The 55,700-nt window shown below is 68.1% G+C and carries 52 protein-coding genes (1 of these 52 running past the window's edge); 29 read left to right on the forward strand and 23 right to left on the reverse strand.

The genetic code is table 11. From position 1 onward, the window contains the following. From BLQ77_RS14255 to BLQ77_RS14275, 5 genes are all read left to right on the forward strand, one after another. The coding region (locus tag BLQ77_RS14255; protein WP_110476894.1) for an IS30 family transposase at positions 1-327 on the forward strand (327 nt) is incomplete at its 5' end. A gap of 221 nt (positions 328-548) precedes the next feature. Beyond that, complete coding sequence (locus BLQ77_RS14260; RefSeq protein ID WP_089960338.1) at positions 549-1,442, forward strand: PfkB family carbohydrate kinase; 894 nt, start codon at positions 549-551, stop codon at positions 1,440-1,442. Continuing rightward, complete coding sequence (locus BLQ77_RS14265) at positions 1,439-2,356, forward strand: pseudouridine-5'-phosphate glycosidase (protein WP_089960341.1); 918 nt, start codon at positions 1,439-1,441, stop codon at positions 2,354-2,356. The genes BLQ77_RS14260 and BLQ77_RS14265 overlap by 4 nt, the downstream gene beginning before the upstream one ends. Before the next feature lie 82 nt (positions 2,357-2,438). Then, the gene (locus tag BLQ77_RS14270) at positions 2,439-3,134 is read left to right on the forward strand and encodes a DUF502 domain-containing protein (protein ID WP_008885182.1); all 696 of its coding nucleotides are present in this window, start codon (positions 2,439-2,441) and stop codon (positions 3,132-3,134) included. 149 nt (positions 3,135-3,283) lie between these two features. After that, positions 3,284-4,324: an extracellular catalytic domain type 1 short-chain-length polyhydroxyalkanoate depolymerase gene (locus BLQ77_RS14275; RefSeq protein ID WP_089960343.1), complete on the forward strand. Its 1,041-nt coding sequence runs from the start codon at positions 3,284-3,286 to the stop codon at positions 4,322-4,324. Between the two features lie 13 nt (positions 4,325-4,337). Here the strand turns inward: BLQ77_RS14275 and BLQ77_RS14280 are convergent, their stop codons facing one another. Together BLQ77_RS14280 and BLQ77_RS14285 are read right to left on the reverse strand one after the other, a co-directional pair. Then, complete coding sequence (locus BLQ77_RS14280) at positions 4,338-5,372, reverse strand: patatin-like phospholipase family protein (protein ID WP_089960346.1); 1,035 nt, start codon at positions 5,370-5,372, stop codon at positions 4,338-4,340. A 103-nt stretch (positions 5,373-5,475) separates the two neighbouring features. Further along, entirely contained in the window at positions 5,476-6,249 is a 774-nt protein-coding gene (locus BLQ77_RS14285; RefSeq protein ID WP_089960347.1) for a 3-hydroxybutyrate dehydrogenase, read from the reverse strand. A 386-nt stretch (positions 6,250-6,635) separates the two neighbouring features. Between BLQ77_RS14285 and BLQ77_RS14290 the strand changes: the two genes are divergently transcribed. The 5 genes from BLQ77_RS14290 to BLQ77_RS14310 all read left to right on the forward strand — a co-directional run bounded on the left by BLQ77_RS14290 (position 6,636) and on the right by BLQ77_RS14310 (position 12,912). Further along, complete coding sequence (locus BLQ77_RS14290) at positions 6,636-8,453, forward strand: extracellular solute-binding protein (RefSeq protein WP_089960349.1); 1,818 nt, start codon at positions 6,636-6,638, stop codon at positions 8,451-8,453. Between the two features lie 99 nt (positions 8,454-8,552). Continuing rightward, positions 8,553-8,666, forward strand: coding sequence for an entericidin EcnA/B family protein (locus BLQ77_RS14295; RefSeq protein WP_008885260.1), 114 nt, complete (start codon positions 8,553-8,555; stop codon positions 8,664-8,666). A gap of 91 nt (positions 8,667-8,757) precedes the next feature. Beyond that, entirely contained in the window at positions 8,758-9,459 is a 702-nt protein-coding gene (locus tag BLQ77_RS14300; RefSeq protein WP_008885258.1) for a response regulator transcription factor, read from the forward strand. Positions 9,460-9,529: 70 nt separating this feature from the next. After that, entirely contained in the window at positions 9,530-10,705 is a 1,176-nt protein-coding gene (locus BLQ77_RS14305; RefSeq protein WP_242661729.1) for an FIST N-terminal domain-containing protein, read from the forward strand. Further along, the gene (locus BLQ77_RS14310) at positions 10,696-12,912 is read left to right on the forward strand and encodes a hybrid sensor histidine kinase/response regulator (protein ID WP_089960354.1); all 2,217 of its coding nucleotides are present in this window, start codon (positions 10,696-10,698) and stop codon (positions 12,910-12,912) included. The genes BLQ77_RS14305 and BLQ77_RS14310 overlap by 10 nt, the downstream gene beginning before the upstream one ends. 117 nt (positions 12,913-13,029) lie before the next feature. On the opposite strand, the gene BLQ77_RS14315 is transcribed toward BLQ77_RS14310, so the two are convergent. Further along, positions 13,030-14,571, reverse strand: coding sequence for a helicase HerA-like domain-containing protein (locus BLQ77_RS14315; RefSeq protein WP_089960356.1), 1,542 nt, complete (start codon positions 14,569-14,571; stop codon positions 13,030-13,032). 403 nt (positions 14,572-14,974) lie between these two features. Here BLQ77_RS14315 and BLQ77_RS14320 point away from each other — a divergent pair, with 403 nt between their 5' ends. Continuing rightward, positions 14,975-15,628 (forward strand): invasion associated locus B family protein, encoded by a 654-nt coding sequence (locus BLQ77_RS14320; protein ID WP_089960358.1) that lies wholly within the window; start codon positions 14,975-14,977, stop codon positions 15,626-15,628. A 92-nt stretch (positions 15,629-15,720) separates the two neighbouring features. On the opposite strand, the gene lpxB is transcribed toward BLQ77_RS14320, so the two are convergent. The 12 genes from lpxB to frr all read right to left on the reverse strand — a co-directional run bounded on the left by lpxB (position 15,721) and on the right by frr (position 27,137). Next, positions 15,721-16,878 carry a lipid-A-disaccharide synthase gene (gene lpxB / locus BLQ77_RS14325; RefSeq protein WP_089960360.1) on the reverse strand — a complete coding sequence of 386 codons (1,158 nt, stop codon included), beginning with the start codon at positions 16,876-16,878 and terminating at the stop codon, positions 15,721-15,723. Then, positions 16,878-17,663 (reverse strand): LpxI family protein, encoded by a 786-nt coding sequence (locus tag BLQ77_RS14330; protein ID WP_089960363.1) that lies wholly within the window; start codon positions 17,661-17,663, stop codon positions 16,878-16,880. Before BLQ77_RS14330 ends, lpxB begins: the two co-directional genes overlap by 1 nt. A gap of 4 nt (positions 17,664-17,667) precedes the next feature. Then, entirely contained in the window at positions 17,668-18,453 is a 786-nt protein-coding gene (gene lpxA / locus BLQ77_RS14335; protein ID WP_008884444.1) for an acyl-ACP--UDP-N-acetylglucosamine O-acyltransferase, read from the reverse strand. Next, positions 18,450-18,911: a 3-hydroxyacyl-ACP dehydratase FabZ gene (gene fabZ, locus BLQ77_RS14340; RefSeq protein ID WP_008884705.1), complete on the reverse strand. Its 462-nt coding sequence runs from the start codon at positions 18,909-18,911 to the stop codon at positions 18,450-18,452. The genes lpxA and fabZ overlap by 4 nt, the downstream gene beginning before the upstream one ends. 166 nt (positions 18,912-19,077) lie before the next feature. Beyond that, complete coding sequence (locus BLQ77_RS14345) at positions 19,078-19,782, reverse strand: OmpH/Skp family outer membrane protein (RefSeq protein ID WP_089960368.1); 705 nt, start codon at positions 19,780-19,782, stop codon at positions 19,078-19,080. A 1-nt stretch (position 19,783) separates the two neighbouring features. Next, a complete protein-coding gene (gene bamA, locus BLQ77_RS14350; protein WP_089960371.1) occupies positions 19,784-22,147 on the reverse strand; it encodes an outer membrane protein assembly factor BamA in 2,364 nt (787 codons plus the stop codon). Positions 22,148-22,228: 81 nt separating this feature from the next. Next, a complete protein-coding gene (locus BLQ77_RS29665; protein WP_278184700.1) occupies positions 22,229-22,354 on the reverse strand; it encodes a hypothetical protein in 126 nt (41 codons plus the stop codon). A gap of 148 nt (positions 22,355-22,502) precedes the next feature. Beyond that, on the reverse strand, positions 22,503-23,846 hold the full coding sequence (gene rseP, locus BLQ77_RS14355; RefSeq protein WP_008886307.1) for an RIP metalloprotease RseP: 1,344 nt from the start codon (positions 23,844-23,846) through the stop codon (positions 22,503-22,505). Between the two features lie 12 nt (positions 23,847-23,858). Further along, complete coding sequence (gene dxr, locus BLQ77_RS14360; protein WP_089960375.1) at positions 23,859-25,025, reverse strand: 1-deoxy-D-xylulose-5-phosphate reductoisomerase; 1,167 nt, start codon at positions 25,023-25,025, stop codon at positions 23,859-23,861. Then, on the reverse strand, positions 25,025-25,810 hold the full coding sequence (locus tag BLQ77_RS14365) for a phosphatidate cytidylyltransferase (RefSeq protein WP_008885395.1): 786 nt from the start codon (positions 25,808-25,810) through the stop codon (positions 25,025-25,027). Before BLQ77_RS14365 ends, dxr begins: the two co-directional genes overlap by 1 nt. Beyond that, complete coding sequence (uppS, locus tag BLQ77_RS14370; RefSeq protein ID WP_089960834.1) at positions 25,807-26,532, reverse strand: undecaprenyl pyrophosphate synthase; 726 nt, start codon at positions 26,530-26,532, stop codon at positions 25,807-25,809. Before uppS ends, BLQ77_RS14365 begins: the two co-directional genes overlap by 4 nt. A 41-nt stretch (positions 26,533-26,573) precedes the next feature. Further along, positions 26,574-27,137, reverse strand: coding sequence for a ribosome recycling factor (frr, locus tag BLQ77_RS14375; RefSeq protein ID WP_008883822.1), 564 nt, complete (start codon positions 27,135-27,137; stop codon positions 26,574-26,576). A gap of 266 nt (positions 27,138-27,403) precedes the next feature. Between frr and BLQ77_RS14380 the strand changes: the two genes are divergently transcribed. Then, positions 27,404-28,555, forward strand: coding sequence for a calcium-binding protein (locus BLQ77_RS14380; RefSeq protein ID WP_165617114.1), 1,152 nt, complete (start codon positions 27,404-27,406; stop codon positions 28,553-28,555). Between the two features lie 100 nt (positions 28,556-28,655). Here the strand turns inward: BLQ77_RS14380 and pyrH are convergent, their stop codons facing one another. Then, entirely contained in the window at positions 28,656-29,381 is a 726-nt protein-coding gene (pyrH, locus tag BLQ77_RS14385; RefSeq protein WP_008885478.1) for a UMP kinase, read from the reverse strand. Positions 29,382-29,421: 40 nt separating this feature from the next. Between pyrH and miaA the strand changes: the two genes are divergently transcribed. From miaA to BLQ77_RS14400, 3 genes are all read left to right on the forward strand, one after another. Then, on the forward strand, positions 29,422-30,387 hold the full coding sequence (gene miaA, locus BLQ77_RS14390) for a tRNA (adenosine(37)-N6)-dimethylallyltransferase MiaA (RefSeq protein WP_242661730.1): 966 nt from the start codon (positions 29,422-29,424) through the stop codon (positions 30,385-30,387). Further along, a complete protein-coding gene (locus tag BLQ77_RS14395; RefSeq protein WP_242661731.1) occupies positions 30,384-31,220 on the forward strand; it encodes a helix-turn-helix domain-containing protein in 837 nt (278 codons plus the stop codon). The genes miaA and BLQ77_RS14395 overlap by 4 nt, the downstream gene beginning before the upstream one ends. Positions 31,221-31,332: 112 nt before the next feature. Then, positions 31,333-33,012 carry an ABC transporter substrate-binding protein gene (locus BLQ77_RS14400; protein WP_089960380.1) on the forward strand — a complete coding sequence of 560 codons (1,680 nt, stop codon included), beginning with the start codon at positions 31,333-31,335 and terminating at the stop codon, positions 33,010-33,012. A gap of 4 nt (positions 33,013-33,016) precedes the next feature. Here BLQ77_RS14400 and BLQ77_RS14405 read toward each other — a convergent pair whose 3' ends face one another. After that, positions 33,017-34,171 (reverse strand): cytochrome-c peroxidase, encoded by a 1,155-nt coding sequence (locus tag BLQ77_RS14405; protein ID WP_089960382.1) that lies wholly within the window; start codon positions 34,169-34,171, stop codon positions 33,017-33,019. Positions 34,172-34,272: 101 nt separating this feature from the next. After that, positions 34,273-34,890, reverse strand: coding sequence for a lytic transglycosylase domain-containing protein (locus BLQ77_RS14410; RefSeq protein ID WP_089960385.1), 618 nt, complete (start codon positions 34,888-34,890; stop codon positions 34,273-34,275). A 292-nt stretch (positions 34,891-35,182) separates the two neighbouring features. Here BLQ77_RS14410 and ssb point away from each other — a divergent pair, with 292 nt between their 5' ends. From ssb to BLQ77_RS14425, 3 genes are all read left to right on the forward strand, one after another. Then, positions 35,183-35,734: a single-stranded DNA-binding protein gene (gene ssb / locus BLQ77_RS14415; protein WP_089960387.1), complete on the forward strand. Its 552-nt coding sequence runs from the start codon at positions 35,183-35,185 to the stop codon at positions 35,732-35,734. 206 nt (positions 35,735-35,940) lie between these two features. Next, a complete protein-coding gene (locus tag BLQ77_RS14420; RefSeq protein WP_131822019.1) occupies positions 35,941-37,134 on the forward strand; it encodes an efflux RND transporter periplasmic adaptor subunit in 1,194 nt (397 codons plus the stop codon). 8 nt (positions 37,135-37,142) lie between these two features. Beyond that, entirely contained in the window at positions 37,143-39,077 is a 1,935-nt protein-coding gene (locus BLQ77_RS14425; RefSeq protein WP_089960392.1) for a MacB family efflux pump subunit, read from the forward strand. A gap of 22 nt (positions 39,078-39,099) precedes the next feature. Here BLQ77_RS14425 and BLQ77_RS14430 read toward each other — a convergent pair whose 3' ends face one another. After that, on the reverse strand, positions 39,100-40,212 hold the full coding sequence (locus BLQ77_RS14430) for a Ppx/GppA phosphatase family protein (RefSeq protein WP_008883768.1): 1,113 nt from the start codon (positions 40,210-40,212) through the stop codon (positions 39,100-39,102). A 234-nt stretch (positions 40,213-40,446) separates the two neighbouring features. Between BLQ77_RS14430 and BLQ77_RS14435 the strand changes: the two genes are divergently transcribed. Then, positions 40,447-41,109, forward strand: a complete 663-nt coding sequence (locus BLQ77_RS14435) for an HAD family hydrolase (RefSeq protein WP_089960394.1) — start codon at positions 40,447-40,449, stop codon at positions 41,107-41,109. Positions 41,110-41,115: 6 nt separating this feature from the next. On the opposite strand, the gene BLQ77_RS14440 is transcribed toward BLQ77_RS14435, so the two are convergent. Next, positions 41,116-42,201 carry a PA0069 family radical SAM protein gene (locus BLQ77_RS14440; protein WP_089960395.1) on the reverse strand — a complete coding sequence of 362 codons (1,086 nt, stop codon included), beginning with the start codon at positions 42,199-42,201 and terminating at the stop codon, positions 41,116-41,118. Between the two features lie 234 nt (positions 42,202-42,435). On the opposite strand from BLQ77_RS14440, the gene BLQ77_RS28775 reads away from it, so the two are divergent. Then, the gene (locus tag BLQ77_RS28775; protein ID WP_165617115.1) at positions 42,436-42,609 is read left to right on the forward strand and encodes a hypothetical protein; all 174 of its coding nucleotides are present in this window, start codon (positions 42,436-42,438) and stop codon (positions 42,607-42,609) included. Positions 42,610-42,674: 65 nt separating this feature from the next. On the opposite strand, the gene BLQ77_RS14445 is transcribed toward BLQ77_RS28775, so the two are convergent. Then, positions 42,675-44,192, reverse strand: coding sequence for a divergent polysaccharide deacetylase family protein (locus BLQ77_RS14445; RefSeq protein WP_089960399.1), 1,518 nt, complete (start codon positions 44,190-44,192; stop codon positions 42,675-42,677). Positions 44,193-44,321: 129 nt separating this feature from the next. Here BLQ77_RS14445 and BLQ77_RS14450 point away from each other — a divergent pair, with 129 nt between their 5' ends. The 7 genes from BLQ77_RS14450 to lexA all read left to right on the forward strand — a co-directional run bounded on the left by BLQ77_RS14450 (position 44,322) and on the right by lexA (position 49,810). Then, positions 44,322-44,903 carry an anthranilate synthase component II gene (locus BLQ77_RS14450; protein WP_089960400.1) on the forward strand — a complete coding sequence of 194 codons (582 nt, stop codon included), beginning with the start codon at positions 44,322-44,324 and terminating at the stop codon, positions 44,901-44,903. Beyond that, positions 44,900-45,922, forward strand: a complete 1,023-nt coding sequence (trpD, locus tag BLQ77_RS14455) for an anthranilate phosphoribosyltransferase (RefSeq protein WP_008886122.1) — start codon at positions 44,900-44,902, stop codon at positions 45,920-45,922. The genes BLQ77_RS14450 and trpD overlap by 4 nt, the downstream gene beginning before the upstream one ends. Then, positions 45,919-46,572: a uracil-DNA glycosylase gene (locus BLQ77_RS14460; protein ID WP_089960404.1), complete on the forward strand. Its 654-nt coding sequence runs from the start codon at positions 45,919-45,921 to the stop codon at positions 46,570-46,572. Before trpD ends, BLQ77_RS14460 begins: the two co-directional genes overlap by 4 nt. After that, positions 46,569-47,372 (forward strand): indole-3-glycerol phosphate synthase TrpC, encoded by an 804-nt coding sequence (gene trpC / locus BLQ77_RS14465; protein ID WP_089960409.1) that lies wholly within the window; start codon positions 46,569-46,571, stop codon positions 47,370-47,372. The genes BLQ77_RS14460 and trpC overlap by 4 nt, the downstream gene beginning before the upstream one ends. After that, entirely contained in the window at positions 47,369-47,845 is a 477-nt protein-coding gene (moaC, locus tag BLQ77_RS14470; protein ID WP_089960413.1) for a cyclic pyranopterin monophosphate synthase MoaC, read from the forward strand. The genes trpC and moaC overlap by 4 nt, the downstream gene beginning before the upstream one ends. Further along, complete coding sequence (locus BLQ77_RS14475; RefSeq protein ID WP_089960416.1) at positions 47,842-49,008, forward strand: molybdopterin molybdotransferase MoeA; 1,167 nt, start codon at positions 47,842-47,844, stop codon at positions 49,006-49,008. Before moaC ends, BLQ77_RS14475 begins: the two co-directional genes overlap by 4 nt. A gap of 106 nt (positions 49,009-49,114) precedes the next feature. Then, positions 49,115-49,810 (forward strand): transcriptional repressor LexA, encoded by a 696-nt coding sequence (lexA, locus tag BLQ77_RS14480; protein WP_089960418.1) that lies wholly within the window; start codon positions 49,115-49,117, stop codon positions 49,808-49,810. On the opposite strand, the gene BLQ77_RS14485 is transcribed toward lexA, so the two are convergent. Further along, positions 49,804-51,846, reverse strand: a complete 2,043-nt coding sequence (locus BLQ77_RS14485; protein WP_089960421.1) for a ComEC/Rec2 family competence protein — start codon at positions 51,844-51,846, stop codon at positions 49,804-49,806. The two genes, lexA and BLQ77_RS14485, sit on opposite strands and share 7 nt — an antisense overlap. A 72-nt stretch (positions 51,847-51,918) precedes the next feature. Between BLQ77_RS14485 and gltX the strand changes: the two genes are divergently transcribed. Both gltX and gltA read left to right on the forward strand, forming a co-directional pair. Further along, a complete protein-coding gene (gene gltX, locus BLQ77_RS14490) occupies positions 51,919-53,349 on the forward strand; it encodes a glutamate--tRNA ligase (RefSeq protein ID WP_089960427.1) in 1,431 nt (476 codons plus the stop codon). A 107-nt stretch (positions 53,350-53,456) separates the two neighbouring features. Continuing rightward, on the forward strand, positions 53,457-54,755 hold the full coding sequence (gltA, locus tag BLQ77_RS14495) for a citrate synthase (RefSeq protein ID WP_008885220.1): 1,299 nt from the start codon (positions 53,457-53,459) through the stop codon (positions 54,753-54,755). Between the two features lie 177 nt (positions 54,756-54,932). On the opposite strand, the gene BLQ77_RS14500 is transcribed toward gltA, so the two are convergent. Beyond that, a protein-coding gene (locus BLQ77_RS14500) for an enoyl-CoA hydratase-related protein (RefSeq protein ID WP_089960428.1) crosses the window boundary here: on the reverse strand, positions 54,933-55,700 show its 3' portion. It continues 9 nt past the right edge of the window; only the last 768 of its 777 coding nucleotides appear in the window; its start codon lies off the right edge, out of view; the stop codon is at positions 54,933-54,935.

Below are 55,700 nucleotides of genomic sequence, written 5' to 3' on the forward strand. Positions count from 1 at the left end.
ACCTTCGACCGCGGCACGGAATTCGTGTCATGGCCGCACCTGCAGGCCCAGCTCGGAACCCAAACGTGGTTCTGCGACCCCTCCTCGCCTTGGCAGAAAGGCACAGTCGAGAACACCAACCGCCGGCTCCGCCGCTGGCTTCCAAGGCAGCGTGACGTCGCTGCCATGACAGAGCCCGAGCTGAAGCAACTCTGCGACCAGCTCAACAACACGCCCCGCAAATGCCTCGGCTGGAGGACCCCGGCCGAGGTCTTCCGAGAAAAGATGATGGAGGAAATCGGCCGACGCCCCTACCCTCGCAGGTCATGGGAGTCGCGCTTCAAGTAGCGCACACACTTAGGGATCTGCGCACCACACCCCCTTCAGACGCCGAGAATGCCTCCCATATACGGTTCCCAGGCTGACAATTCTTCCCAGAATGGCACTATAATCCAATGGCTTGGGCTTCGTTCCTCAGGTCCCGCTCACACGGTCCATCGCAGAAGATCCGCCGGCAGCATGCGTTCTGCCTCTTGCCCGGAACGCGCGGCTCGGTCACAACTCCCCGCATGGAAGAGACACCGGACATCCTCTGCATCGGCTCCGTACTCTGGGACGTCATCGGCCGATCTGCGAGCCACATGCGTCAGGGGTCGGATGTTCCCGGGCACATCACCCGGCTGCCCGGCGGCGTCGCGCTGAACATCGCGATGACCTTCGCCCGCTTCGGGCTACGCCCCGGGCTGCTCAGTGCCGTCGGCCGCGACCGCGAAGGCAACGAACTCACCGAGGCCTGCGCCCAGCTCGGGTGCGAGACCGGCTATCTCTACCGCTCCGATGACCTGCCGACCGACCGCTACATGGCGGTCGAAGGCGCCAACGGGCTCATTGCCGCGATTGCCGACGCGCATACGCTGGAACGCGCCGGCGCGCGCATCCTGCAGCCGCTGCTCGACGGCACCCTTGGCAGCGTCGAGGCGCCCTACAACGGCCCCATGGCGCTCGACGGCAACCTGACCGAAACGCTGCTCGACGAGATTGCGCGCGACCCGGCCTTCGCCGCCGCGGACCTGCGCATCGCGCCCGCGAGTCCCGGCAAGGCCGAGCGGCTGATGCCGTTCCTGCGCGCCCGTCGCGGCGTGCTCTACGTCAATCTCGAGGAAGCCGGGCTGCTCTGCCGGACCAGCTTCGACAGCGCCCCGCAGGCCGCCGCCCGGCTGGTCGAGCGCGGCGCCGCCCGGGCCGTCGTGACCAACGGCGGCGATGCCGCCTGCGATGCGACGCCCGAGGGCATCGTCGCAGAATGTCCGCCCGAGGTGCTGGTGACCCGTGTCACCGGCGCCGGCGACACCTTCATGGCCGCGCATATCGTGGCCGAACTTGGCGGCGCAGGCCGGGCCGAGGCGCTCGACCGCGCGCTTGCCGCCGCCGCCACATACGTATCCGGAGACATCCCGTCATGAGCCTTCTGTCCCTGTCCGCCCCCGTTGCCGAAGCTCTTGCGCAGGGCGCGCCGGTGGTGGCGCTGGAATCCACCATCATCACCCACGGCATGCCGTGGCCGCGCAATCTCGAGATGGCGCGCAAGGTCGAGGACACGATCCGCGCCGAGGGCGCGGTTCCCGCCACCGTCGCGGTGATCGAAGGCAAGCTCTGCGTCGGGCTCGACGATGCCCAGCTCGAGTCGCTGGCGCAGGCGCGCGGCGTCGCCAAGCTCAGCCGCGCCGATCTCGCGGTCTGCATGGCCCAGGGCGGCACCGGCGCCACCACTGTGGCCGCGACCATGATCGCCGCGGCCCGCGCCGGCATCACCTGTTTCGCCACCGGCGGCATCGGCGGCGTGCATCGCGGCGCCGAACAGAACTTCGACATCTCCGCCGACCTTCAGGAACTGGCGCAGACGCCGGTGACAGTTGTCTGCGCCGGCGCCAAGGCCATCCTCGACCTGCCGAAGACGCTCGAGGTGCTCGAGACGCTGGGCGTGCCGGTCATCGCCTATGGCCAGGACCAGCTTCCGGCCTTCTGGTCGCGCGAGGCCGGGCTGCGCGCGCCGCTGCGCATGGACAACCCGCTCGAGATCGCCCGCGCTGCTGCCATGCGCGCGGCTCTCGGCCTGCCGGGTGGGCAGCTCGTGGCGAACCCGATCCCCGCCGAGGCCGAGATCCCGCGCGAGGTGCTGGCCCCGGTGATCGCCCGCGCCACCGCCGACGCCGAGTCCCACGGCATCCGCGGCAAGAGCCTCACGCCGTACCTCCTGCAGCGCATCTTCGAGCTGACCGAGGGCCGTTCGCTCGAGGCGAACATCGCGCTGGTGCTGCACAACGCAAAGTTGGGTGCGCGCATTGCGATGGAAATGAGCGCCCTGCCCCGGAATTGAGCGAACGGTGCCGGGGCGCCATTGTAGAGCCTCCGGCGAACGCTTACGTTCACGTCAAGCAATTGCGCGCTCCGGGACCCAGATGAACACCCCCTTCGACGAAAAACCCCGCAGGCCCGGCCTGTTCGCCTCGCTCCGTGCGAGCTTCCTGACCGGGCTCGTGGTCATCGCACCGATCGGGCTGACCATCTGGCTGATCTGGACGATGTTCGGCTGGGTCGACGGCTTCGTGCTGCCGCTGATCCCGTCGCGCTTCAACCCCGAGGAATACGTGGGCATCAACCTGCGCGGCCTCGGGGTGATCTTCTTCCTCGTCTTCACCATCCTCGTGGGCTGGATCGCCAAGGGCCTCATCGGCCGCTCGCTGATCCGCTTCGCCGAGACCCTCGTCGACCGGACGCCGGTGGTGCGTTCTATCTACTCGGGCATCAAGCAGATCGCCGAGACTGTCTTCGCCCAGTCCGAGCGCAGCTTCGAGCGCGCCTGCCTCGTGCAGTATCCACGCAAGGGAATCTGGGCGATCGGCTTCATCTCGACCAAGGCCAGGGGCGAGATTGCCACGCGGGCCGAAACCATGGGCGACCTCGTGTCGGTCTTCGTGCCGACGACTCCGAACCCGACCTCGGGCTTCCTGCTGTACTTTCCCGAGGAGGACGTCGTCGAGCTCGACATGTCCATCGAGGACGCGGCCAAGCTGGTGATCTCGGCGGGGCTCGTCTATCCGCCCGAGAAGCCCGGCGGCAAGCCGCAGGTCGAGCCGGTGCGCAAGGCGTCCTGACCGCGCGGGCGCCGAACGCTTCCGAACTGATCATTTCCCCGGAAACCGGGTTGCTGGCAGCGCGTCCCCGGATGATGCGCCTTTGTCTTGTGCGCAACTCATGCGAGCATTTATCCCGCTCAAGTCATCCATTTCAGACGGAGAGACCCATGCTTCAGCGCATCCGTCACGGGGTTTGCATCCTTCCCCTCTTGCTCGCCACAGCACTTCCGGGACCCCTGCCCGCCGGCTCTTCGGCGCCGCTCGGCGATTTCGGCGACAACCCCGGTGCGCTCGACGCGGTGCTCTACACGCCCGATGGCGCCGCGCCGGGCCTGCCGCTCCTCGTTGCGTTGCACGGTTGCAGCATGAGCGCCGAGGCCTTCGACGCCGAGACCGGCCTCACCGCGCTTGCCGATACGCTGCCGGCGCTGCTGCTGCTGCCGCAGCAGCGCGAGGACAACCAGATGCACCTCTGCTTCCGCTGGTACGACGAAGAGGACAACCTGCCCGGTCGCGGCGAAAGCGCCTCGATCATGCAGATGATCGACCATGTCATCGCGACCGACGGCGCCGATCCGGCGCAGGTCTACGTTCTGGGTCTCTCGGCGGGCGGCGGCATGACGGCGGCGATGATCGCCGGCCACCCCGACCGCTTCGCCGGCGGCGGTATCGTCGCGGGGCCGCCCTATGGCTGCAACCGCCCGCGCTCCGACTTGGACGGGTTCTGGCACTGGTGGCGCTGGATGCGGGTGATCCCCGCGCTCGACGGCGGCGACGCGGCGCTCGCCTGCGGCATCAAGGTCACCACGCCCGCCACTGACCGCGCGCCCGAGGACTGGGCCCGCTACGTCCGCGAGGCGGCGGGTGACGGCGACCACGACTGGCCGCTGATCTCGATCTGGCAAGGGGCCGCGGACGGCACGGTCGACCCGGGCAACCTGACCGAGCTCACCGAGCAATGGACCGCGGTGCAGGGCATCGACGCCACGCCCGCCAGCACCGAGACCATCGACGGCGCCATCCGCAAGCTCTACCTCGGCGCCGACGGTACGCCCCGGATCGAGACCTGGGAGCTGCCGGGCTTCGACCACGCCATGCCCATCGACGCGGACGGAGATCCCGCCCCCTGCGGCGAGGCGCGCGATTTCATCACCGATGCCGGGATCTGCGCGGTGCGCGCCATGGCGCGGTTCTGGGGCCTGCTCTGAGCCGCTGGCCCTGTCAGGCGAACATCGCCCGCAGGTCCGCGGTCTGGCGCACACCCACGTCTGCGCCGTGCTCGGTCAGGAACAGGTCCGCCGCGGCGCGCCCCGCGGCCTTGAGCTGCGCCAGCACCGTCGGCAGCGGCACCAGCTTGGTCGCGGCAGAGAGCTCGTTCATCAGGTCGTCGTCGGCGATCATGTGCACCCGCAGCTTCTTCATCGCGCCGGGCCGGATCGAGCCCGCCTCGATGAGCCGCTGGACGAACTCGATGGCGCGTAGCTCGCGCAGGAGTGCTGCGTTGAAGCTGATCTCGTCGATGCGGTTCTGGATCTCCGGCGGGGTCATCGGCACCGCCTCACGGATCAGCGGGTTGATGTTGACGATCAGCAGATCATCGGGAAGCGACGGTCGGAACAGCGGGAAAAGCGCCGGGTTGCCCGAGTAGCCGCCATCCCAGAAGGCCTCGGTCTCGCCGGTCTCCGGGTCGGTCAGTTGCACCGCCTGGAACAGCGTCGGCAGGCAGGCCGAGGCGAGGATCGCCTCCGGACAGAGCCGCTCGCCCTCGAAGACCCGCACCTTGCCATCGCGCACCGAGGTGGCCGAGACAAAGAACTCGGGGCCCTCGCCGCAGCAGATCCGGCCGAAATCCAGCCGCTCGACGATGCGCTCCAGCGGGTTTCGGTAGAGCGGGCCCCAGGCGTAGGGCGAGAACATCCGCCCCACCGCCTCGCCCGCCGCATAGGCCGCCGAGTACTGCACCGCCTGGCTCACCAGTCCCGGCGCCGGCAGGAAGGCGTTCATCCAGTCCGGCACCGCGATGTCGCGCAGCCCAGAGACCTCGTGCCAGAGCCAGTCCAGCGTCTCGCGCGCACCCTCGCGGCCGTTGCTCGCAAGCCCGGCCTTCAGCGCCGCGCCGTTCAGGGCCCCCGCCGAGGTGCCCGAGATCGCGGCGATCTCGATGTCCTCTTCCTCGAGCAGCCGGTCGAGCACGCCCCAGGTGAAGGCGCCATGCGCGCCCCCGCCCTGCAGCGCCAGGTTGATGCGTCGCGTCATCCGTGGGTGCCTCCCTCGGGGCTTCCAATGGCTGAAAATATCCCGGGGTGAATTGCCCGAAGGGCAAGAGGGGCAGCGCCCCTCCGACCCGGCTCCCGGTCGCTCAGAGCGCCGTCCAGCCGCCGTCGACCGAGATCGTGGTGCCGGTGATCTGCTCTGCGGCGTCCGAGCACAGGAACACCGCCGTGCCGCCGATCTGCTCGACGGTGGCGAAGGCCTTCGAGGGCTGGCGCTCCAGAAGCACCTTCTCGATCACCTCCTCCTCGGACATGTTGTACTTCTTCGCGGTGTCGGGGATCTGCGCCTCGACCAGCGGGGTCTTCACGTAGCCCGGGCAGATGGCGTTGCAGGTGATCGGCTCCTTTGCGGTCTCCAGTGCCACCACCTTGGTCATGCCGACGACGCCGTGCTTGGCCGCGACATAGGCGGACTTGTAGGGCGACGCCGTCAGGCCGTGCGCCGAGGCCACGTTGACGATCCGGCCCCAGCCTGCCGTCCGCATCTTCGGCAGCGCCGCCGCAGTGCAGTGGAAGGCCGAGTTCATGTTGATCGCGATGATCGCATCCCACTTGTCGAGCGGGAACTCGTCGATCGGCGACACGAACTGGATGCCGGCGTTGTTCACGAGGATGTCGCAGCTGCCCGCCGTCTCGATCAGCGCCCGGCACTCGTCCCCCTTCGACATGTCGGCCTTGATGTAACGCGCATCCACCCCGAACTCGCGCCCGAGCTCCTCGGCGAGCTTGTGGTCCTCATCGGTGTCCGTGAAGGAATTGAGCACGACCGATGCTCCGGCCCGCGCCAGTTCCCGCGCGATCCCGAGCCCGATACCGGAATTCGAACCGGTGATGACGGCCGTCTTGCCTTTCAGTGACATGATTGGATCTCCTCGTTGATTTGCCGGCAGCATATCATTCTGCACCTGCAAGATAAGGGGCTATCTGGTGTGCGGGATTGCCGCGGCAAGGTTCACGGTTTCGGGATTGGCCAAGCGCTCACGAGCCCGTTAGAAGCCCCGCGAGACCCCGGTTCCTTCCGGCGCTAACACGGTACTCCAACACCGCTCCGAACCAAAAAAAACGCCGGCACGAGGCCGGCGTTCAGTCATTGAGGCAGGTTTCATACAGGCAAGAAACCTATCGAGCAGTGATATTGTTATACGCGCTTTACCGCCGGAGTCCAAGCTAAAAGTTTGAAAAGACGTAAAAGCCCCGGTAGGGTCCGGGGCCAAGAAAACAAGGGCAGAACGGGATTGTTTCGGAAATGATGGGTGATATTTTCTGCCGCCGCGCGGTCGCCGCGGTTCTGGTCGCGGCGAGTCTCGGACTGCCGGGAATCGCGGAGGCAGAACCGCAGCACGGCATAGCGATGTACGGCGAACCCGCCCTGCCCCCGGATTTCGATCACCTGCCCTACGCCAATCCCGACGCCCCCACCGGCGGGCGTCTGGTGATGGGCGAAACCGGCAGTTTCGACAGCCTCAACCCGCATATCCTCAAGGGGACGGTGCCGTGGCAGCTCCGCTTCCTCGCCTACGAAAGCCTCATGGGACGCAGCTGGGACGAACCCTTCACGCTCTACGGCCTGCTGGCCGAAAGCGTCGAGACCGGCCCGAATCGTGAGTGGGTCGAGTTCACCCTCCGCCCCGAGGCGCACTTCTCGGACGGTAGCCCCGTCACCATCGAGGACGTGATGTGGAGTTATGAAACCCTCGGAACCGAGGGCCATCCCCGCTACCGAGGCACCTGGAGCCAGATCGAAAGCATGGAGCAGACCGGCCCGCGCTCGGTCCGCTTCACCTTCAATACCGACGACCGCGAGCTGGCGCTCATCATCGGCATGCGCCCGATCATGAAGAAGGCGCAGTGGGACGGCCGCGACTTCGCCTCGAGCGGGCTTGACGTGGTGCCGGTGTCCTCGGCGCCTTACGTGATCGAGAGCTACGAGGCGGGCCGCTACGTGACCCTCAGGCGCGATCCGGACTACTGGGGCCGCGACCTGCCCTTCATGAAGGGCCAGGCCAACCTCGACGAGATCCGCATGGAGTTCTTCGGCGACGGCACCGTGCAATTCGAGGCGTTCAAGGCCGGAGAGCTTAACGCGATCCGCGAGAACAACGCCGAGAAGTGGCTGACGCAATACGATTTTCCCGCCGTTCAGCGCGGCGACGTGGTGAAGTCCGAGATCGGCCACGGACGGCCCACCGGCATGACCGGCTTCGTGATGAACACCCGCCACAGCGCCTTCGCCGACTGGCGCGTGCGCGACGCGATGATGCACGCCTTCAACTTCGAGTACATCAACGAGACCATGACCGGCTCGCGCCAGCCGCGCATCACCTCGTATTTCTCCAATTCCGAGCTCGGCATGAGCCACGGCCCCGCCGAGGGCCGCGTGCGCGAGATGCTCGAGCCCTTCGCCGACGACCTCCTGCCCGGCGCGCTCGACGGCTACACGGTGCCCGAGGGCGACGGCACCGCGCGCAACCGCAGCAACATCCGCGCCGCCATGGACCGCATGGAAGAGGCCGGCTGGACGGTGCAGGACGGCGTGATGAAGAACGCCGCCGGTCAACCCTTCAGCTTCGAGATCGTACTGGCACAGGGCTCGGGCGAGGAGCAGTCGATCATCGACATCTTCGTGCAGGCGCTCACCCGCATGGGCATCTCGCCGCGGGTGACGGTGATCGACGCCGCGCAATACAACGAGCGCATCAACGCCTTCGACTTCGACATGACCTTCTTCCGGCGCGGCATCTCGCTGTCTCCCGGCAACGAGCAGCGGCTCTACTGGGGCTCCGAGGCCGCCGACAACATCGGCTCGCGCAACCTCATGGGCATGAAGTCCGAGGCCGCGGACGCGATGATCGACACCCTGTTGAACGCCACCAGCCAGGAGGATTTCATCGCCGCGAGCCGCGCGCTCGACCGGATCCTGACCACCGGGCGCTACGTGATCCCGATCTACCAGTGGAACGTCTCGCGGATCGCCCACGTCAAGGAACTGAAGTACCCCGATCACCTGCCCGTCTACGGCGACTGGACCGACTGGATGCCAAACGCATGGTGGTGGCAGGATTGACGATACGCGCTAATATGGCGTGACATGGCCGGGCAACACGGTCAGGGGAACACCCCACAGGCACCAAGACCAACAAAGACAAATGAAGCGAGCAGACAGATGAAACAGGCAATCCTTCTGGCCTTCGTGGCCCTTGTCGCGGCCTGCGGCACCATCGACGGCGTCGGTCAGGACATCTCCTCGGCCTCGAGGACCGTCGAGAGCTGGTTCTGATCCCGGTCTTAGACCTTTTGGCACGTTTTACGCAGGCCCTCGGACGCGCTATCCTGTGGAACGGGAGCGAGGACACGGAAGAGCCGCCAAGATGAGAGAACGAGCCGAAATCCTGTCGGAACGCGGGCAGTCGCGGGCGCTGGTGGTCGACGACCACCCGCTGTTCTGCGACGCGCTCACGCTGACGCTGCAATCCATCGCGGATTTCGAAGAGATCCGCACGGCGGGGACGCTTGAGAAGGCGCTCGACATCGTGGCGCAGGGCGAGCCGCCCGACCTCGTGATCCTCGACCTCAACCTGCCCGACGTGAACGGGCTGGACGGGCTGGTGCGGCTGCGCAATGCCGCCCCCCGAGCCGCCATCATCATCGCCTCGTCCATGGCCGACAACCGGATGATCAGCCAGGCGCTCAAGGCCGGGGCCGACGGTTTCGTGCCCAAGCACTCGCAGCGCTCGGTGTTCCGCCGCGCCTTCGAGGCCATGGCCCGGGGCGAGGCCTTCACCCCCGACGGCTACATCGACCCGCAGGGCCCCGGCGAGGACGGCCCCGGCGATGCGCTCGAACGGCTGGCGACGCTCACCGGCCAGCAGGCCCGGATCCTGTCGCTGATCTGCGAGGGCAAGCTCAACAAACAGATCGCCTATGACCTCTCCATCGCCGAGACCACGGTCAAGGCGCATGTCACTGCAATCATGCGGAAACTCGGCGTTCACAGCCGCACGCAGGCGGTGCTGATCGCGCAGGAAGCGCATTTCAGCCGGGTCTTGCCAAACGAAGGTGCCGCGCCGTAATCTGTCCGCCACATCGCTTGGGAGGGTCGATGTCTTGGACTGCGCCATGCCGCGCTCCTCGGGGGAGGACATGACGGACACCCGTGCCTCGGACGCCAACGGCGCCCTGAGCCTTGCTCAGGTGCCCTGCGACGCGCGCGACGCTGTCGCCGCGATCTCGGCGCAGCTCGGTCCCGGACCGTTCGAGCTGGTGTGTTTCTTCGTCTCGCCTCAGGCGGATTTCGCAGCGCTCAACCGGGCCTTCAGCGGCGCCTTCGGCAAGGCCGACGTCTTTGCCTGCACCACCGCCGGCGAGATCGGCCGCAGCGGCTACGAGGAAGGCCAGATCATCGCCATCGGCTTCCCCTCGGCGCTGTTCACCGTGGACGCGCTGGCGATCGACAATCTCGACACGCTCGACGACCGCCGGGTGATCGACCAGCTCATCCAGCGCCGCATGAGCCTCAATGTGGAAGCTCCTGATAAGGGTTCGGAATTCGCCTTCCTGATGGTCGATGGGCTGTCGATGCAGGAAGAGAATCTCGCCTCTATCCTGGCCTCGGCCATGGGGCCGATGCCGCTTTTCGGAGGCTCGACCGGCGACGGAACCGACTTCGGCGCCACGTGGCTGTCGTGGAATGGCCGGGTCCGGCGCAACGCTGCGCTGCTGGCGCTGGTGCGCAGCCGCTGCCCGGTCAAGGTGTTCAGCATCGACCACCTGCGCCCGACCGAAACCCGCATGGTCGTCACCCGCGCCGATCCCGACAGCCGCATGGTGATGGAGATCAACGGCTCGCCCGCCGCCGCCGAATACGCCCGGCTGCTGGGCAAGGATCCGCACCAGCTCGACACCTTCACCTTCGCCGCCCACCCGGTGGTGGTGCGGCTTGGCGACAGCCACCACGTGCGCTCGATCCAGCGCGTCGACGAGCACGGCAACCTCATGTTCTTCTCTGCCATCAACGAGGGCATGGTGCTCACCCTTGCCGAGCCCGAGGACATGGCTGCGCATCTCGACCGCGCGCTCGGCACGCTTTCGGAGGGGCGCCGGCCGCAGCAGATCCTCGGTTGCGATTGCGTGCTGCGCCGGATCGAGGCCGGGCAATTCCAGCAGACCCGCGCGATCTCGGACATCCTGTCCAAGCACAATGTCATCGGCTTCAACACCTATGGCGAACAGATCGGCGCGCTGCACGTCAACCAGACCCTGACCGGCGTGGCGTTCTACGCCCCGGATGGACCTGAGGATGATCCTGCATGTCATTGATAAACCCTGCAGATCCCATCGAGGTTCAGAACGAAAAGCTGCTGCGCATCGCGGAATCTCTGATGCGCCACGTCGAGCACAACAGCGCCCAGTCCGGCGAGGCATACGCCCAGTTCGAACGCGCCGCCCTGCTCGAGAAGCGGGTGCGCGAGCGAACGCTCGAGCTTGAGCGCACGCTGAACCTGCTGCACGAGTCCAACGCCCAGCTTGCGCGGGCCAATGACGAGACCGAGGCCGCCCGCCGCAACCTCGCCGACGCCATCGAGACGGTCTCCGAGGGCTTTGCTCTGTTCGACGGCAACGATCTTCTGGTGATGTGCAACTCGCGCTTCTGCCGCGATTTCCGTGACACCGTGCGCGACCTGCGCCCCGGGCTGGCCTTCGAGGACTACGTCGACCGGGTGAGCCGCTCGCGCTACCTGTCGCTGCCCGAAGGCACCAGCGCCGAGGCCTGGGCCCGCGACCGGATGCGCAAGCACAACGACCGCCGCGTGCTCTTCAACGTGCGCCACGGGCAGGACCGATGGCTGCAGGTCTCCGAGCATCGCACCGCCAACAGCGGCACGGTGATCCTGCAGACCGACGTCACCGACATCATCCGGCTCGAGCGGCAGGAACGGTTGAAGCTCAAGGACAAGCAGACGCGGATGATCCGCGCCACGCTCGACCATCTCGACCAGGGCGTCTGCATCTTCGACGAGACCGCCCGGCTGGTGGCGTGGAACGAGAAGATCGGCACGCTGCTGAACCTCCCCGTTCGGCGTCTGCATCTGGGCGCCTCCTTCGAGGGGCTGAATGGGCTGCTGGAGCCTGAATTCCATTTCGCCAGCGATGGTGCCCGCGAGGGCTTTCGCCATTGGGCGGAACAATCCGGGCGGCGTGGGCCGATCAGCTTCGAGCTGACCCGCGACGTGGGCACGGTGCTGCAGGTCTTCGGGCGCGGCATGCCCGACGGCGGCTTCCTGTTCTCCTGCACCGACGTCACCGCCGAGCGCGAGGCGGCGCGGCGGCTGACCGAGGTCAACGAGATGCTCGAGCAGCGGGTGATGGAACGCACGCTCGAACTCGAGGACGCGCTGTCGGCGGCGGAACGGGCCAATGCCTCGAAGTCACGCTTCGTTGCCGCGGCGAGCCACGACCTGCTGCAGCCGCTGTCCGCCGCCAAGCTCTTCATCTCCTCGCTCGCGGACCGGATGGGCAACGACGGCGACCGGGCGGTGCTGGGCAAGGCGGAGTCGGCGCTGACCTCGGCCGAGCAACTGATCGACGCGCTGCTCGACATCTCGAAGCTCGAGTCCGATGCGCTGAAGTTCGACATCCGGCCCGTCGCGCTGCGCGAGATCATCGGGCCCCTCCGCGACGAGATGGAGGTGCTCGCGGCGCGCAAGGGCCTGAAGCTCCGGATGATCGACAGCGGGCTCACGGTCGAGAGCGACCCGTCCTACCTGCGCCGGGTGGTGCAGAACCTCGTCGCCAACGCCATCCGCTACACCGACGCAGGCCGCGTCGTCGTGGGGATCCGGCGCCGTGGCGGCGCTGCCCGGATCGAGGTCTGGGACACCGGCCCCGGCATCGCCGAGGAGGACCAGTCCACCATCTTCGAGGAGTTCAAGCGGCTCGACACCCGCGCCTCGAGCAACGACGGGCTGGGGCTCGGGCTTGCCATCGTCGAGCGAGCCTGCGCCCGGCTCGGGCACCCGCTGGGGCTCTGGTCCGAGCCCGGGCGCGGCTCGTGCTTCATGGTGAGCCTGCCGGTGGTCGGCGGTGCCGTGCCGTCGCGGCCCACGGTCGCCGGACCTGCGCGACCGAGCGGGCTGGCGCAGGCGGGGCTGATCGTGCTGCTGGTCGAGAACGACCCGCAGCTGCGCCGCGCCATCACCGTGCTCATGGAGAGCTGGGGCGTCAACGTGATCGAGGCCGAGGACGCGGCCAGCGCGCTCGACCTGCTGCAGGATCTCGAGATCACCCCGGACGCGCTGTTGCTCGACTACCAGCTGGGCGCGGGCATGACCGGCACACAGCTCTTCGGCGAGATCACCACGCGGCTCGGCCGCCTGCCCTGCGCCATCGTTTCGGCCGACCGCTCGGAGGCGCTGCGCGAGGCCTGCGCGGCGTTGCAGATCGAGCTCCTGGCCAAGCCCGTGGACCGGCATCGGCTGGGGCGGTTCTTCGACGCGGTGGTGCGGGGGACGCTGGCGGCGGAGTGAGCGGGCTTGGACGCGGACCCCGGGGGGCGGGCCTGGTGGCCGGTGTTGCCGGGGGCGCTGCCCCCGTCCGCTGACGCGGACTCCCCCGGAGTTTGTCGGGCAAGATGAAGGGGCGGCTCAGCGCGCCTTGAAGAGGCTGCCGAGGATGCCCCGGACAAGGCGCTTTCCGGTGGTGCCGGAGAGCTCCTTCAGCACCGCCTGCCCCAGCGCCTCGCCCACGGATTGCGGCGCACCGTAGCGGGTCCGGCGACTGCGGGGTGTTTCGCGACGCGGGCTCGGTTCGTAGCGGCGGGCGTGGCTGTGTTCGCGGTCCGGCTCCGCAGGCGTCCGCTCGGCGGTTTCCGCGGCTTCGGCAGCGGCGGTGGCGCGCGCCTTCAGCATCTCGTAGGCGGAGTGGCGGTCGATGGCGGTGTCGTATTTGCCGGCGAGCGGCGAGGCGGCGAGGGCGTCCTTGCGCTCGGCCGCGGTGATGGGACCAAGCTGCGACGAGGGTGGCCGGATCAGCGTGCGCTGGACGATGCCCGGCACGCCCTTCTTCTGCAGCATCGAGGTCACCGCCTCGCCGGTGCCGACCTCGCGGATCGCAGTCTCGGTGTCGAAGGCGGGGTTCGGGCGGTAGGTCTCGGCCGCCTGCCGGAGCGCCTTCCTGTCGCGCGCGGTGAAGGCGCGCAGCGCGTGCTGCACCCGGTTGCCGAGCTGGCCGAGGATGTCCCCGGGGATGTCGTCGGGATCCTGCGTGACGAAATAGACCCCTACGCCCTTGGAGCGGATCAGCCGCGCCACCTGCTCGACCTTGTCGACCAGTGCCTTGGGGGCGTCGTCGAAGAGCAGGTGGGCCTCGTCGAAGAAGAACACCAGCTTGGGCTTTTCGGGGTCGCCGACCTCTGGCAGGTCCTCGAAGAGCTCGGAGAGCAGCCAGAGCAGGAAGGTCGCGTAGAGCCGGGGTGCGCCCATGAGCCGATCGGCAGCGAGGATGTTGACCTGCCCGCGCCCGTCGGTGCCGGTGCGCATCAGGTCGGCAAGCTCGAGCGCGGGCTCGCCGAAGAGCTGCGTGCCGCCCTGGTTCTCGAGCACCAGCAGGCGGCGCTGGATCGCACCCACCGAGGCGGTGGAGATATTGCCGTAGCGCAGCGACAGCTCCTCGCGGTTCTCGCCCACCCAGACCAGCAGCGCCTGCAGGTCCTTGAGGTCGAGAAGCGGCAGTCCCTGCTCGTCGGAGAGCCGGAAGGCGATGTTGAGCACACCTTCCTGCGCCTCGGTGAGTTCGAGCAGGCGACCGAGCAGCAGCGGGCCCATCTCGGCCACGGTGGTGCGCACCGGGTGCCCCTGCGCGCCGAAGAGATCCCAGAACACCGCCGGAAAGGCCTGGTAGGTGAAATCGTCGAAGCCGATCCGGGCGTTGCGCTCCATGAAGGGCGCGTGCAGCTTCGCGGTCTCGGAACCCGGCCGCGCCAGCCCCGCGAGATCGCCCTTCACATCCGACAGGAAGACCGGCACGCCCGCGGCCGAGAAGCCCTCGGCCAGGATCTGCAGCGTCACCGTCTTGCCGGTGCCGGTGGCCCCGGCCACCAGCCCGTGGCGGTTCGCGTAATTCAGCGCCAGGTATTGCTTTTCCGCGTAACCCTCGCCGGCTCCGCCCAAAAAAACGCCGTTGTCCATGGATCCTCTCCGGCCACCCACCGCAGCAAGAATACATTCTTAACCATTTGATGCCAGTGTCGTTTTTGCTCGGGGCATCATGTCCTCTCCTGCTTCGGGCAGACTTCCTCCCTGTCAGACTGGCCGCGCCCTCACGGGTGCGGCCTTTTTCGGCATCGTGATCGCGAGGTTGTGAGAAACCCTGTTGACCGTTGCAAAAGAGTTTCGTAGCGTTCGCCCAATGACAAAGTCGGCCGGTCCGGCAGGGAGCAAGGGGGAAGGGGCCGTTTGGTCCCTTTTCTCTTTTGTTCGAGCGGGGTTGCAGCTTTCCGCCGCCCTATCCCCCGCGTCCTTTTACGGCCTGACACCGCTCTGCGGACATGCTAACCGGGCCGGGAAGCGACACCAGAGTTTAGGAGTTTCCATGACCAGATCGCGAAATGTCCTGTGGGCACTGCCGCTGCTGGCAAGCCTTGCCGCCGCCCCCGTGCTGGCGCAGGACACTGCAGAGCAGCCCGCCGCAGAGACCGAGGCCCCCGCAGCAGGCGCCGGCCCCGTCGGCGGTGACCTCACCCTCGGCGAGACCGATGGCGGCGTGCCGGGCGCAAACGGCCAGCAGCCCGAGACCTACATCGCCGCGACCCACGGCGACTGGCAGCTCCAGTGCCTGCGCGTGCCCGAGGGCACCGACGCCGAGGATCCCTGCCAGATGTATCAGTTGCTCAAGGACCAGAACGGCGGCAACGTCGCCGAGGTGAGCATGTTCCGCCTGTCGAACGGCGGTCAGGTCGCGGCCGGCGGCACCTTCATCGTGCCGCTCGAGACCCTGCTGACCCAGAAGGTGACGATCTCGGTCGATGGCGGTCAGGCCAAGCGCTACGATTTCTCGTTCTGCACGCAGGTCGGTTGCTACGCCCGTGTCGGCTTTACCGCCGATGACGTCGCGCGCTTCAAGGGGGGCAAGTCGGCGAAGGTGACCATCGTTCCGGCGCTGGCGCCCGATCAGGAGGTCGAACTCGACATGTCGCTGTCCGGCTTCACCGCCGCCTACGACGCGAGCTCGGCCCTGCGCCAGTAATCGCGGTCACGCGTTCGATACCAAAGACGTGAAACCGCCGCGGGGAGCGATCCTCGCGGCGGTTTTGCGTTTCAGCCTTTTCGGTGCCGTTTTCAGTCCTGTCCCAGCCCTTCGAGCACCGCCTGTGCGGCGCGGTCGCCGGGGTGCGGTCCGTCGCGCCCCAGACGCTCCATGGTCAGCGCCATGGCCTCGGACTGTGCCTCGGGTGCATCGATCACCTGCAGCAGCGCCTCGGCGATCGGTTCGGGGCGACAGTCCTTGCCGATGAACTCGGGGATGGTGCGGGTCTCGGAGACCAGGTTCACGAGATTGACCGTATCGACCAGCAGCAGCCGCCCGATGATCTGCCGCGACAGCCAGCCCATGTCGTAGCCGATGACCATGGGCGTCGCGGCGGCGGCGAGCTCGAGCGCTACGGTGCCCGACGCGGCCAGCGCCACGTCGGCAGCCCCGAAGGCGGCGCGCTTCTCGGCGGCGGCCTCCTCGCCCAGACTGCGCGGATCGAGCACCAGCGGGTTGCCCGGCCAGTCGGCGCAGAGCTCTTCCACCAGCGGCGCAACCGGGGTCGCGGCGGGGATCACCAGCTGAAGCTCGGGGCGCGCGGCATGCACACGCTCCGCCACCTCGCGGAACACCGGGCCCAGCCGGCTGATCTCCGAGCGGCGCGAGCCCGGCAGCACCAGCGCCATGGGCGCGTCGCCGATTCTGTGTCGGGCGCGGAAGGCGGCCTGCTCGCCGGGCGACGCCTGCGGCTCGGTCACCACCGGGTGGCCGACGAAATCGCAGCGCATCCCGGCGGCTTCCATGTAGGGCGGCTCGAAGGGCAGCAGCGCCAGCACCTGGTCGACGTGGGCGGCCATCTTGGCGGCGCGGCCCGGGCGCCAGGCCCAGACCGTGGGCGCCACGTAATGCACCACGCGGATGTCGGAGGCCGCCTTGACCTGCTTGGCCACGCGCAGCGAGAACTCGGGCAGGTCGACCGTCACCAGCGCATCGGGACGGGCAGCGACCACCGCCTCGGAGGTCTCGCGGATGCGCGCCTTCAGCGCCCCGTACTGGCGCAGGATCTCGGTGATGCCCATGACCGAGATCTCGTCCATGGGAAACAGGCTCTCGAGCCCCTCGGCGATCATGCGTTCGCCGCCAATGCCGGTGAAGCGGACGTCGGGCACGCGCCGACGCAGGCCCTGCATCAGCGCCGCCCCCAGCTTGTCGCCCGAAGGCTCGCCCGCGGTGATGAAGATGTGCATCACGGGCGCTCCCGGACCCAGAGGAAGAGCCCGGCCTCGTCGAGCAGCGACAGCACCTCGCCGCGGTCCAGAACCATGACGCCGCCCGCCGAGACGACGATGCCCGCGAGCCCGGCGCGAATGGCGCCGCGGGCGGTGCGGGGCCCGATCACCGGCAGGTCGACGCGGGTGTCCTGCCCGGGCTTCTCGGCCTTGTAGAGGACCCCGCCCTCGGCGCCGGTGAGGGCGTCGATCATGGCGTCGGTGCCGGTGGCGTCGTCCTCGCGGGCGAGAAGCTCGGTGTCGCGGATGACGCAGGCCTGTCCGAAGTCGCGGGCGCCCTGCTCTGCGCTGACGCGATCCCCCAGCAGCGCGGCGGCTCGGGCGGCCTCGTCTGGCTGGGCGCGGGTGGGCACGCCCTCGGGCGGCAGCAGGCTCGGTGCGGCCTCGTGGGCGCCGACGATCTCGAACCCCTGCTCCTCGAGCAGCGAGATCACGATGCGCAGCGCACCGTCATCGCCACGCTTGAGCGCACGGCGCATAGCGGGCAGCATCAACGCGGTGCGCCAGTCGAGCCGCGACAGCCGGAGCTCGGGGCGCTGGACGCGGCCGCACATGCAGATCCGCCGCACACCCTTGCGCCGCAGCCAGTGCAGGAAGCCGCCAAGACGCTCGACACGGAAGCTGCGGTCCACCGTCAGCCCCTCGGGCGCGTGCGGCTCAAGGGCGCAGATCAGCGGTCGCTCGGTCGAGGCCTCTGCCACCGCGCGGGGCAAGGCCCCCTGCCCTGCGATCAGTGCCAGCACGGTCTCAGCCCGGCGTCAGGAAGTGACGGTCGCTGTCACCGAGGATGAAGGCCACGATCTCACGCACGTAGTCGCTCTGGGTTTCGTCTCCCAGCCGGCGTGCTCGGTCGGCAAAGGCACCCTCACCCTGCGCCAGCATCTGGAACGCGGCGCGCAGCGCGGTGATGTCGGAGCGGCTCACGCCCTTGCGCTTCAGCCCCACGAGGTTCAGCCCGTCGAGCTTACCGCGCGGCGCCTGCACGAGGCCGTAGGGGATCACGTCGTTGGTCACCATGGTGACCGCACCGATGATCGCCCCGCGCCCGATGCGCACCCACTGGTGCACGCCCGAAAGGCCGCCGACGATGACGTCATCGTCGAGCACGCAGTGCCCGGCGATGGCCGAGTTGTTCACGAGGATCACCCGGTCGCCGATCTGCGCGTCGTGGGCCACGTGGCAACCCGCCATGAACAGGCCGTCGTCGCCGATGCGGGTGACGCCGCCACCGCCCTCGGTGCCGCAGTTCATGGTGACATGCTCGCGGATGCGGTTGCGCTTGCCTATGACCAGCCGGGTCTTCTCGCCACGGAACTTGAGATCCTGCGGGATCTCGCCGATCACCGCGAAGGAGAAGATCACCGTCTCTTCGCCGATCTCGGTGTCGCCGGTGATCACGACGTGGGATTTCAGCTCGACGCGCGGACCGAGTACCACCTCGGCGCCGACGTGACAGAAGGGGCCGATGCGGCAACCTTCCCCGATCTGCGCGCCCTCCTCGACGACGGCGCTGGGGTGGATCTCGGTGCTCATGCGGGCAGGTCCATCATCGCTGTGAATTCGGCCTCTGCGGCCATCTCGCCGTCGACCTCGGCCACCCCCGCGAATTTCCAGACCTTGCCGCCGGGCTTGCCGCGCACCGTGGTGAGCTTCATCCGCAGCTGGTCGCCGGGCACCACCATGCGGCGGAACTTGCACTTGTCGATGGCCATGAAATAGACCTTCAGGTTCTTGTCCGCGAGGCCGAGCGCTGTGCCCACCATCACCGCCGAGGTCTGTGCCATCGCCTCGACGATGGTGACGCCGGGCATGATCGGCTGACCGGGGAAGTGTCCCTGGAAATGGGGCTCGTTCATGGTGACGTTCTTGATGCCGACGGCGGACTGGTAGCCGTCGATGTCGACGACACGGTCCACGAGCAGGAACGGGTAACGGTGCGGCAGGATCCGCTGGATAAGGTGAATGTCCGCGGAAAGCAGCGTATCGGTCATCTTGGGCCTTTCGTTTCCGACTGTCGTCCCTTGAACGGTCCGGTAAACCCCGGACCCACGTCCCGCCGGGATCTTCCGAAGGGAACGGGCGGAAAGCGATGCAGGGACCGTTCAGGTCTTTCAAGAAACGCTGTAGCAACAGCAGCCCCGGGGGGCAAGCGCGGCCCTACTCCTGCGCGGGGGCGCTCTGCTGGGGCTGACTGTCCGGCCGGGTCTGGGGGTGAGTGTCAGGCATGATGTCCGGCTGCGCCTCGGGCATGATGTCCGGCTGCGCCTCGGGCTGCACGTCAGTCTGGGTACCGAGCTGGCCCTGCGGTGCCTCGGCGCTGCCGTCGCCGATCGCCTCGTCGATGCGCGAGATGGCGGTGTCGGTGATGTCGATCACGTCCGCCGCCAGGAACACCGAGCGCTCGTCGATGATCACCGCAGCACCTGCCTCCTTCATGAGATCCGCAAGGACGGGCTGCGCGGCGGCCATGAACTGGCGCCGCCGCTCATCGGAAACGTTGCCGAGCGCGCGCGCCTTGGAGTCCTGCTCGCGGCGCAGCTCCTGCACCTTCTGGTCGAAGGCATCCGCCAGCTCGCGGAATTCGGTCGGCGGCACGGTGCCGCGCTTCTCGGTGAGGGCGCGTTCCTCATCGGTGAGCGCCGCCTCGATGCGGCGGTTCTCGGCAGAGATCGCAGCACCCTCTTCCTCGAGCGCCGCGGTGACACGGCGCCCGTAGGCGCTTTCTCCGAAGAGCCGGTCGAACTCGACCGTCAGGATCACGCTCTGCACCACGCCCGGGCGCGTCGCCTCCTGCGCGGCAAGTGGCGCCCCGGCAAGGGCCAGGGCGAGCGCCAGAGCGGATTGCCGCAGCGCCCGACTCATCTCAGAAGTCGGTCGAGATGGTGAAGCTGAAGTTCTGCTCCTTGTCGCGCTTCTCTTTCTTCAGCGCCTTCGAGAAATCGAGGCGAAGCGGACCGAGCGCGCTGTCCCACAGGATCGAGAAACCGACGACATGGCGGAGCGAGAAGTCCTGATAGAGCACGTCGTTGGTGGTCGAGTTGACGGTGCTGTCCTCGAGCCCCCAGACCGAGCCCATGTCGTAGAACAGGCCGCCCGAGATGCCGTATTCCTCCGGCAGGCCAAGCGGGAATTCCGCCTCGAACCGGGCCACGGCGTAGTAGTCGCCGCCGAGAGAGTCGTCGACATCGTCGGCCGCGCTGTATTCGCGCGGACCGATGCCACCGTACTCGAAGCCACGCAGCGTGGAGTCGCTGAGCAGGTAGCGGTCGGTCACCCGGCTGGAGCCGCTGGAGTAGTTCAGCGCGCCGCCCTCGAACGAGGCCCGCAGCGTGATTTCCTCATTCCAGACACGGGTCTGCGCGATGGCGCGGACGTTGGTCTTGATGAACGTGGTGTCGCCGCCGACGCCGCCGAGATCCTGGCCGAACTCGAGCAGGACGCCCGCGTTGGGGTTCAGGCCGGTGCGGCGGGTGTCGTAGCTGAAGGTGTAGCCGAGGCTGCTGTCAAAGCGCGCACCGTCTTCCTCTTCCGCGCGGATGACCTGGCCGGCGTCACCGTCTTCGGTGTTGCGGATGTCCGAGTAGCCCAGCGTGTAACGCAGGCTCAGACGGCCGTTTTCCGAGATCGGGAACGAGAAGCTCGGGCGGAACTGGCCGCGGCGGGTGTCGAACTCGGCGTATTCGTTGTCGGTCTCGCGGTAGCTGGCACCAAGGCCGAAGGCGAGATCGCGGCCAAGGAAGTACGGCTCGACGAAGTTGAAGTTGTAGGACGACGACGAGGACGCGGTGTTGACGCCCAGCGACAGCGCCTGGCCACGGCCAAGGAAGTTGGTCTCGCCGAACGAGATCGACGCGCCGATGCCGCTGGTGGTCGAGTACGACCCGCCGAAGCCGATGGAGCCGGTGGGCTGCTCGGTGACGTTCACGTCGACGATGACCTGCTGCGGCGTGCTGCCTTCGCGAGCGTCGACCTGCGCGTCCGAGAAGTAGCCGAGCGCGCGGATGCGTTCGGCGGACTGGCGGATGGCGCGCGGGTTGAACGGGTCACCCTCGGCGGTGTCGAACTGGCGCCGGATCACGCGGTCGAGCGTGGTGGTGTTGCCTTCGATGTCGATGCGCTCGACGAAGATGCGCGGGCCGCGGGTGAGCTGGAAGCTCACGTCGAGCGTCAGGTTGCGCTCGTTGCGGGTGACGCGGGGCTCGATGCGCACGAACTGCAGCCCCTCCTCGACCGCGAGCCGCTCGAGGCGGGCGATCTGGTTCTCGACCACGGAGGGCGAATAGACCTTGCCGGGCTTCACCGTGAGCGCGTCGCGGAACAGCGGCACGTTGACCTCGGCCAGATCGGATTCGACCGAGATGTTGCCGAAGTTGAACTGCTGACCTTCCTCGATGTTGAAGGTCACGAAGTAGGCGTCACGCTCCTGCGCGAGCTCGGAGTTGACCCCGGTGATGCGGAAGTCGACGTAGCCGCGCGAGGCGTAGAAATCCTGCAGGAGCTGGCGGTCGAAGGCGATGCGATCCTCGATGTAGGTATCGCTGCGGATGATCGCGCGCAGCAGGCCGGCCTGCTTGGTCTCGAGCACGCGGCGCAGGCGCCCGTCCGAATAGGCCTGGTTGCCGACGAAACCGATGCGCTCGATCTCGGTCACGCCGCCTTCGAAGATCTCGTAGACGAGATCGACGCGGTTCTCGGAGCGACGGATGAGCTTCGGGGTCACGCGGGCCGAGATCCGGCCCTGCTGGGTGTAGGCGTCGGCGATGGACTGGGCGTCCTGCTCGGCCATAGACGGGCTGTAGACCCGGCGCGGCTGCGAGCGCACGATCGCGGCGAGGTCCTCGTCCTTGATGCGGCGGTTGCCCTCGAAGGCGATGCGGTTGACCGTCGGATACTCGACGACGCGGATCACCAGCGTGTTGCCCTGCGGCAGGATCTCGACCGTCTCGAAGAGGCCCGAGGCGACGATGCGCTGGTAGGCATCGTTGAGCTCTGCGGCCGACACCGGTGCGCCGCGCGCGATTCCGGCGTAGCTCAGGATGGTGCCGGGCTCGATCCGCTGGTTGCCCTCGATCGACACGTTGTTGAAAGAGAAGGTCTGCGCCACGGCCTGCTCGGGAAGCGCCGTGAAAGCCATTGAAAACGCGACGGAAATTGCCGCGAGAGATGCCGTGCCCCTGAAAATGCGCGCAAGGCGCGGGAGGCGCGCTCCCGTTTGCCCGTTGGTCATGCTGCCAATCCACTCCGCCGTATTTTTTTTACGTGAGTAAAGGGATTGGGCAGGCTTGTCAAAAGCCGAAACCGGCTGTGACTACAGCGATCCGAGGAAGGCGCCGAAATACAACGCACCCACGATCATGCCGACCGAAAGCAGGCGATCCCAGTTGATCGTGACAAGAAGGCCGAGGCCGCGACAGCCGGATTGAAGGGTGTGCATTTGTCGGACGCCGGTTCTTTGCGCATTGGGCCGCGACGCGCGCAGCGGGAATGGTTCGGGCGTCGTTCTACCATCCCAATATGGCCCAATTGGGGCGATCCGGCGCGCCAGTGCGTGGTGGCGCGCCGAAGGTTTCCTGCGCGTCCCGTCAGGGGCAAAAGAGATCGTTGGTCAGCGCGAAGGTCATCAGCGACAGGATCAGGATCAGCCCGATCGACATCAGCACGTTGAGCGCGCGGTCCGACGGAGGCTTGCCGCTGACCGCTTCCCAGGCGTGGAACACCAGGTGCCCGCCGTCGAGCACCGGCACCGGGAACAGGTTCAGAAGGCCCACAGCGGTCGAGAGCACGGCGATGAAGGTGATGAAGCTCTGCCCGCCTTGGCTTGCCATCGCGCCCGAGGTCTGCGCGATGCCGATGGGGCCCGACAGGTTGCACGACGAGATGTTGCCGATCACCATGTTCCAGAGCCCGGAGAGCGAGCCGGTGATGATGCTCCATGTGCGCTCGACGCCGCCGGTGAAGGCCTCGACGGGGCCCACCATGCTGGTCGCGGGCTCGAAGGCCAGCCCGCCGACGATGCCGATGCGGTAGACCGTGTGGTAGCCGCCCTCGGGCAGCGGCTCGTCCGTGCGCTTGGGCGTGAGCTCGAGCTCGAGCGTCTCGCCGTTGCGCCAGACCGTCAGGTCGAGCGGCGCGCCCCCGGAGCCCTCGACCTTTTCCTTGAGCTGATCGAAGGCAAAGGCCTGCTCGCCGTTGATCGACATGACGATGTCGCCGGGCTCGATCCCGGCCTCGTTGGCAGCGGACCGCGGCACGATCTGGGTGGCGATGGGCGGATAGACATAGGGGCCGTCTACTTCGATCTCCTGCCCGTCACGGTTCACGATGTAGGGCAGGATAGCCTCGTGCGGCAGCGTGTCCATGAAGGTGCCGAAAGCCTCGGAATCGCCGAAGTCGGGCAGCGGCGCGCCGCCGATCTCGAGGATCTCGTCGCCCTCGCGCAGGTCCTGCGCCACCGGCAGCGCGCGCAGCTCGCCCACGGTGAAGGGCTCGGCCACCCGGCCCTGCACCATGAAGATGCCGGTGAAGACGACGATGGTGAGCACGAAGTTAAACACCGGCCCGGCGGCGACCGTGGCGGCCCGCGCCCAGAGCGGCGCGCCGTTCATGGTGCGGCGTTTCTCCTCGTCCGAGAGCTGCGCCATCGCGGCCTCGTCGGCGCCGCCGCTGGCGTTGGCATCGCCCTTGAACTTGACGTAGCCGCCGAAGGGCAGCGCCGCAATCTGCCACTTGGTGCCGCGCTTGTCGTCGCGCGACCAGATCACCGGCCCGAAGCCCAGCGAGAACACGTCCGCGTCGATTCCCGACCAGCGGCCGACGATGTAGTGACCATATTCATGGATGGCCACGACCACCGAAAGCGCGACGACGAAGGCGATCAGAGTGTAGATCAGGCCTCCGAATTCGGGGATCAATTGCGCAATGTCCAAAACCGGTGCCTCTTACTGCTGTTTCATTATTTCGTCCGCGGTAACACGGGCGAAATGGTCCGCTTGGCGGACGTTATCAAGAGTGATCCCGGCATGAATGAGGCTCCCCTCGCCGGAAACACGGTTTAGTGTCTCCTCGACGACGGCGGCCATGCGGGTGAATCCAATGCGTTTTTCGATAAAGGCGTCGAGCGCGCGCTCCTTGGCGGCGTTGAACACCGCCCCCGAGAGCCCGCCGGTGCGCATCACCTCGCGCGCCAGCCGCAGCGCCGGCCAGCGCGTCTCGCAGGCGGCGCGGAAGGTGAACTGGCCCAGCTTGACGAGGTCGAGCCGCTCGACCGGCAGTTCCTGCCGCTGCGGGTGATGCAGCGCGAAGCCGATGGCGTGGCGCATGTCCGGGGGCCCGACATGGGCCATCAGCGCGCCGTCGCGGAACCCCACCAGCGCATGGATCATCGATTCCGGGTGCACCACGACCTCGATCAGATCGGGGTCGATGTCGAAAAACTCTTTGGTCTCTATGACTTCGAGCGCCTTGTTGAACATCGAGGCCGAGTCGATGGTGATCCGCTGCCCCATGTCCCAGTTGGGATGGGTCGCGGCCTGCTCGGGCGTCGCCTCGGCCAGCTTCTCGAGCGGCCAGTCGCGGAAGGCGCCGCCGCTGGCGGTGATGATCACGCGCTCGACGGCGTCGAGATCTTCGCCAATGAGCGCCTGGAAGACGGCGGAATGCTCGCTGTCGACGGGCAGCACGGCGCTGCCATGGGCCTTGGCGGTTCCCATGACCAGCGGCCCGGCGCAGACCATGCTTTCCTTGTTGGCAAGCGCCAGCGTGGCGCCGGTCTCGAGTGCGGCCAGCCCCGGAGGCAGCCCCGCGGCGCCAACGATGGCCGACATCACCCAGTCGGCAGGACGTCGCGCCGCCTCGACCAGCGCCTCGGCACCGGCAGCGGCCTCGATGCCGGTGCCCGAAAGGCGCTCGCGCAGGTCAGGCAGCAGCGCCTCGTCGGCGGTGACGGCGATCTCGGCCCGGAGCTGGCGCGCGTCCTTGGCCAGCTGCGCGACATTGCGGCCACCGGTGAGCGCCACCACATGATAGGCGGCGGAATTGCGGGCGATCAGGTCAATGGTGTTCTGGCCAATGGACCCGGTCGCGCCGAAAATGGAGATACGTCGCATCAAAACCCCGGGGGAAAGTCCACGACTTGCCCGGCGAGCAGCAGGAACAGCGCCGCACCCAGCATTCCGTCGAAGCGGTCGAGCAGGCCGCCATGGCCGGGGATGAGGGCCGAGCTGTCCTTGACCCCTGCCCGGCGCTTGACCGTGCTCTCGGCCATATCGCCGATCTGGCTTGCCATTGAGATGGCAACCGAAATACCCATGAGTCCGATCCCGGCGTGGGTGGTGCCCGCGAAGAGCAGACCCACCAGCGCGGCACCGACCCAGCCGGCAATGGCGCCGGACCAGGTCTTCTTGGGCGAGACGCGCGGCCAGAGTTTCGGCCCGCCGAACGCGCGACCGGCGAAATAGCCGCCGACGTCGGTGATCACGACGACGCAGACCAGCCAGAGCATCCAGACCAGCCCGAGATCGGCGCGCAGCTTCATGAAACCATAGCCCGCGAGCAGGATCAGAGCGGTGAAGACCGCATAGGTCACCCCGCCGCGCTCCATCCGGCCGAAGCCCGCCATCGAGGGCAGCAGCAGCAGCGGCAGCGCGAAGGCGGGTGGCAGGTAGGCGGCGGCGAGCGCGCAGCCCCCGGCCAGCACGCCCAGCACCGGCGCCGACTTGTCGCGGGCGGTGTCGACCATGCGCACCAGCTCCCACACCATGATGCCGCAGGCGAGCGAGATGAAGGCCCGCCACGCGATGCCTCCGACCCAGACCGCGATCAGGCTGAGTGCAATGAGGACCGCCGCCGAGATCACCCGTGGCCGCAGGTCCGTCCAACGCGAGGAGTTCATGCTTTCACGCCCCCGTAGCGCCGTTCGCGGTTGCCATAGGCGGTGACCAGTCGGCCGAACTCCTCGGCGCAGAAATCCGGCCAGAGCGTGTCGATGAACTCGTATTCCGCGTAGGCCGACTGCCAGAGCAGGAAGTTCGAGATGCGCGCCTCGCCCGAGGTGCGGATCACCAGATCCGGGTCGGGCAGCACGCAGGTGTCGAGGTACTTGGGAAGCGTCTCTTCGTTGACCGCATCCGGGTCGAGCTTGCCCGCCGCCACGTCCTGCGCCAGCCGCCGCGTGGCGCGGGCCACCTCGTCACGGCCGCCGTAGTTGATGGCGATGGTGAGGTTCACGCCGGTGCAGCCCGAGGTCATGAACTCGAGCTCGTCCATCAGCGACACCAGTTTCTTGTCGAGCCGCACCCGGTCGCCGATGAAGCGCACGCGCACGTTCTCTTCGAACAGCGCGCGGGCCTCCTTGGTGATGTAGCGACGGAACAGGCTCATCAGCCCCGCCACCTCGGACTGGGTGCGTCTCCAGTTCTCGGTAGAGAAGGCGAAGATCGTGACGTAGCGCACGCCGAGGTCCGGGCAGGCCTCGACGATCTCGCGAACGCGCTTCGCCCCGGCATGGTGGCCGAACAGTCTCGGGCGCCCACGCCGCTGGGCCCAGCGACCGTTGCCATCCATGATGATGGCGACGTGCCGAGGTCCGTTCCCCTCGCGGATGGGTTTGGGCATGACGCGGTCCACTCCCTTGGTCCCTGGCACCCGCACGCCGATCAGACCTGCATGATCTCTTCTTGCTTGTGCTCGAGCGCCTCGTCCACCTTCTTGATGTAGAGGTCGGTGATGTCCTGCACTTCGGATTCCCAGAACTTCTGATCGTCCTCGGCCATGCCGTCGGCCTTGGCCTTCTTGACCTGGTCCATGCCGTCGCGGCGCACGTTGCGGATCGCGACGCGGGCGTGCTCGGCGTAGTGGCCGGCGACCTTGGTCAGCTCGCGGCGGCGCTCTTCGTTGAGCTCGGGGATCGGCAGCATGATGATGGTGCCGTTCAGCTGGGGGTTGATACCCAGACCCGACTCGCGGATCGCCTTCTCGACCTTGCCCACGAGGCCCTTGTCCCACACGTTGATGGTGACCATGCGCGGCTCGGGCACGTTAACGGTGCCCACCTGGTTGATCGGGGTCATCTGGCCATAGGCTTCGACCTGCACCGGCTCCAGCATCGAGCCCGAGGCACGCCCGGTTCGAAGCGAGGCGAATTCGGTGCGCAGGTTCGACATGGCGCCATCCATGCGGCGCTTTAGGTCATCGGTGTCGAGTTCGAAATCTTCTGACATGGTTGGTCTTGCCCGCTCAGGTGTTTGTCGTTCGGTCCGCTTTCTAGGACAGGCGCGCCCGGATGTATAGCTGTCTTGCCGTGAAACGGCCCGTGACGGCGCAATCATCGTCCCTTCCGACGCGTTGCCGCCCCCCTCGGGCCGGAACCCGCTTGGCGGTGCCGTCATGCTGCAGCGCAGTTTGACAGCTGCCGATGGCACCGCTACCCATTCTCCTAATACCACCCCTGAATTCGTTCGCCTTTCGCATATCGGAGCCCCGAGACATGGACAGCGCTAAGCCTGAAGCCCTCAACCTTGAATTGAACTTTTCGGAGCAGTTCGGCGAGACCGCTTCGCAGACCGAGCAGACCGCGGCGCTGGCCGCCGTCGCCGTGACCAGTGACGACAACGAGCGCAGCGCCTCGCTGCTCGCGATGGCGCTCGGCGGGGACGGCGACGACGTCTGGGAGGGCACCGATGCGCCGGAATACTACTCGGGCGGGCTCGGCAACGACGACCTCGACGGCGAGGGCGGCAACGACTCGCTCTACGGCAACTCAGGCAATGACACGCTCGACGGCGGCGACGGTGACGATTACCTCAGCGGCTACACCGGGATGGACAGCATCGAGGGCGACAGCGGCGATGACACCATCTACGGCGGTGGCGGCGCCGACAGTCTCGAGGGCGACGAGGGCAACGACCTCATCAGCGGCGGGACCGGCAACGACTCCATCGAGGGCGACGAGGGCAACGACAGCCTCTACGGCAACTCCGGCCACGACAGCGTCGAGGGCGGCGACGGAGACGATTACATCAGCGGCTACACCGGCAACGACACGCTGGTGGGCGGCGCGGGCGACGACATGATCGTCGGCGGCTCGGGCAACGACGAGATCATCACCAACTCGGGCGACGATACGGTCTACGGCGGCAGCGACGACGACTTCATCAACGCCTTCTCCGGCAACAACCTGCTGAACGGCGGCACCGGCGACGACACCATAAGCGGCGGTGACGGCGACGACAGCATCTACGGCAACAGCGGCGACGATGTGCTCGATGGCCGCGGCGGCGCGGATTACATGAGCGGCTACAGCGGCGACGACGTGCTGCGCGCAGGGGGCGGCGACACGCTGTCTGGCGGCAGCGGCGCGGACAGCTTCCTCTTCGAGATCGTCTACGCCGACAGCACCTCCGTCATCACCGACTTCGAGGCCGGAGTGGACGACATCCAGTTCTACGGCGACGAGTATACCGTCTATCAAGGCGATGCGCTGTCGCAGGCCGTGCAGGTTGGCGACGACGTGGTCATCACCCGGCAGGTCTACGACGCTTTCGAGGGCGCCGGCGCAACGCTGGAGCTGATCCTCGAGGACACGCAGCTGGACGACCTGTCGTCGAGCGACTTCATGGACGGGCTGTTCTACTACTGACGCCGGCACCTCCTTCGCAAAACAGCACCGCCCGCAGGCCGGAACCTGCGGGCGGTGTCTTTTTGTCGGCGTGGTGTCTGCTTCCAGGGCGGCGTGCGGCTCAGCCGACGCGGGTGTAGGTGCCCTGCCCCGCAAGGATGCCGCGGAACCCGCCCGGCTCGTCCAGCGGGAAGACGATGATCGGCAGGTTGTTGTCGCGCGCCAGCGCGATGGCCGAGGCGTCCATGACCTTGAGGTTCTTCTGCAGCACCTCGTCGTAGCTCACCTTGTCGTAGCGCTTGGCGTCGGGGTTGGTGCGCGGGTCGCTGTCATAGACGCCGTCGGTGCCGTTCTTGCCCATGAAGAGCGCCTCGCAGGCCATCTCGTTGGCGCGCAGCGCCGAGGCGGTGTCGGTGGTGAAATAAGGGTTGCCGGTGCCCGCGGCGAAGATGCAGACGCGCTTCTTCTCGAGGTGGCGCACGGCGCGGCGCCGGATGTAGGGCTCGGCCACCTCGTCCATGCGGATCGCGGTGATCACCCGGGTGTAGACGCCGATCTCTTCCAGCGCCGATTGCATCGCCAGCGCGTTCATGACGGTCGCCAGCATGCCCATGTAGTCGGCGGTGGTCCGTTCCATGCCCTGCGCGGAACCGGCGAGGCCGCGGAAGATGTTGCCGCCGCCGATCACCATGCAGATCTCGACGCCCATGTCGTGCACGGTCTTCACTTCCCGGGCGATGCGCTCGACGGTCGGCGGGTGCAGGCCGTAGCCCTGGTCCCCCATGAGCGCCTCTCCCGAGATTTTCAGCAAGACGCGATTGAAGGTGGTCTGCGGGGTCTCGGTCATGTTGCGCTCCGTCACTGAGGGGGTCTAGGATCGGCGCCATATGTGGCCGAAAACCGGCCCCTCTGCAATGCTGCATTGCCGCGAGCGAAGACCTTCGAAGGAGGACGCCCTGTCCGATATTCTGACCCGGCTGGCGCCCGATCCGGAGCGCCCGGTGCTGATCGCCGGCCCCACCGCCAGCGGCAAGTCGGCGCTGGCGCTCGAGATCGCAGCGCGCGATGGCGGCGTCATCGTGAACGCCGACGCGATCCAGGTGTTCTCGGACTGGCGGGTGCTCACCGCGCGACCCTCCGAGGCCGAGGAGGCGCTCGCGCCGCACGCGCTCTACGGTCACGTCCCGGGCACGCAGGCATACAGTGTGGGCGAGTGGCTGAGGGATGTCGCGCAACTTATGCGCGGGCCCGGGCGGCTGATCGTGGTGGGCGGAACCGGGCTTTATTTCAGCGCCCTGACCGAGGGGCTGGCCGAAATTCCGCCGACGCCACCGGCGGTTCGCGACGAGGCGATGGCGCGGCTCGACGCGGGCGAGCGCGCCGCGATGGTCGAGGAACTCGACAGCGACACCCGGGTGCGGATCGACACGGCGAATCCAATGCGCGTGGCGCGGGCGTGGGAAGTTCTGCGCTCTACCGGGCGAGGAATCGCGGCGTGGCAGGATGAGACGCCCCCGCCGCTTCTGCCTCTTTCGCAGGCACAACCCATCGTCTTCGATGCCCCCAAGGACTGGCTCAGCCCGCGAATCGAAACGCGGTTCCGCAAGATGGTCCGCGAGGGCGCGCTCGACGAGGCCCGCGCCAACCTCGCCACGTGGACGCCCGCCCTGCCCTCGGCCAAGGCCATCGGCGCCGCCGAGCTGATCGGCCACCTGCGCGGCGAGATGACCCTCGACGAGGCCATCGACCGGGCCACGGTGCTCACCCGGCAATTCGCCAAGCGCCAGCGTACGTGGTTCCGGGCGCGGATGCGCGACTGGCCCGCGCTGACCCCGGAAGAGAGCGGCGCGTGAGTGCCGCCCCGGACAGTGCCGCGCCCGTGCGCGTGGCCTCTCTGGGGAGCATATCCGGCTGGCGCTACCGTCTGCTGCACGACCGGGGCGATCACACGCTGATCTGGCTGACCCGCGGACAGGGCCGCGTGATCGTCGACGGCATCCGCCGCGGGCTCGGGCCGCACAACGCGCTGTTCCTCCCGGCGGGCACGCTCTTCGCCTTCGAGCCCGGCGCGCAGAGCCTTGGCACGGTTCTGCATTGTCCCGCCGGCCGCACCGGGCTCTGGCCCATGGATCCGCTGCACCTGCGGGTGCGGGAAGGCGCGGCGCAGGGCGAGCTGACGGGCATGCTCGACGCCATGCAGCGCGAACAGGGACAGGACCGGCTGCTGATGGACGAGGCGCTTGGGGCGCAGTCGAGCCTAGCGGCGGTCTGGCTGCAACGGCAATGCGCGGCGGGTGCCCGCGATGCCCTGCCCGACAGTGCCGCGCACCGGCTGATGCGGCTCTACGCGGGCGCGCTCTCGGCCGGGTTCCGCAGCGACCGCGGCGTTTCGGACTACGCCGCCGCGCTCGGGGTGACCGCGACCCACCTCACCCGCACCGCCCGCGCCTGCTGCGGCATGACCGCGGTGGCGATGCTGGCCGAGCGCAAGCTGCACGAGGCGCAGCGCCTGCTCGCCCTGCCCGAACCGGCGGTCAACCGCATCGCCGAGGCGCTTGGTTTCAACAGCGCGCCCTATTTCACCCGCTTCATCCGCAGCCACACCGGGCTCTCTCCGACCGAGATCCGCAACGGCGGCAAGCCCGGCGCACGGGCGCCCCAGACGCGCGGCACCCTTCACCGTTAGGCGAGGCGGGCGGAAGCCTCTTGCCGCGAGAGGGGCTTCAGGGTTTCATGGCCGCCGAGGGAGAAGACCGGTGCCGGCGCGACCGTCGGCCCGCGACCATGAAGGACGGGGTATGACGCAGAGGGGAGAAGCTGAACGGGTCCATCCGGGGGCACGCGCCTGCGCACGCGACCTGAAGGCCGGGCGGCTCGACCGTCGTGAATTCCTGACACGCGCCACGGCGCTTGGACTCAGCGCAACCGCCGCCTACGCGCTCGGCGGGCTCGGCACGCCCGCGCGGGCCGAGGAAGAGCCCGGCCTCGCCGGTTCCAGCAGCCTGCGCATCCAGATGGAGGTCCGCCCGATCAAGGACCCGCGCACCGCCGACTGGTCAGAGATCGCCAATTTCTACCGCGGCTGGCTCGAGTATCTCGTCGAGTACAACCGCGACGGCACCGTGCGCGGCATGCTGCTGGAAAGCTGGGAGGTCAGCGACGACGCCACCGAATACGTGCTGCACGTCCGCCCCGGCGTGCGCTGGAACAACGGCGACGCCTTCACCGCCGAGGACGTGGCGCGGATGTTCCGCTACTGGTGCAACCGCGACGTCGAGGGCAACTCCATGGCCGGGCGGCTGGGCTCGATGGTCGACCGCGAGACCGGCCATCTCCGCGAGGGCGCCGTCACCGTCGTCGACGACCTGACCGTGCGGCTCGCCCTGCCGAAGCCCGACGTCGCACTGATGGTCGGGCTCTCCGACTATCCCGCCGCCGTGGTCCACAAGAGCCACGACCCGCTTACCATGCTCGAGAACCCGGTGGGCACCGGCCCCTACCTGCCCGAGAGCCTCGTGCCCAACGAAAGCGCGGTGCTGGTGCGCAACGCCGATCACGACTGGTGGGGCGCCAGCGCCGAGGGCTTTGGCGGCGCCACCATCGAGCGCATCACCTTCCTCGACTACGGCACCGACCCGGCAAGCTGGCTCGCCGCGGCCAAGGCCGACGAGGTCGACATGCTCTACGAGAACATCGGCGATTTCATCGACGCCGCCGACGCGCTCGGCTGGCAGAAATCCGAGGTGGTCACCGGCTCGACCGTCGTGCTGCGCGCCAACCAGGCGGCGCTGGTCGAGGGCAAGGCGCCCTACTCGGACCTGCGCGTGCGCAAGGCGCTGCAGATGTCGGTCGACAACGAGATCTGCCTGGAGCTCGGCCATTCCGGCCTTGGTACCGTGGCGCAGAACCACCACGTGGCACCGGTGCATCCCGACTACGCTGACGTGGGCCCCACCCCCTACGACCCCGAGGCCGCGCTGGCGCTGATGGCCGAGGCCGGGATGGAGGGGTTCGAGCACGAGCTGGTGACGCTCGACGACGGTCTCACCATGCGCACCGGCGATGCCGCCGCTGCCATGCTCCGCGACGCGGGGTTCAAGGTGAATCGCACGGTCCTGCCGGGCTCGCGGTTCTGGGCCGAGTGGAAGACCTACCCGCTCTCGGTGACCGAGTGGAACCACCGCCCGCTCGGCATCCAGGTCATCGCGCTGGCCTATCGCACCGGCGAGCCGTGGAACGAGTCCGGCTACGCCAACGCCGATTTCGACGAACTGGTGACCGAGGCGCTCGGCATCGCCGACGACACCGCGCGCAGCAAGGTGATGGCCGAGATCGAGAAGACGCTCCAGCGCGACGCGGTTATCATCCAGCCCTACTGGCGCTCGCTCTACCGTCACGTCCGCCCGGGCGTCACCGGTGCGGACATCCACCCGTCGTGGGAGATCCACCTTTACAGGCTCGGCATCTCGCAGGGCTGAGCGCTTACTGCGCGGACTCGGTCAGCAGGTCCTCGTAGCGCTGGTCGGTCAGCGTCTTCAGGAAGGCCACAAGCGCGTCGATGCGCTGGTCGTCGAGCGCGGGCCCCTCGGTGAGTTCGGTCATCGCGATGTTCTCGGCGACCTCGGGCGGGCCGAAGGGCGCGCCGGTCTCGGGGTTGATCTTCCGCTTTTCGTTCCGGGTGTTGTAGGTGTTGTAGAACAGGATCACCGTGCGCAGATCCTCGAACACGCCGTTGTGCATGTAGGGGCCCGTCACCGCGACGTTGCGCAGGGTCGGCGTCCGGTAGCGGCCCATGGTGTCCATCGCTCCCGCCACGCCCGGGTTGGCGTGCAGCCCGTCGTCGAGCTTGGTCACTCCATTCGAGGCCCGCAGGTCCGTGTTCGCCGGGACGCCGAGGTTGTAGTAGCGGTAGTTCGAGAAGGTCTCTTCCCGGTCCATCGCGTTCTGGCGGAGCTTGTGGCAGACGTTGCAGTTGGTGAACTGCTGCGAGAAGAACAGCAGCCGCCCGAGCTCTTCCTGCTTGGTGAGCTCGACCTCGCCGCGCAGGTAGCGGTCGTATTTCGAGGTGAAGGGCGCGAACTCGTCGCTGCGCTCGAAGGCGGCGATGGCGCTGGTCATGGCATCGTAGGCGGCGTCGGGATCGTCGAGCACGCCCGCCTCGAAGAGCGCCGGGAAGGTTTCGGTATAATAGGCGTTCTCGCGCAGGCGCGCGACCACGGCGGCCTTGTCGGCCATCCCCATCTCGAGCGGGTTCAGCGGCGGCCCGCCCGCCTGCTCCTCGAGCGTGGCGGCGCGCCCGTCGTGGAACAGCCCGCCGACCCAGGCCCCGTCCTCGGCCTGGGCGAAGGCCGGCGCAAAGGCGGCGTAGGCCGCGGTCGGCGCGTTGCGGTCCCCGATGGACTGCCCGTCATCGCCGGGCGACGCGGCGCCGCGCGGATCGGCAAAGCCATGGTCGGGGTCGTGGCAACTTGCGCAGCTCTGGGTGCGGTTCTTCGAAAGGTTCACGTCGAAGAACAGCGCCTCGCCCAGATCCTCGAGCCGAACGGGTTCCGAGGCCGCTGAGCGGGACACGCTCACGCCAAGACCGGCCACGGCGGTGGCGGTGACGGACAGCGTGAGCAGGATGGCGAGTTTCATGCGGCGTCTCCCAATTGGGCCCGGAGATGGCATGACCTCCTAACGCCGACCTTGATGCAGGTCAATTCCTGACGAAAAGCCTTGGTCACTGGGGCGCCGGATCAGCTGCCCCAGATCGTCTTCACGTAGTTGCGGGTTTCACGGTAAGGCGGCACGCCGCCATGCTTCTCAACCGCGCCGGGACCGGCGTTGTAGGCCGCCAGCGCCAGCCGCCACGAGCCGAACTTGACGTATTGCGCCTTGAGATACCGCGCCCCGCCCTCGAGGTTCTGGGCCGGGTCATGCGGGTCGACGCCCAGCCGCTTGGCGGTGAAGGGCATCAGCTGCGCGAGCCCGATGGCGCCCTTGTGCGACTTGGCGGCGGGGTTGAAGTTCGATTCCTGCTTCACGAGGCGCAGGAACAGGTCCTCGGGCACGCCGTGCCGCCGTGCCGCGATCCGGGCCATATCGGCGTAGGGGCCGTTGTAGCGCCCGCGGTAGACCGGGGTCGTGCTCTCGTCGCCGCCCATCGGGCCCCACTTGGTGGGTGTCACCACGGACGGCGGCTGCAGCCGGACCGAGCTGCGGTATTGCTCGGAGGCGCGGGTGTCGAGCACCGTCGTCTGCTGCCGGAACAACATGACGCGGTTCTTGGTGGAAAGCGTCTCGGCCTGCACGGCAGACGTCGAGAGCGCAGCGCAGACCAGTGCCTGCAACGCGATGGTTTGCAGTCCTCGCATGAGATGCCTTGTCCTGTCCCTTTATCCTTGGCCGGGACTATACCCGACCCGCGAGAAACCGCCAGCCTTGTGCCGGACATGCGGCAGGTGCGCGCTTACGTGTTGTTAACCACGCACAGGTGACAGTCGCGGCCGCACGGCGTTTCCGGCTGTCGGGCGGCTTGGAACCGGTTCGGGGCATCGGGCTGTGGCCACCCGCGCCGTCGCTGTGTAAGGCTCGTCGAAACCCCCTCGGGGGCGGAGAATCGGAACAGGATCCGCGAAGGATCAGAAACAAACGAGTGAGGATGACATGGCCGGATCCGTGAATAAGGTGATCTTGGTGGGCAATCTCGGGGCCGACCCCGAGGTGCGCACCTTCCAGAACGGCGGCAAGGTCTGCAACCTGAGGATCGCGACCTCGGAGAACTGGAAAGACCGCAACACCGGCGAGCGCCGCGAGCGCACCGAGTGGCACTCGGTCGCGATCTTCTCCGAACCGCTGGCGCGCATCGCCGAGCAGTACCTGCGCAAGGGCTCCAAGGTCTACATCGAGGGCCAGCTCGAGACCCGCAAGTGGCAGGACCAGTCCGGCCAGGACCGCTATTCGACCGAGATCGTGCTACGCCCCTACCGTGGCGAGCTGACCCTGCTCGACGGCCGCCAGGGTGGCGGCGGCGGCGGTGACTTCGGTGGCGGTTCGGGCGGCGGCTACGGTGGTGGCAGCGGCGGCGGTGGCTACAGCGGTGGCCGTGACGACTTCGGCGGCGGCTCCGGCGGTCGCGACGATTACGGCAGCGGCTCGGGCGGCGGTGGCGGCGGTCGCGCCCCCTCGCGCGATCTCGACGACGAGATCCCGTTCTGAGCGCAGCCCGCGCCTGATCGCAGAGCTTGGGAAAGGGGGGATCACGTCCCCCCTTTTTCTTTTGGCGCCGCGCCTGACGCTTCGCGCTGTGTCTGAGAAAGTGCCAACTCCACACCCCGGCGAAAGAAAATCGCCGGACCCCAACTTTTTCCGACGGAACCTTCGGCCCGTTGCGTTTTGTCTTCCTGTACCAGTCGGAGCAGTCCATGAAGTTGAGCAAGGCCACCGTTGCCATTTCCATCGTCCTGCTATGCGCCGGCGCAGGCTGGCTGTGGCTCAGGGACACGCAGGAGACCGAGCTCGCCGCGCCCCGCACCGTCGCGGTGACACGTGGCACGGTCGAGAGCACCGTGCTCGCCACCGGGCTCATCGAGGCCGAGAGCCTCGTCTCGGTCGGCGCCCGGACCTCGGGGCTGGTCGAGGAGCTGCTGGTCGACGTCGGCGACGATGTGGCCAAGGGCGAGCTCATCGCGCGCATCGACTCGCTCGAGCAGCAGAACGCGGTGCAACAGGCCAAGGCCGACCTCGCCCAGCTCGACGCCGAGATCGCCTCGAACGCCGCCGAGATCCGGCTGGCGGAACAGGCGCTCTCGCGGCAGCAGACGCTCATCACCCGCGAGCTGGTGACCACCGAGGATCTTGAATCCGCCGAGGCGACACTGGACATGGCGCACGCCAACGCGGCCTCGCTCGAGGCGCAGCGCGCCCGGGCCGAGATCGAGGTGGCGACCGCCGAGCTCGACCTGGAACGCACCCAGATCACCGCGCCCATCGACGGCACCGTCGTGGCCGTCGTCAGCGACGAGGGCACCACGGTCAACAACTCCTCGGAGACGCCGACCATCGTGAAGCTGGCGCAGCTCGACCGGATGGAGATCAAGGCCGAGATCTCGGAGGCCGACGTGGTCAACGTCGCGCCGGGGCAGCTGGTGAGGTTCTCGCTGCTGGGCGCGCCGGACCGGGTCTACGAGGCCGAGCTGGCCTCGGTCGAGCCCGCCCCGTCGTCGATCCGCGACAGCGACGAGATCGACACGGATACCGCGATCTACTACAACGCCCGCTTCCTCGTCGACAATTCCGACCGGCTGCTGCGCATCGGCATGTCGACCAACGTCACCATCATCCTTGGCCGCTCCGAGGACACGCTGACCCTGCCCCTCGCGACGCTGCCCTCGGCGGGCCCGGAGGGGCGCTACGTGGTGAGCGTCCTGGCCGACGACGACCGGCCCGAGCGCCGGGTGATCGAGATCGGCCTGAAGGACGCCACTTCCTACGAGGTGCTGACCGGGCTTGCGGAAGGCGACCGGGTGATCGGTGGCGGTGCCCGGCCCACCGCGGCATCCGCGGCGCAGACCCGCAGCTCGCGCGGCCCCGGCGGCCCGCCCCCGGGCATGTTCTGAGGCCCCCCATGGCACTCATCGACATTCGCGGGCTCGACCGCTCCTTCACTGCGGGCGAGCAGACCATCACCGTGCTGCGCGGCATCGACCTTTCGATCGAGACGGGCGAGATGGTCGCCATCATCGGCCAGTCCGGTTCCGGCAAGTCGACGCTGATGAACGTACTGGGCTGCCTCGACCGGCCCACCCGCGGCGACTACCGCTTCGACGGGCGCGACGTCTCGGCCATGTCCGACCACGAGCTGGCCGAGCTGCGTCGCGACCACTTCGGCTTTATCTTCCAGCGCTACCAGCTGATGCCCGAGCTCGACGCTCTGGGCAATGTCGAGATCCCCGCGATCTACCGCGGCGCTCCGCGTCGGGCGCGGCGTGACCGGGCGCGGGCGCTGCTCGAGCGGCTGGGGCTCGGCGAGCGGCTTGGCAACCGGCCCGGCGCGCTCTCGGGCGGACAGCAGCAGCGGGTCTCGGTGGCGCGCGCGCTGATCAACGGTGGCGAGGTCATCCTTGCGGACGAGCCCACCGGCGCGCTCGACAGCCAGTCCGGCGAAGACCTGATGGCGCTTCTGCGCGAACTGCATACCGAGGGGCACACGGTCATCATCGTGACCCACGACCCGAGCATCGCCGCGACCGCAGACCGGGTGATCGAGATCCGCGATGGCGAGATCATCGCCGACACGCGCACACGCGAAACCACCGCCCGGCCCCGCATTGCCGCCCCCCAAGGAGGCCACGTGGGGCTCGGCGCCCTCGCCGACCGGCTGCGCGAGGCGACGCGGATGGCGCTGAAGTCCATGGCCGCGCACAAGCTGCGGTCCTTCCTCACCATGCTCGGCATCATCATCGGCATCACCTCGGTGGTCTCGGTGGTGGCGCTGGGCAACGGCAGCCAGCAGAAGGTGCTCGAGAACATCGCCTCTATCGGCACCTCGACGATCGACATCCGCCCCGGCACCAGCTTCCGCGACCGCCGCGCCAACCGCATCGACACGCTGGTGGGCGCCGATGCCGATGCGCTCGACGGCATGCCCTTCGCAGCCTCGGTCTCGCCCGAGGTCTCGACCAGCGCCAACGTGATCCACGCGGGCACCACGGCCTCGGCGCAGGTCAAGGGCGTGTCGGCGGGTTACTTCCAGCTTGGCTCCTACACGGTCACCCGGGGCGCCACCTTCAACGAGGACGACCTTGCCGCAAGGGCGCAGGTGGCGGTGCTCGACAGCGACGCGGCGGAGACCTTTTTCGACGGCGCAGATCCCATCGGCCAGCGGGTGCTGATCGGGCGCATCCCGCTTCAGGTGATCGGCGTGGTCGCCTCGTCGGGCGCCAGTTTCGGTCCGCAGTCGATCAAGGTCTTTACTCCCTACACCACCGCGATGACCCGGATCACCGGGGCCACCACTGTGGATTCGATCTCGGTGCAGGTCACCGACGGCTACGACATGAGCGAGGCCGAAGCCGAGATCACCGAGATCCTGACCCGGCGCCACGGCACCGTCGATTTCTTCCTCACCAACACCGACACCATCCGCGAGACCATCCAGTCGACCTCGCAGACGCTGACCTGGCTGATCTCGGCCATTGCGCTGATTTCGCTGGTGGTCGGCGGGATCGGGGTGATGAACATCATGCTGGTCTCGGTCACCGAGCGCACCCGCGAGATCGGCATCCGCAAGGCGGTGGGTGCGCGGCAGTCCGACATCACCGCGCAGTTCCTGATCGAGGCAGTGCTCGTCTGCCTCGTGGGCGGCGCGCTCGGGGTCGCGGCGGCCTTCGGCTTCGGCGGGGTGATGAGCGTGATCTCTCCGGACACGCGGCTGGTCTACTCGACCGCGACGGTGGCGGCGGCCTTCGCCTCGGCGACGGTGATCGGCATCGTCTTCGGCTATCTGCCCGCCCGGTCGGCGGCAAAGCTCGACCCGGTGGTGGCGCTGGCGCGGGAGTGACCCGCGCCTTTCCGGCGCCCGATCAGAGCGGCCCGTCCTCGAGCACCCCGTCCGCGGACATCTGCGCGTAGAGCAGCCCCTCGCGCAAGCCGCGGTCGGCAACCGAGAGCCGGTCGGTGGGCCAGAGCCGCAGCAGCGCCTGCAGGATCGCGGACCCTGACATGATCAGCGCCTGCCGGTCCTGCCCGATGCGCGGATCGCGGCGGCGCCCGGCGGGGCCCATCTCGAGATAACGGCGGATCACCGCCTCGATCTGGTCCGAGGTCATGCGCAGCCCGTCGACCTTGGTACGGTCGTAGCGGCGCAGTCCGAGGTGAGAGGCAGCGACGGTGGTGACCGTCCCCGAGGTGCCGACGATCTGGAATCCCTCGCGCGACTGGGCGTCCTTGTAGGGCGCAAATTCCGAGAGGTTCTCTTCGAAATACCAGCTCATGAGGGCGTAGCGCGCGGCGTCGTCCTCGACGTCCGAGAACTGGTCGCGCAGCGTCGCGACCCCGAGCGGCACCGAGATCCAGTCGACGACCTTGGCGGCGGGAAACGGGCTTTCCGGCGGGTGGAACCCCGCGTGCAGCCGCATGATCGCCGCCGGCCGGTCGCGGCGCGGCACCGAGGACAGGTCGATCCAGACCAGCTCGGTCGAGCCGCCGCCGATGTCGACCACCAGAAGCTGTTCGGTCCGGGTCGAGACCAGCGGCGCGCAGGAGATCACCGCGAGCCGGGCCTCCTCCTCGGGCTGGATGATCTCGAGCGACAGACCTGTCTCGCGCCGCACCTGCCGGATGAACTCGCGCGCGTTCTGCGCCCGGCGGCAGGCCTCGGTCGCGACCAGCCGCATGTTCTTGACCTCGTGCCGGCGGATCTTCTGCTGGCACACGCGCAGGGCGCTGATGGTCCGTTGCATGGAGGCACGCGAAAGCCTCCCGCTCCGCTCGAGCCCCTGCCCGAGCTGGACGGATTTGGAGAACGAGTCGACCACATGGAACTGACTGCCCCTTGGCTGGGCAATCAGCATGCGGCAACTGTTGGTGCCCAGATCCAGGGCCGCGTAGAGCGCATCTGGATCGGGCGGTTGCGGCGCGGGGCTCTCGACCGGTTTCGGGAAAGCGCCCGCACCCTTGGGACGCCGTGGCGCCATGTCATGCGCCTTTCCGAATTTTAAGTTGGGGTCAGGATACGCGGCCCCCGGGCACGGCGCAAGGCAGATGCATCAGGGGTGCGAAGGGTTTGTCGAAAAACGGGGAAAGACCGGCGGTCGCTGTCGGCGACCGGCCGCCCCTGTGCGCATCGGTCCGGGACCCGCCCCTTGACGCGGGCGCCCCCGTGGTGACTTTGGGAGCGGTAACGCAACCCGGCAAGAACTGGCGACGGCATGGCACTGAAGGCCCTTCTCTTCGATCTCGACGGCACCCTGCTGATCTCGGACCCGCTGCACATCGCGGTCTTCGGCGAGTTCTTCGCCGAGCGCGGCATGCCCTATTCCGAAGAGGTCTACGAGCGCCAGATTCACGGCTCGCACAATGCTGAGATCTTCCCGCGGCTGTTCCCGGGCGAAGATGCCGTTGCGCTGGCCACCGAAAAGGAAGCCCGCTTCCGGGATCGCCTCCAGCCCGGTACGCCGCCGATGCCCGGCGCGCCGGAGCTGCTCGATCTCGGCTCGGCCGAGGGCTGGGCGGTGGCCGTCGTCACCAATGCCCCGCGCGAGAACGCCGAGCACATGCTGCGCGCCATCGGCCTGCGCGAGCGTTTCGAGGTGATCGTGATCGGCGACGAGTGCAGCCGCGGCAAGCCCGACCCCGAGCCTTATCTCGAGGCCATGCGCCAGCTTGATGTGAGGCCGCAGGATTGCATCGCCTTCGAGGACAGCCAGAGCGGGATGCGCGCGGCGGCGCGTTCCGGCGCCTTTGCTATCGGCGTCTGCTCGGGGGTGGTGCCTGACCGCCTGCACGAGGCCGGCGCCCGTGCCACGATTACAGATTTCACCGACCCCGCGCTGCCGGGCCTGCTCGACCGTCTGCGCGAGCCCGGCGCCTGAGGGACGTCAGAACAGGCTGAGCTGGTCCCCCGCCCGCGCCGGCGGCTGGAACAGGTCCGTGCGCAGCGGCGGCAGTTTGCGGTCGAGCCCAAGCCGCCGCGCTGCCTTGCGGAAGCGTTGCGCGATGATCTCGGCGTAGTGGCCCTCGCCCCGCATCCGGTGGTGCCACTTGGCGCTGTATTCCTGCCCGCCATGCATCTCGCGCAGCCGCGCCATGACGCGGGCGGCGCGGTCGGGGTAGTGCTCGGCCAGCCAGGATTGCCACAGCGGCGAGACCTCGAGCGGCAGTCGCAGCATGATCCAGCTTGCCGCAATCGCCCCGGCCTCGGCCCCCGCCTCGAGGATGCGCTCCATCTCGTGATCGGTGAGCGCGGGCACCACGGGCGAAACCATGATCCGCGCCTCGATCCCGGCCTCGTGCAGCTTCCGGATGGTTGCGAGGCGTCGCTTAGGCTGCGGCACGCGGGGTTCCATCCGGCGGGCGAGATCGGCGTCAAGCGTGGTGACCGAGATCCCCACCCGCGCCAGCCCCTGCGACGCCATCTCCGACAGGATGTCGATGTCGCGCTCGATCAGCGTGCCCTTGGTGACGATGGCGACCGGGTGCTTGAAATCGCGCAGCACCTCGAGGCAGGCGCGCATGATGCCCCGGTCGCGCTCGATGGGCTGGTAGGGATCGGTGTTGGTGCCGATGGCGATGGTCTGCGGCTGGTAGCGCCGCGCCCTGAGCTCGCGCGACAGCACCTCGGGCGCGTCGGGGCGGGCAATGAGGCGGGTCTCGAAGTCGAGCCCCGGCGACAGGCCGAGATACGCATGCGACGGCCGCGCGAAGCAGTAGATGCAACCGTGCTCGCAGCCGCGATAGGGGTTGATCGAGCGGTCGAAGGGAATATCCGGGGAGGCATTGTAGGCGACGAGGCTGCGCGGACGCTCCTCGCTGACCTCGGTGCGCAGCGGCGGCAGCTCCTCGTCGCGGTCCCAGCCGTCGTCCGTATCCTCGTAGGCCAGACGCTCGAACCGCCCCGTCTCACGGCTGGCGGCGCCCCGTCCGGGACGGCGGTCTGGGGAGAGATATCGGGGCGACTGGGTCATCGCCTGAGGTTAGAACATATGTGGAACACTGGCAATCGGGGCCGTGTGGCGCCCTGCCCCCAGGGTCATCGCCGGACCCGCCCTGGCGGCCGGAAGCGGCGGAAAATCGCTTCATCAATCCCCAGAGCGGAATATGAAAACTCGGTGAAAACAGCCAGAATTCATATCCGTGAAGGGATTGGCCTTTATTCCGAGGGACCAAGCCCCTATCTTGAATGGGCAAAGGAGTCGATCATGCCGGTGACACATCTCGTGACCCTGATCATCGCGGTTCTTGCGCTGTCGGGTCTGACTGTCTGGGCGTTCCTGTCCTGGGGCGCAGGCACTGTGATCCCGCTGCTGGCGGCGCTCGCGCTGGCCGTACGCTGGGCGGTTTCCCCCGTGTCTCCGGACGACACGCACGCCTGACCAGCTCGCGATGATACGCAGACCCTGCCGCCTTTCGGCAGGGCCATCCTGGTGGCCGTCCGGCCTTACTCCACGCTCTCCCGCAGGATCGCCGACACCGGCACCAGTTCCACGCTGCTGGCGCGGTCCTGAAGCCCCCAGAGCAGCAGCGCCGAGACCGTGTCGGCGCGCAGGCGACCCAGCATCACCACCGGACCTTCCTGCCGCGCCTTGAAGGCGGCCTGGTCGAGGAAGCGGCGCATCACGCGCGGATCCTGTCCCTCGCCGTCGAAATCGCGGAACACCGTGGCCGAGGGCACGCCCTCGCGCAGCGCCAGCGCCTGCCCGGTGTTGAGCCCCTTCGGCAGCATTAGCAGCCCGTGCCCGGAGGCGTGCAGGAAGCGCGCTGTCTGGTCTGCGATCGCGCGCGAGGCCTGCAGACCGTCGCCCGGCGCCTCGAGCACGCCGATGGCCTCGGGCACGGCACCGAGCGCGCCTTCGAGCGAGATCTCCACGTCCGAGGCCTGCGCGCCTTCGGGGGCGCTGGCCATGGTCAGCACCTCGAAGCCTTCCTCGCGGTAGGCCCGCGCAGCGCCGATGGCGTCGGGGTGCGAGGGCGAGATGGCGAAGCTCACCGGAAAGGGGAACTCTCCGACAGTCTCGGGGCCAAGCGGCCCGCTGCCGTCGTCAATCAGCACGATGGACATGTGCGGCTCGCCCGGCGTCAGGTTCGAGGGTGCCGAGAACACATCGAGCGGACGCAGACCGCCCGCGCCGTCCGTGCTATCCGCCGAGGCGGCGGTGTCTTCGCCAATGCTGGGCAGGCGGTCGCTGGGGCCGGTGCCGTCGCGGCCGATTAGCGACCCGGCGGGCGTGCCGGTGGCCGGGCGGCTCTCGCCCCCGGTCTGCGGCAGGACGACCACCTCGGGGATCGCCTCCGCCTCGGGCTCCGGCTCGGAGGTCGCACCCTCGTAGGGCGCGGGCATCGGCGGCGCAGCGGTTTCGGTGGCAAGCTCGGGCGAGGCTTCGGCCTCGGGCGCCTCTGTCACCGGCGAGGTCGCCTCGCCGCGCCGGGGCGCGTTTGCTGCCGCGACGACGGGCTCCGGCGCGGTGTCGGGCGCATCGGGGGCCACGGGGGCGTCCAGCTCGGTCACGGTCTCGGGCGGGGTGTCATCGAGCGCAGGCTCGGCGATCACGGCTTCGGTCTCGGTCTCTGCCTCGGCAACAGCGGTCTCTTCGACCTCGGTCTCGGGCTTCGCATCCGCGACAGGGGATACGGTCTCATCTGCCACCGTCTCTGCCTCGGCCATCGCCTCATCCTTCGCGGGCGCCTCTGCACTGTCGGCGTCGCTAACGGGCTCGGAAACGGCTTCCGCTGCCTCCGTAGGTGCACCACCCTCGGCCACGGTATCACCGGTTTCGGGACTCTCCGAAATGGCCCCCGCGACCGGCTCGGCGCCTTCGGCCCCGGGCACCGCCGCGACCTCCGGCTCAGCGCCCGGCAGCGCGCGCTCGGGCGGGCCCATCGCGATGGACAGAGCCCCCGCACCCGCGACCGAAACCACCGTCCCGATGAGTACGCCTGCGACAAAGCCTTTCGCCATCACCGTCTACCCTTCTCTGCCCCCGGTCCCGTTCCGGACCTTTGATCCGGCGCATCCCCTTGACGCTGCACCGCCTCCGGGCGCATGTATAGCCCGGACACAAGGCCGCCTTCCAGCCCGAGATTGACCATGCTTCTGCTCATCGACAACTACGACAGCTTTACTTACAACCTCGTTCATTACGTGGGCGAGCTGGGTGTCGAGGCACAGGTCTGGCGCAACGACGCGCTCAACGTGCAGGAGGCGATGGCGATGAAACCCGCCGGCATCCTGCTGAGCCCCGGTCCCTGCGATCCGGACCAGGCGGGCATCTGCCTCGCGCTGACCGCCGCCGCCGCCGAGACCCGCACGCCGCTCTTCGGTGTCTGCCTCGGTCACCAGACCATCGGACAGGCCTTCGGCGGCAAGGTCGTGCAGCATTCCGAGATCGTGCACGGCAAGATGGGCACCATGCACCACGACGACACCGGCGTTTTCGCTGGCCTGCCCTCGCCCTTCGAGGCCACGCGCTACCACTCTCTGGTGGTCGAACGAGAGAGCCTGCCCGACTGCCTCCTGCCCAACGCGTGGCTCGAGGATGGCACCATCATGGGCCTGCGTCACCGCGACCTGCCCATTCACGGCGTGCAGTTCCACCCCGAGAGCATCGCCTCGGAGCATGGGCACGCCCTGATCGAGAACTTCCTGAAGACCATGAAAGTCCCTGCATGAGCGACCGCCTTAAGCCGTTGATCGGCACCGCCGCCACCCGTCCGCTGACCCGAGACGAGGCGGAGGCCGCCTTCGAGGTGCTGTTCGAGGGGGAAGCCACGCCCGCGCAGATGGGGGGGCTCTTGATGGCTCTCCGCACCCGGGGTGAGACCGTGGACGAATACGCCGCCGCCGCGGGCGTGATGCGCGCCAAGTGCAACGCCGTGACCGCGCCCGAGGGCGCCATCGACATCGTCGGCACCGGCGGCGACGGCAAGGGCACGCTGAACATCTCGACCGCCACCGCCTTCGTGGTGGCCGGCGCCGGCGTCACCGTCGCCAAGCACGGCAACCGCAACCTCTCGTCCAAGTCCGGCTCTGCCGACGCGCTGAGCCAGATGGGCGTCGAGGTGATGCTGCCGGCCACCTCGATCGCGCCGATCCTCGAGAAGGTCGGCATCTGCTTCATGATGGCGCCGATGCACCACCCGGCGATGAAGCACGTGATGCCGGTGCGCATGGAACTCGGCACCCGCACGATCTTCAACATCCTCGGGCCGCTGACCAACCCGGCGGGCGTGAAGCGCCAGCTGACCGGAGCGTTCTCGCGCGACCTGATCCGCCCGATGGCCGAGACGCTGGGCCAGCTGGGCTCGACGCGGGCATGGCTGGTGCACGGCTCGGACGGCACCGACGAGCTGGCGATCTCGGGCGTGAGCTGGGTCGCGGCGCTCGAGGAGGACGGCAGCGTGCGCGAGGTCGAACTTCACCCCGAGGACGCGGGCCTGCCCGAGCACCCCTTCGAGGAGATCGTCGGCGGCACGCCCGCCGAGAACGCCAAGGCCTTCCGAGAGCTTCTTGATGGCGCCAGGACCGCCTATCGCGATGCGGTCCTTCTGAATTCGTCCGCCGCGCTTGTGGTGGCGGGCAAGGCTGCGGACCTGCGCGAGGGCGTCGCGATGGCCGTCCAGAGCATCGACAGCGGTGCGGCGCTTGCCAAGGTGCAGGCGCTGGCCGAGGCCTCGAAACTGGCGGCATGACCCCGCCTTCCGACTGGGCCCACCTGCCCTTTTTCGCCAAGGACCTGCCGCGCATCGAAGCCGCGCTCGCGGGGGACGCGCGCCAGATCCTGCCACCTGCGCCGCAGGTTTTCGCCGCGCTCGATGCCTGCCCGCCAAAGCGTGTCCGCGCGGTGATCCTCGGGCAGGATCCCTACCCGACGCCCGGCCACGCGCATGGGCTGGCGTTTTCGGTCGAGCCCGAGGTGCGACCGCTGCCGCGATCGCTCAACAACATCTACAAGGAACTGCAGGAAGAGTTCGGGGCCTGTCCGCCGAACGGAGATCTGCGCTTCTGGGCCGCCCAGGGCGTGCTGCTCCTGAACACCGCACTGACGGTGCCCGCGGGCTCGGCCGGCGCCCACGCCAAGCTCGGCTGGTCGAAACTCACCGCGCAAGTGCTTGAAACTCTGTCTCAAACGCCGCGCGCCTTCATCCTTTGGGGCAATCACGCGCAGGGCTTCGCTCCGCATATCCGAGGCGCGGATCACCTGATCCTGCGCTCGGCCCATCCCTCGCCGCTCTCGGCGCGCCGCGGCTTTTTCGGGTCGCGCCCCTTTTCCCGCGTCAACGAGTGGCTTATTGCAAGGGGCGACACGCCCATCAACTGGACGACGCCGGAGGCCCCATGACCCAGACGATCCTCGACAAGATCAAGGCCTACAAGCTGGAAGAGGTCGCCGCCGACAAGGCCGCGAAACCGCTGGCCGACGTCGAGGCCGAGGCCCGCGCGGCCTCGCCCGTGCGCCCCTTCGGTGCCGCGCTGCGCAAGGCCGCCACCGCGGGCTACGGGCTGATTGCCGAAGTCAAGAAGGCCTCTCCCTCCAAGGGTCTGATCCGTAATGATTTTCATCCCGCGACACTGGCCGCCGCCTATGAGCGCGGTGGGGCCACCTGCCTGTCGGTGCTGACCGACACCCCCTCGTTCCAGGGCGCGAAATCATTCCTCACCGAGGCCCGCAGCGCCACCTCGCTGCCGGCGCTGCGCAAGGATTTCATGTACGACACCTACCAGGTCGCCGAGGCCCGCGCGCTGGGCGCCGATTGCATCCTGATCATCATGGCCAGCGTCTCGGACGCGCAGGCCGCCGAGCTCGAGGATGCCGCCCTGAGCTGGGGCATGGACGCGCTGATCGAGGTGCATGACGCGCCGGAACTCGAGCGCGCACTGGCGCTGAAATCGCCGCTGATCGGCGTGAACAACCGCAATCTCAAGACCTTCGAGACCACGCTCGACACCACGCGCACCCTCTCGAAGGGGGTCTCGGGCGACCGGCTCCTGATCTCCGAGAGCGGGCTCAACACGCCCGCGGATCTTGCCGACATGGCCGCCCACGGCGCCCGCGCCTTCCTCATCGGCGAAAGCCTGATGCGTCAGGACGATGTCGAGCTTGCGACCCGGATGCTGCTCAAGGACCCCGTCGCGGCATGAGCGGCCTCAGCCATTTCGACGCCAAGGGCGACGCGCACATGGTCGATGTCTCCGACAAGGCCGTGACCGCGCGCATCGCCACCGCAGAGGGCTGGGTGAAGATGGCGCCGGAGACGTTTGAAATCATTACCGACGGCCGCGCAAAGAAGGGCGATGTCATCGGCATCGCACGGCTCGCGGGGATCATGGGGGCCAAGAAGACGCCCGAACTGATCCCGCTTTGCCACCCGCTTCCGGTGACCAAGGTCGCGGTCGAACTGATCCCCGACGCGGATCTTCCGGGCCTGCGCATCGAGGCCACCGTCAAGACCACCGGCCAGACCGGCGTCGAGATGGAGGCGCTGACCGCGGTCTCGACCGCCGCGCTCACGGTCTATGACATGGCCAAGGCCGTCGACAAGGGCATGGAGATCGGAGGCATCCGCGTCATCCTGAAAGATGGCGGAAAATCCGGACGTTACGAGGCAAAATGATCTCTGTTTCCGAAGCTCTGGACCGGCTCTTCTCGCTCGCGGAACCGCTGCCGACCGAAGACGTGCAGCTGATCGAGGCCGCGGGCCGTGTGCTCTCGCGCAGTGTCGCGGCGCGCCGTGACCAGCCGCCCTTCGCGGCGTCCGCCATGGACGGCTACGCAGTGTCCGAGGCCGCACCGGGCCTCAGCTTCACGGTCGTCGGCGAATCCGCCGCCGGGGCGCGCTACCTTGGCCGCATCGGTGCCGGCGAGGCGGTACGGATCTTCACCGGCGCCCCCGTGCCCGAAGGCGCGAATATCGTTGTCATACAGGAGGATGTGGATCGCGACGGCGACCGCATCACGATCACCGACCGGCTGGGCCAGGGTGACAATATCCGCGCCTATGGCAACGACTTCCGCGTGGGCGACACGGTGAGCGCGCCACGCGTGCTGACGCCGCAGGACATCGCGCTTCTGGCCTCGATGAACATCGCCCGTGTGCCGGTGACCCGCCGTCCCAAGGTCGCGCTCATCTCGACCGGCGACGAGCTGGTGATGCCCGGCGAAGAGCCCGGCCCCGACCAGATCATCGCCTCGAACACCTTCGGCCTGCACGCGCTGCTGCGCCAGATCGGCGCCGAGCCGCGGCTGCTGCCCATCGCCGGCGACAGCGAGGCGTCGCTGCGCACGGTGTTTGGCCTCGTGGACGACGCCGACCTCGTGGTGACCATCGGCGGTGCCTCGGTCGGCGATCACGATCTCGTCGCGCAAGTGGCCGAGGCCATGGGCCTCGAGCGCTCCTTCCACAAGGTTGCGATGCGCCCGGGCAAGCCGCTGATGTCCGGCCGTCTGGGCGATGCAATGATGATGGGCCTTCCGGGAAACCCTGTCTCGGCAATGGTTTGCGGGCATATCTTCATCGCTCCGGTGATCCGCGCCATGCTCGGGCTCGGTGCCGCGCCGGCAGAGCGCAAGAGCGCGGTTCTGGCCGCACCGGTCGGCCCCAACGGACCGCGCGAGCACTACATGCGGGCCCGTGTCACCCCCGATGGGGTCCGCGCCTTCGAGCGTCAGGACAGCTCGCTTCTGAGCATCCTCGGCGAGGCCGGCGGGCTGATCGTCCGCCCGCCGCGCGACCCGGCCCGCGAAGCCGGTGAGACCGTGGAGTACGTGCCCTTCTGAAGCCCACACCGAAGCGCCCGCCCGTTTCGTCTTTCCCGCGAACGTGTTGACACAAATAGTGAACATGCGTAGAACAAAGGGAAGACAAGCGACCGGGGAACGCGCCATGCTGACCAAGAAACAGCTCGACCTTCTGGATTTCATCAACAAGCGGATGCAGCGGGACGGCGTGCCGCCCAGCTTTGACGAGATGAAGGAGGCCCTTGATCTGCGGTCCAAATCCGGGATCCACCGGCTGATCACCGCGCTCGAGGAACGTGGCTTCATCCGCCGTCTCGCGCATCGCGCCCGCGCCATCGAGATTGTCAAGCTCCCCGAAAGCCTCGGCGGACGTCCCGCGGGCTTCGCGCCCAAGGTGATCGACGGCGACATCCCCGACAGCCGCCCCGCCGCCGCCCGTCCGGTCGCGACCATCGAGGCGATGGAGCTGCAGGTGCTGGGCCGCATCGCCGCCGGTGAGCCGATCCAGTCGATCGCCGACGACCCTCCGGGCATCGCCGTGCCGACGGGTATGCTGTCCGCGAACGCCCGGCACTATGCCCTTGAAGTGCGTGGTGATTCCATGATCGAGGCGGGGATCAACGATGGGGACGTCGTGATCATCCGCGAGACCTCGAGCGCCGAGAACGGCGACATCGTCGTGGCCCAGATCGAGGGCTACGAGGCCACGCTCAAGCGCTTCCGGCGCAAGGGCGACGCCATCGTTCTCGAAGCGGCCAACCCGGCCTACGAGCCGCGCGTGCTGCCCGTTGGCTCGGTCAAGGTTCAGGGCCGTCTCGTCGGCCTGATCCGGACCTACTGATCCCTTGACCCCGCCCCGTGCCACAGCCTGTGGCCGGCGGCGGTGACGATACGCGGTCCCTGCGGCGTCAGCCAGACCGCCACGGCCCCGGTGGCGCGCAGCCGCTCGGGATCGTAGATATCGCAACCGGGGATCTCGGGGATATCGACGCTCGAGACCACCAGTTCGCTGCCGTCACAGCCCCCGAAAGCCTGCGCCGCCCGCGAGCCCTGCAGATGCGTGACGCGCAGCCCCGCCAGCGTGATCCGGGCGGTGCGCTCTTCGGCGCCCGGAGGCCAGAGCGCGGCAGCCTCTTCCTGTCCGCCCGCCTGCCCGTCGTTCTCCAGCCAGATCCCAGCCAGGAACCCGGCGCCACGCTCGCGCGAGAGCGCCCGGCCGTTTTCGGTCATTGCGCCCACCAGCGCGCCGGTGTCGGCGATCAGCACGTCGGGGCGCGCCGAGGCGCTCCAGAGCGCTGCCGCCAGCGCCACGGGCACAAGCCCCGCGAGGCGGAAACGGCCCTGCCAGAGGCAGAGCATCAGCCCTCCGAGCGCCAGCAGCGGCAGTACCATCGGCCCCGGCGCCAGAACGTGGCCGAGCGAGCCCTCCCAGCCCGAGACGGTGCGCGCCACGAAGAGGATCCAGTCGAGCGCCGGTTTCATCAGCCAGAGCGCCAGCCAGTCGAGCCCGAACGGCAGCAGCAGTGCTGCGACCACCGCCATTGGCACCACGACCATGCCCATGATCGGCACCGAGACGAGGTTGGCCACCAGCCCGTAGTGCGCGATCAGGTTGAAATGCGCCATGGCCACCGGTGCGGTCGCCAGCGACGCGGTGGCCGAGGAGACCACGACCGAGATCACCGGGCGTACCCAGCGCGGGGCGTTGCGCTCGGCGCCGCGGTCGCGCAGCCAGCCGAAGACCGTGACCAGCGCCACGGTGGCTGCGAAGGACATCTGGAAGCCCGGCCCCAGAAGCGCCTCGGGGCGCAGGACCAGCACCACCAGCGCCGCCAGCGCTACGGCGCGCAGAGAGAGCGCACGGCGGTCACAGATCACCGCGACGAGCATGACGGCGACCATGATGAAGGCGCGCTCGGTGGCGACATTGCCGCCCGAGAGCGCAAGGTAGCCGGCCGAGGCCGCCAGCGCCACGGCGGCGGCGATCTTCTTGCCGGGCCAGTAGTGGCGGCTGCGCGGATGGGCGAGCAGCAGCAGCCGGGTGGCGCCGAAGACGAAACCCGCCAGAAGACCCATGTGCAGGCCCGAGATCGCCAGCAGATGCGCGAGGTTGCTGTGGCGCAGGGCGTCGAGCGTCTCCTGCCCCATGCCTGAGCGGTCGCCGGTCATGATGGCGGCGGCGAAGGCCCCGGATTCGCCCGGCAGCGCCGCCTGCACCCGGGCCGAGAGCCACATCCTGGCACGCAGCACGTGCTGGCCGCCTTCCGGGGGCTCGAGCAGCAGCGCCGGCGTGCGGGTGTAGCCCACGGCGCCGAGGCGCAGGAACCACGCATGGCGCCGGAAGTCGAAGCCGCCGGGCTCGGCCGCGCCGCCGGGGGGCGCGAGATGTCCGGTGAGGATGACGGTCTGGCCCGGTGCGGGCGTCAGGAAGCCCTGGGTGCCATGCAGCGCCACACGGACCCGCTCGGGCGTCTCCTGCGGCGCCATCCGGCGCAGCACCACCCGGTCGAGCGTCAGCCGCAGCGCGTCCGAGGCAGAGCGGTCGATCTCGACCACGCGTCCCTCGACCGGGCCATAGTAGCGGAAACCGAGCTGCGGCGCGGCGACCATGTGCGCCCGTGCCCCCGCAAGCGCGATGCCGCAAAGGATGAGCCCTGCCGCGATGGCCAGGGGTGCGCGCCCCACCCGAAGCCACCGCGACAGGAAAAGCACCGCCACACCAAGAACGCAGCACATACCCAACGCATAAATCGGCGGTTCTTCCGGCAAGCCGAAATACAACCCGATCCCCGTGGCGAGTGCCACGGGAACCCATGGAAACAGGTGACCTCTCTGCTCGGTCAGTGCCGTCTCGAGTCGCACAGCGACCTGCCGCATACTTGCTCCTGCCCCGTCCGCTGGTTAAGGAACGCCACGAACGCTACGCCAATTCTGGTTACCGAAAGGTTAATGAACGCCATGTCCGCCTCGCCCGTCGTCACCCGCTTCGCCCCTTCGCCCACGGGCTTCCTGCACATCGGCGGCGCGCGGACGGCGCTGTTCAACTGGCTCTATGCCCGGGGCCGCGGCGGCCAGTTCCTGTTGCGCATCGAGGACACCGACCGCGCCCGCTCGACCCCCGAGGCGACCGACGCGATCCTCAAGGGGCTCGACTGGCTCGGGCTCGACCATGACGGCGAGGTGGTGAGCCAGTTCGACCGTGCCGGCCGCCACGCCGAGGTGGCGCGGTCGCTGCTCGACAAGGGGGCGGCCTACAAGTGCTTCTCGACCCAGGACGAGATTTCCGCATTTCGGGAACAGGCGAAGGAAGAGGGCCGCTCGACCCTGTTCCAGAGCCCCTGGCGGGATGCCGATCCCGCGACCTTCCCGGACGCGCCCTACGTGATCCGCCTCAAGACCCCGACCGAGGGCGAGACGGTGATCGAGGACGAGGTGCAGGGCCGCGTGGTGATCCGCAACGACCAGCTCGACGACATGATCCTGTTACGGTCCGATGGCACCCCTGTCTACATGCTGGCGGTGGTCGTCGACGACCATGACATGGGCGTCACCCATGTGATCCGGGGGGATGATCACCTGAACAACGCGGCGCGGCAGATGGGCATCTACACGGCCATGGGCTGGGACGTGCCGGTCTGGGCCCACATCCCTCTGATCCACGGCCCCGACGGCAAGAAGCTGTCGAAGCGCCACGGCGCGCTCGGCGTCGACGAGTACCAGAAGATGGGCTACCCGGCGGCGGGTATGCGCAACTACCTCGCCCGGCTCGGGTGGAGCCACGGCGACGACGAATTCTTCACCGATGCGCAGGCCACCGAGTGGTTCGATCTGGGCGGAATCGGCAAGTCCCCGGCCCGCTTCGATTTCAAGAAGCTCGAGAATCTCTGCGGCCAGCACATCGCCATCGCCGACGATGCTGCACTGCTGCAAGAGATCGAGGCATATCTTGAGGCGGCCGGTCTCGCTGACCTTACGGAAACGCAGCGCTCCGGCATGGCGCGCGCCATGTACTGCCTGAAGGACCGCGCCAAGACTTTCCTGGAACTTATTGAAAAAGCTCACTTTGCCCTTGCGTCTGCGCCGCTTGAGATGGACGAGAAGGCGGCCGCCGCGCTTGACCCAGTATCCCGTGGTATACTGGCTGCGTTGACGCCGCACCTGCAAAGTGCTAGCTGGTCGCGGGAAGAGCTCGAGGGGGTGATGGCCGCTTTTGCAGAGGCACAGGGGACCAAATTCGGCAAGCTGGCCGGACCCATGCGTGCGGCGCTTGCAGGCCGTTCGGTCACTCCGAGCGTTTTCGACATGATGCTGGTGCTCGGCAAGGAGGAGAGCCTCCTTCGCATCGAGCAGGCAGCGGCCTCAGGGACGGAGAACGGGTAACGCCCCCCTCCGGGATCGTAGCCCTTAACGTCCCGTAAGGTCATGTGAAGGAAAAGACTGCCGCGGCGCACCCTGCGCCCAGGCCTTTTGATGAGGAACGCAGAAGCATGGCTGAAACACCGACCAAAACCGCGAAGCTGACGATCGACGATCAGAGCTTCGATCTGCCGATCTACTCGCCCACCGCCGGGCCGGACGTGCTCGACATCCGCAAGCTTTACGCGCAGGCAGGTGTCTTCACCTACGATCCGGGCTTCACCTCGACCGCGAGCTGCGACAGCACCATCACCTTCATCGACGGTGACAAGGGCGAGCTGCTGCACCGCGGCTACCCGATCGACCAGCTGGCCGGAAAGTCGCACTACCTCGAAGTCTGCTATCTGCTGCTCTACGGCGAACTGCCGACCGCGAAGGAACTCGAGAAGTTCGAGAACACCATCACCCGCCACACCATGCTGCACGAACAGATGCAGTATTTCTTCCGTGGCTTCCGTCGTGACGCGCACCCGATGGCGACCATGGTGGGCGTGGTCGGTGCCATGTCGGCGTTCTACCACGACTCGACCGATATCGCCGACCCGCGTCAGCGCGAGATCGCCTCGCACCGCCTGATCGCCAAGATGCCCACCATCGCGGCCTGGGCCTACAAGTACTCGATCGGCCAGCCGTTCGTGTACCCGAGAAACGACCTGAGCTACGCGGCAAACTTCCTGCACATGTGCTTCAGCGTTCCGGCCGAGCCCTATCAGGTGAACCCGATCCTGAGCCGCGCCATGGACCGGATCTTCACCCTGCACGCCGACCACGAGCAGAACGCCTCGACCTCGACCGTGCGTCTGGCGTCGTCCTCGGGCGCGAACCCGTTCGCCTGCATCGCGGCCGGCATCGCCTGCCTCTGGGGCCCGGCACACGGCGGCGCCAACCAGGCCTGCCTCGAGATGCTCAAGGAAATCGGCTCGCCCGACCGCATCCCCGAGTACATCGCCCGCGCCAAGGACAAGAACGATCCGTTCCGCCTGATGGGCTTCGGCCACCGCGTCTACAAGAACTTCGACCCGCGTGCGACGGTGATGAAACAGTCCGCAGACGAGGTGCTCGACCTGCTCGGCGTCGAGAACAACCCGATCCTCGCCACCGCGAAGGAGCTCGAGAAGCAGGCGCTGGAGGACGACTACTTCTCTGAGAAGAAGCTGTTCCCGAACGTCGACTTCTATTCGGGCATCATCCTCGAGGCGATGGGCTTCCCGACCTCGATGTTCACCCCGATCTTCGCGCTGTCGCGGACCGTGGGCTGGGTGTCGCAGTGGAAGGAACAGCTGGCGGATCCGCAGCACAAGATCGGCCGCCCGCGTCAGCTCTACCTCGGCAGCACCGCGCGCGACTACGTGGACATCGAGAACCGCTGATCCGCGGTCTCGACGGACCTGGAAAGGGCCGCCCGGTTGGGCGGCCCTTTTTCGTTCGGGTGCTTTCGGTCTGGTCGTTGCTGACCGGAGGCGCTGCGCTGGCGGCAGGGGGCGGATGCCTCCGGCGGGGATACTTGGGGCCAGAGGAAGGGCTGGCCGCGGCTCGCCCCGGCGGGCTCAGCGCCCTTCGAAATGCGGCGGGCGCTTTTCGAGGAAGGCCACGACGCCTTCCTTGAAGTCGCGGGTCTTGCCGCATTCGCCCTGCAGCCGCGATTCGAGCGCGAGCTGGCCCGCGAGATCGTTCTGGAAGGCGCCACGGATGGCCGTCTTGATCCGGCCGTAGGCCTCGGTCGGCCCCTTGGCGAGGTACGCGGCCCGGGCCCTCCAGACGGCGGCAAACTCGGCGTCGGGGACCGCTTCCCAGATCATGCCCATGGCATCCGCCTGACGCGCCGAGATGCGGTCGGCGAAGAGCGCCGCGCCCATGGCCTTGGCGAGCCCCGCCTGCCGTGGCAGTGCCCATGTCCCGCCGGCGTCAGGAATGAGGCCGATGCGGGTGAAGGCCTGCATGAAGAAGGCGCTCTCGGTGGCGATCACCACGTCATGCACCAGCGCGAGGTTGGCACCCGCGCCCGCCGCCGCGCCATTCACCGCCGCGATGGTCGGCACCGGGCAGTCGACGATGGCGTTGAGCATCGGCTCGTATTCGTCGCGCAGCACCCGCTCGAGGTCGATGTTGGCGGCGGTCTCGCGGTCGCCAAGGTCCTGGCCCGAGCAGAAGGCCCGGCCGTCGCCGGTGAGCACCACGACGCGCGCCTCGGTCCCCGCCTGCTGTACCGCGTGGGTGATTTCGGCCCGCATCTGGGTGTTGAGCGCGTTCATCACGTCGGGGCGCGACAGGGTGATGACCGCCACGCCGTCGGCGTTCTCGTATCGGATGGTATC

The organism is Salipiger thiooxidans (assembly GCF_900102075.1).
GTDB classification, from domain to species: domain Bacteria; phylum Pseudomonadota; class Alphaproteobacteria; order Rhodobacterales; family Rhodobacteraceae; genus Salipiger; species Salipiger thiooxidans.

Coding starts and splice junctions, on each gene's coding strand:
- BLQ77_RS14260 (WP_089960338.1), top strand. CDS start 549: ATGGAAGAGACACCGGACATCCTCTGCATCGGCTCCGTACTCTGGGAC.
- BLQ77_RS14265 (WP_089960341.1), top strand. CDS start 1,439: ATGAGCCTTCTGTCCCTGTCCGCCCCCGTTGCCGAAGCTCTTGCGCAG.
- BLQ77_RS14270 (WP_008885182.1), top strand. CDS start 2,439: ATGAACACCCCCTTCGACGAAAAACCCCGCAGGCCCGGCCTGTTCGCC.
- BLQ77_RS14275 (WP_089960343.1), top strand. CDS start 3,284: ATGCTTCAGCGCATCCGTCACGGGGTTTGCATCCTTCCCCTCTTGCTC.
- BLQ77_RS14280 (WP_089960346.1), bottom strand. CDS start 5,372: ATGACGCGACGCATCAACCTGGCGCTGCAGGGCGGGGGCGCGCATGGC.
- BLQ77_RS14285 (WP_089960347.1), bottom strand. CDS start 6,249: ATGTCACTGAAAGGCAAGACGGCCGTCATCACCGGTTCGAATTCCGGT.
- BLQ77_RS14290 (WP_089960349.1), top strand. CDS start 6,636: ATGATGGGTGATATTTTCTGCCGCCGCGCGGTCGCCGCGGTTCTGGTC.
- BLQ77_RS14295 (WP_008885260.1), top strand. CDS start 8,553: ATGAAACAGGCAATCCTTCTGGCCTTCGTGGCCCTTGTCGCGGCCTGC.
- BLQ77_RS14300 (WP_008885258.1), top strand. CDS start 8,758: ATGAGAGAACGAGCCGAAATCCTGTCGGAACGCGGGCAGTCGCGGGCG.
- BLQ77_RS14305 (WP_242661729.1), top strand. CDS start 9,530: ATGACGGACACCCGTGCCTCGGACGCCAACGGCGCCCTGAGCCTTGCT.
- BLQ77_RS14310 (WP_089960354.1), top strand. CDS start 10,696: ATGTCATTGATAAACCCTGCAGATCCCATCGAGGTTCAGAACGAAAAG.
- BLQ77_RS14315 (WP_089960356.1), bottom strand. CDS start 14,571: ATGGACAACGGCGTTTTTTTGGGCGGAGCCGGCGAGGGTTACGCGGAA.
- BLQ77_RS14320 (WP_089960358.1), top strand. CDS start 14,975: ATGACCAGATCGCGAAATGTCCTGTGGGCACTGCCGCTGCTGGCAAGC.
- lpxB (WP_089960360.1), bottom strand. CDS start 16,878: ATGCACATCTTCATCACCGCGGGCGAGCCTTCGGGCGACAAGCTGGGG.
- lpxA (WP_008884444.1), bottom strand. CDS start 18,453: ATGAGCACCGAGATCCACCCCAGCGCCGTCGTCGAGGAGGGCGCGCAG.
- fabZ (WP_008884705.1), bottom strand. CDS start 18,911: ATGACCGATACGCTGCTTTCCGCGGACATTCACCTTATCCAGCGGATC.
- BLQ77_RS14345 (WP_089960368.1), bottom strand. CDS start 19,782: ATGAGTCGGGCGCTGCGGCAATCCGCTCTGGCGCTCGCCCTGGCCCTT.
- bamA (WP_089960371.1), bottom strand. CDS start 22,147: ATGACCAACGGGCAAACGGGAGCGCGCCTCCCGCGCCTTGCGCGCATT.
- BLQ77_RS29665 (WP_278184700.1), bottom strand. CDS start 22,354: ATGCACACCCTTCAATCCGGCTGTCGCGGCCTCGGCCTTCTTGTCACG.
- dxr (WP_089960375.1), bottom strand. CDS start 25,025: ATGCGACGTATCTCCATTTTCGGCGCGACCGGGTCCATTGGCCAGAAC.
- BLQ77_RS14365 (WP_008885395.1), bottom strand. CDS start 25,810: ATGAACTCCTCGCGTTGGACGGACCTGCGGCCACGGGTGATCTCGGCG.
- uppS (WP_089960834.1), bottom strand. CDS start 26,532: ATGCCCAAACCCATCCGCGAGGGGAACGGACCTCGGCACGTCGCCATC.
- frr (WP_008883822.1), bottom strand. CDS start 27,137: ATGTCAGAAGATTTCGAACTCGACACCGATGACCTAAAGCGCCGCATG.
- BLQ77_RS14380 (WP_165617114.1), top strand. CDS start 27,404: ATGGACAGCGCTAAGCCTGAAGCCCTCAACCTTGAATTGAACTTTTCG.
- pyrH (WP_008885478.1), bottom strand. CDS start 29,381: ATGACCGAGACCCCGCAGACCACCTTCAATCGCGTCTTGCTGAAAATC.
- miaA (WP_242661730.1), top strand. CDS start 29,422: ATGTGGCCGAAAACCGGCCCCTCTGCAATGCTGCATTGCCGCGAGCGA.
- BLQ77_RS14400 (WP_089960380.1), top strand. CDS start 31,333: ATGACGCAGAGGGGAGAAGCTGAACGGGTCCATCCGGGGGCACGCGCC.
- BLQ77_RS14405 (WP_089960382.1), bottom strand. CDS start 34,171: ATGAAACTCGCCATCCTGCTCACGCTGTCCGTCACCGCCACCGCCGTG.
- BLQ77_RS14410 (WP_089960385.1), bottom strand. CDS start 34,890: ATGCGAGGACTGCAAACCATCGCGTTGCAGGCACTGGTCTGCGCTGCG.
- ssb (WP_089960387.1), top strand. CDS start 35,183: ATGGCCGGATCCGTGAATAAGGTGATCTTGGTGGGCAATCTCGGGGCC.
- BLQ77_RS14420 (WP_131822019.1), top strand. CDS start 35,941: ATGAAGTTGAGCAAGGCCACCGTTGCCATTTCCATCGTCCTGCTATGC.
- BLQ77_RS14425 (WP_089960392.1), top strand. CDS start 37,143: ATGGCACTCATCGACATTCGCGGGCTCGACCGCTCCTTCACTGCGGGC.
- BLQ77_RS14430 (WP_008883768.1), bottom strand. CDS start 40,212: ATGGCGCCACGGCGTCCCAAGGGTGCGGGCGCTTTCCCGAAACCGGTC.
- BLQ77_RS14435 (WP_089960394.1), top strand. CDS start 40,447: ATGGCACTGAAGGCCCTTCTCTTCGATCTCGACGGCACCCTGCTGATC.
- BLQ77_RS14440 (WP_089960395.1), bottom strand. CDS start 42,201: ATGACCCAGTCGCCCCGATATCTCTCCCCAGACCGCCGTCCCGGACGG.
- BLQ77_RS28775 (WP_165617115.1), top strand. CDS start 42,436: ATGCCGGTGACACATCTCGTGACCCTGATCATCGCGGTTCTTGCGCTG.
- BLQ77_RS14445 (WP_089960399.1), bottom strand. CDS start 44,192: ATGGCGAAAGGCTTTGTCGCAGGCGTACTCATCGGGACGGTGGTTTCG.
- BLQ77_RS14450 (WP_089960400.1), top strand. CDS start 44,322: ATGCTTCTGCTCATCGACAACTACGACAGCTTTACTTACAACCTCGTT.
- trpD (WP_008886122.1), top strand. CDS start 44,900: ATGAGCGACCGCCTTAAGCCGTTGATCGGCACCGCCGCCACCCGTCCG.
- BLQ77_RS14460 (WP_089960404.1), top strand. CDS start 45,919: ATGACCCCGCCTTCCGACTGGGCCCACCTGCCCTTTTTCGCCAAGGAC.
- trpC (WP_089960409.1), top strand. CDS start 46,569: ATGACCCAGACGATCCTCGACAAGATCAAGGCCTACAAGCTGGAAGAG.
- moaC (WP_089960413.1), top strand. CDS start 47,369: ATGAGCGGCCTCAGCCATTTCGACGCCAAGGGCGACGCGCACATGGTC.
- BLQ77_RS14475 (WP_089960416.1), top strand. CDS start 47,842: ATGATCTCTGTTTCCGAAGCTCTGGACCGGCTCTTCTCGCTCGCGGAA.
- lexA (WP_089960418.1), top strand. CDS start 49,115: ATGCTGACCAAGAAACAGCTCGACCTTCTGGATTTCATCAACAAGCGG.
- BLQ77_RS14485 (WP_089960421.1), bottom strand. CDS start 51,846: ATGCGGCAGGTCGCTGTGCGACTCGAGACGGCACTGACCGAGCAGAGA.
- gltX (WP_089960427.1), top strand. CDS start 51,919: ATGAACGCCATGTCCGCCTCGCCCGTCGTCACCCGCTTCGCCCCTTCG.
- gltA (WP_008885220.1), top strand. CDS start 53,457: ATGGCTGAAACACCGACCAAAACCGCGAAGCTGACGATCGACGATCAG.